We start from the raw sequence: 57671 nt of genomic DNA, 5'->3' as shown, positions 1-57671 counted from the left end.
GTCAAGGAACACTTTGTCTCCCAGACTTGCAGGGCCATATACGCCTGCGTCAAAAGAGTAGTCCCTGCCGCCGTCAACCAGCGTAATGCCGCTAACGACGGCCTCGCCATCCGTCCGCACGGTAAAGACGGCATCGCTGTCTTTGGCATCGTCGGCCTCTTGATCGCTTGGCGAGAAGTACGCGTATCCCACAGGACGAATAAATTTGACGATGTAGTTGCCCGGCATTAATCTCGTGAATTTGTAGTTGCCGCTGGCATCCGTCGTCGTCGTATTGATAATTGTGTCCGGATCTCCAGCATCGTACAGGTTCACCGTTGCCCCGGTAATGCCCGGCTCGCCGGCATCCTGTACACCATTTCCGTTGCGGTCATGCCAGACCAGATCACCGATCTCGCCGAGATAGAAGCCGGCATCAATCGAGTTGTCGGTTTGACCTGAGGTAAGCGTTACGGAATGGCTGAAGCCCGTTGTCTCATCCCGATCGGAGTCCTTGGCATCGTCTCCGCCTTGATCCTTTAGCGTCGGCTTGTACCCTGTAGGGTTAAGGAATTTTACTTTATAATTGCCTGGATCTAAACCTGTGAAGCTGTATTTGCCGCTGGCGTCCGTCGTCGCGCTTGCCAGCGGTGTCGCCAAATCAGCGGCTGCATACAGCTGGACCGTTACACCACTAATCCCCGGTTCCCCGGTATCTTGCTTGCCATCAGCATCAAGATCCTCCCAGACAAAATCGCCGATGGCGCCTTTCGTATATATGCCAGCATCCAGCGTCATATCCGTTTCTCCGCTCGCAAGCGTTTTGTTCACGCGATACGTGCGGGTAGCGTCGTCATACAACGTAAAATCGCTGTCCTTGGTATCATCACCTACCTGATCGTTTGGTGAGAGATAATAGCCGCTAGGCATCACGAATTCCACCGTGTAATCGTCCGGAGGCAGATTCGGGAACTCATAGTAACCCGGCTTGCCCGAGATATGGTCGTTGAACGTGCGTGTATACGAATAAGGGGTCGAGAAATCGCCGCCTTTATACAGGTTGACCAGAACGCCGTTAAGGCCGTTCTCGCCTGCCTCCTGAATGCCGTTCGCATTCGTGTCAAGCCAGATAAAATCGCCTAGATTGCCGGTTCCAGCCGGGTCCGTATTTTGAACGAGGAAGCCGACTTTAATCGGTTCCGACGGGAGGAACGCTTGCGGGCCGCCTTCATCCGGATACGTCGCTCCGTAACCGAAGGAGTTCCACGCAATTTTGCTTCTCGGCGCGTTCACAGGCGCACGCATGTCCCATTCGAGGGTAAAGGACTCACCCTGATTCAGCGTAATGTTGCCAAAATCAAACTTGAGCGCGGTCACCGTCGTAATATCCGCCGGCACCGTTGTCGTCCAGTTGTTATGATGCGTCCGGTGCAATGGATCGGCAAGATCGCCAAGATCTGGTGTATTCGATGTTGAATAGTACACCTTGATTTGCGGATCAAGTGCCGCTCCACCTGGTCCCGTCACCTTATTCACCAGGTACGGCCGCCAGTCAGAGCTTCGCGGGTTAGTGTCTACAACGCCGATGTCGCCAATGCGCGGCAGCTTATCGATAATGACAATGTTGGAAATCGGCCCATTGGAGTCGGTGTTGCTGACCACTAACTGGTACATCGCTTTCCCGCCGGGCAGCGTCACGCCGTTCGCCGGGTATTTCGTGAATACGCCGTCCAGCTCCCCTTTTACCCATTTGACCGATTCAAGGGAACCTGAGAACTTCACGTACACATTGGCCGTCGAGGTGATGAATTGATGGGTGTTGCTGTTATTATCCCGGTCTTCTGTGGTATCGTCAATCGTCGTCCCTTTGTAATCATCCGTAACTGCCGTCGTGGCAAACATCGTGTTGCCGAAGCTTCCGTTTGGCGCTCCATGCTTCACTGTGCCTTTAACGGTCACGTCGATGTACTCGCCAGGGAGGAGCACCGCACCAGCGAACGTCCACAGCTTCGCTTTATACGTCGTCGAACCGATGGTCTTATCGTATTGCGTAGCGATCGGTGAGAGATCCTGTGTGGTGGCATGCTGATCGACGCTGACTACCGTGTAGTTCTCCAGCTTGTCCTCCGGGAAAAAGTCCAGAATCTCCGGCGCCGTCATATTGCCGGTCGCGAACGGATGATTTTGCACTCTCAGCTTATACGTCACCGTATCGCCTTCCCGAACTGATGCAGAACCGACAACCGATTTCTCGGCAACAACCCAAGGTTTCGGATCGACAACCTTGATCACCACGCTGTCATTGCTAGTCAAAGGCGTCGCCCCATACGCTGCGTTCAGCGTGGCCGTGTTCGTAATCGTGCTGCCAACCGGCACCGCCGCACTCGCATGGTCGACGCTCAGCAGCGTCCCCTTCACGCCAATGTCTGAAGCGATGCGGAATTCGACCGGCACCGCGCCGAACACCCAACGCACTTTGGACACGTACTGTCCGCCCGAGAGGCCGAGCGCAGACACATTCAGCGTCTGATTGCTGCTCGTGCTAAGGCCTGTCCCGCCAGCCCAGTCATACCAAAAATCCACCTCGTTAAGCTGGTATTGAACAGTGACGCTAACGTTAGTGTTATTGGTATAAGAGCCTGTCGAAACACTCGTCAAATCGATCTGTTTCGGAATCGCATCTTCAACCGCAAACGTGTCCAGATCAACGTTCCCTTTGTTGCCAAAACCGTTGATCTTGTACTGCACGGTTTGCCCCAGCGCGTACTCGTCATTGTTTTGACGGGAATCCTTGTTGATTCCATAAATGCCCGGCATCGCCGCGGCAAGCAGGTGAGTGGCTGTGGCCGTATTCGTCACCAAGGCTGTGCCGGTAAGCGATGTCCCTGAGGCGTAGACGGAGTTAGTGACAGTATCACCGACATGAAAGGTCGTACTTGGATAGCTCAGCACTACGTTGTACGATACGTTCTGTCCCGTATTCAATACCGGCAAATCCCAGTAGACGCTGCCGTATACGGAATTGTACACCCCGCCGCCGGAAGCCAAGACGAATGCAGCGCCAACAGGCAAGGTGTCAAACACGCGAACATTCTGAATGTTCGATCCGCCCAGCGCACTGTTTCCTTGCAGATTCACTTGATATGTGACATTGCTGTCCAGAATTGGATCAACGACTGGAGACACTTTGCTTTTGGAAATCGACCAGTCAGCCCCATTCACCTGAGCGGTAACGATCGGCGCCGTCGAAGACACCAGCGTACTGTTATCCGCTTTAGCTGTAGCCGTATTCTGCACCGTATCCCCTTGCTGCGTCGTGCCTGACTTGAACTTCGTTTTTAGCTTGAGTATACCTGTTTTCCCGGCAGCAAGCGGCGTTACCATCACAAACTTAACTGTACCCGGAGTACTGGTATCGACGCTGGCAACATCGGGTGTCGTATCCACGCCTACATAATCCAGCGCAGCAGGCAAAACATCCGTAATCACCATGTTAATCGCATCGTCCGTTGTGCTCGGATTCGCATACTTGATCGTATACGTAATCGTTTCACCCGGCAATGCCGTCGTCTTGTCAACTGTTTTCTCAAGCGTCAGAGAAACAGCCCCTGCAGCCGAAACGATGAAGTTGTAATAGGGCAAGACGGAGAGCGATATGGCCAGCATCAGGAACAGCACTCTTTTACCAAACGATAAAAGGTTGCGTCTGCTGCTCGGCGATCGCCGCATTCTTCTCATATATTGCTCCCCCAAATCCGTCGACATGAGCTGGCCAGGTATGTTCTTTTCAAAAATAGTCCACACTCATGCCTTACCATAAAATAGATCAACCATTCTTCTTATGGCATCAGGTAAACCCGCTATCGCCAACACATCGGCAACTTTTTTCGACAAACCCCTCCCCGCACAAAAGTGTTTACCTTGTAAAATTTTGTCATAAAAAGAACCTGGTCTAGCATATCATAAGAACCTAGACAGAACCTATACAACGCAAAAGTCAGCTCCTGCATATGCAGGAGCTGACCCGTTTTTCTTAATCTATTGGCATCTATATCGCAATCGGTGCCTTAATCCCGGGGTGGTATTGATACCCCTCAAACTCAAAGTCCTCAAACTTATAATCAAAAATGGACTCCGGCTTACGCTGAATCGTCAGCTTCGGCAGCGGATAAGGCTCTCTGGTCAACTGCCGCTCCACCTGCTCCAGGTGGTTCAGATAAATATGCACGTCGCCGCCTGTCCAGATGAGATCGCCGACTTCGAGATCGCACTGCTGGGCTACCATATGTGTGAGGAGCGCGTAGGAGGCGAGGTTGAAGGGGAGACCGAGGAAGGTGTCCACCGACCGCATCTGAAACATGCAGCTCAGCTTGCCGTCTGCAACGTAGAACTGAAAGGCATAGTGGCAAGGCGGCAGCGCCATATTGTCCACTTCTGCCGGGTTCCAGGCGCTGACGAGATGCCGGCGGGAATCCGGGTTTCGCTTGATCTGTTCGATCAGCTTCGCGATTTGGTCGATGACTTCGCCGTTCGGGCCCTGCCAAGTCCGCCATTGGGCTCCGTAAACCCGGCCAAGGTTGCCTTCTTCGTCTGCCCATTCATCCCAGATCGTCACGCCGTTGTCGAGCAAATACTTCACGTTCGTGCTTCCGCTGATGAACCACAGCAGCTCGTGCACGATGGATTTGATGTGCAGTCTTTTGGTTGTCAGCAGCGGAAAGCCTTCTTGCAGGTTAATCCGCATTTGCCGGCCGAACACAGAAGTTGTGCCTGTCCCGGTCCGGTCTTCTTTACGAACTCCATGATCCATGACGTCACGGAGAAGATCTAGGTACGCTTTCATTGTTCACCTCATACGTTTTTTCGCCGCGGGGCCTATCCCTACATTATATAACGAATCTCCTTTTTTCACTATGCTTTCGTAGGCATTCCCATACAACGCAAACAGGAGCCCCTCAATCGTCGGCTCCTGCTTTATTTCTTCACGGCTGCTTCGCGGGGAGCGCCTTCCGATACGTTAACAACTCAGAGACAGTAACAAACCGATAGCCTCTCTTCTCCAATTCGGGCAAAATCCGCTTCAACGCCTCGATCGTTTGCGTACGCCCTTCCACATAATCGTGGAACAAGACGATGTCCCCATTTTTCGAATGGTTTAACACTTTGGTTACAATTTTATCGACCCCTGGCGTATTCCAATCCTTCGTATCCAAATGCCAGGACCACATGATCATCTTGTAACCTTCTTGTTTGACAATACTGACCAGGCTTTCATTATAAAACCCGCCAGGCGGCCGAAATAATTGACATCGAATCCCAGCAACGGAGAAAATGACGTCCTCCGCTTTTTTAATTTCGGCTTTCATATTGGTTCGTTTAGACAGATAAGCGTGACTATAGGTATGATTGGCAATTTCATGCCCTTCGCTCACTTCCCGTTTGAGCACGTCAGGGTGCAGCATGATCTTATTCCCAACCACAAAAAAGGTCGCTTTCGCATGGTATTGCTTGAGCAAATCCAGGATCTCGGGGGTATACTTTGGGTGTGGGCCGTCATCGAACGTTAAGGCGATCACTTTCTCATCGGTAGCGATTTCCCATACGACTTCCCCGCGTGTTTCATAATAAGATCTGTCTTTCGGCGAAGCGGCATAACCAACGGACTGAAAAAGTAAGAAAAGGACAGAAAGGGTGAGTAGCTTGCGCATTGTTGCCTCCTGATGTCAGTTCATGTGTAAACATTAGGATGCACCAATTCATGGATTTAACTCATTTCATTTTGCCCCACTTTACAACTCCCCCTGACAACACCCCCATCTCGCAGCCAAAGCGTATAGGGATACGGGCGTTCGGCACGAATCTCATACGTTCCCGCGGACAAGCAATAAGCCACCTCGGCAACATAATTGAGCGAATCCAGCACAATTTGGAAATGCTTCGTGTACAGGTAACCGCCGATTCGCAAGGTGCCTTGATCGGGAATGGAAACGGGCTTGTCATGGCATCTGCGATGGGAATCCGCAGCTTGCTGCATAGCGGTCAAGCGTTCGGCGGTAATGCCATCCAGATGACCTTGACCTCCAACCCCCGGAAGCTCCTCGTACTGAACGAGCCGCGCTTTGCCAAGATCTTGCGCGCGGCTTGCGTAAGCTCTCGCATGAGCGACGGGGACGCGAATATCTCCGTCTCCATGCACCATGTAAAGCGGCGTCTGCAAGTTGCCGGCGAGGTGAAGCCCGCTTCGGGCCTCGTATCGCTCAAGCTCTTCGTCCGGCGTGCAGCCGATCCAGATGTCCATGTCATCCCGGAACTCTCCGGTTTGGTCCTGACCATACCATCGGGCGTAATCCGATATGGGATAAAAGGCGGAAGCCGCCGCGAACGTGTCCGGGAATTTGCCTAGCATCGCCAGCACATTACCGCCGCCGCCGCTCCCTCCTTCCAGATAAACGATCTCCGGGTCAGAGAGATAGGCGGCATACTCGCTTTTGACAAACTCAATCGCATCATAGGCGTCCATCAGCTCATAGCCGTTGCAGTCAGCTTCGCCTTCCGAGAAGGCTCGGCCTCGCATATCCACCTGGACGATCAAGTACTCCTCAGTATGCTCAGAAGGCGCATCTCGCTTCTGCGGTTCAGGCATACTCATGTGCCAGCCGTGCAGTTTGACCAGCATCGACGCGGGCTTGCCTGTAACAGGCTTGAGCACGTTAACGGCAAGCTTGATTGCAGGCGTGACCGAGGAGGCATAATACCGAAAATCCTGATACGCGCTTGTAAATTCAGGCAATAACGCTGTTTTCTTCAGCCTTACGTGATCCTCATACATCTCCATAGAGACAATCTCCCTTTCAAGAAGCCGCCGCCGTTTATTCTTTCACCGCGCCGAGCGTCGCTCCTTGCACAAAGTACTTCTGAATGAACGGATACACGAGCAGAATCGGCAGCGTGACGAATATAATCGTAGCCGCTTGCAGTGTCTGTGAATTATACGCCATCAAATTCAGATTAGCGGCTAAATCCGTGTTCACCATCGTTTCCCGCAGCTTCAACTGCAGCGGATACAGCTTCGGGCTGCGAATGAATAAAATCGCGTGGTAGAACATATTCCAGTAAATAACCGCGTAGAACAGGCCCATCGTCGCCAACGCCGGTTTGGACAGCGGAAGCACGACTCGAAATAAGATGCCGTAATCTGTGCATCCGTCGATGCGAGCCGATTCCTCCAGTTCAAACGGCAGCTGCTGAAAGAACGTGCGCAAAATAATGAGATTGAATGCGCTGATGGTGGAGGGTAAAATTAACACCCAGATGCTGTCGAGCAGACCCAGCGCTTTAATGGTCAAGAAGTAAGGAATCATGGGCGCTTGAAAAATCATCGTAAATACAATGCCCAGCATCATAATTTTACGCAAATGAAAGTCTTTGCGCGCGAGCGGATACGCGAGTAAAGAAGACACGAGAAGGCTGAGCAGCGTACCGACTACAGTGATAAAGATGTTCACGCCCAGCGCACGCCACAGATCAGCCTTGTTTACAATATGCGTCCAAGCAGCGGAAGTGGGCTCGATCGGCACAAATTGCACCTTATGGGCATCGACCGCCGCCGGATCGCTCAAGGACAGGGCGAGCACATGAATAATCGGCAAAATCATCGTAATGGACAACAGCAGCAGCACCGCATAGTTCGCTGCGCGAAAGCAGGTCTCTCCTAAGCTTGACTTTATCATTAGAACAACCCCTGTTGTGTTGTTTTTTTGGCCATATAGTTACAGCCGTACAGCAGTACGAAACCGACGATCGATTTGAACAGGCCAACGGCCGTTGTAAAGCTGTACTGCCCTTCTAATATGCCTGTTCGGTACACATACGTATCGATAATATCGCCTACAGCTATGGTGGACGGCGTCAGCAGCACATAGACGTGATCGAAACCAAGCTCCAGGAAATTCCCTATTTTCAGCAGCAATAAAATCATAATCGTCGGCATCAGCGCAGGCAGTGTAATGGACCAGATTTGCCGAAACTTGCCTGCCCCATCCACTTTCGCCGCTTCATACAGGCTTGGATTGATCCCGGCTATGGCCGCCAAATAAATAATCGCGCCCCAGCCGATCTCCTTCCAGATGGAAGACAAAATGAAAATCGTGCGAAAAAAAGATTCCCGCTGCATATACAGAACAGGCTCAGCTCCGAACCAGGTCCGCAGCGTATTCACGAATCCCCCCAACGACAGCAATTCAAAGATCAGTCCGCCCACAATGACCCAGGATAAAAAGTGAGGCAAGTAAAAGAACGTCTGAATCGTCTTCTTCAGAAACATGAGTCTGACTTCATTCAATAGAATGGCAAGAAGGATCGGTGCGGGAAATCCGAACACGAGCTGGTACGCCCCGAGGAGCAGCGTATTTTTGAGAACCAGCACAATATCGGGGTACGTAAACATGAATTCAAAGTGCTTGAAGCCGACCCAGGGGCTTTTCCATATGCCGTTTAAAATTTGGAAGTCCTGAAAAGCGATTACCGAGCCAAGCAGCGGCACATATTTGAATACGATAAAATAGAGCAAGCCGGGCAGCACCATCGTATACAGCATCCATTGGGAGCGAAATGTACGAAAGGTTCGCCGGGGGACGGTTGTTGGACGAGCTGCTTTTACTTCCGTGTAATTCTCGTACATGCGGTTTCCTCCATCTTTCATCTCTTGTCTGAAAAGCAAGGAGAGTCCTCCCGTGGAGGATCTCTCCTAGTGTGAGCCTTACTTTTTGCTCACTTTCTGATACCATTCGTTGGCGCGTTTGGTAACTTCCGTCCCGCCGGTTTCGTACCATTTTTTTACAAATTCATCAAATTTCTCGATCGGCCATTCCCCAATCACAATATTAGCCAAGTACTGTTGGTACAATTTGTGCGTCTTGATGTCCGCAAAGCCGTCGTACACGCTGACCGGCATGCCGTCGCCGGCGAGAACCTTAGTCGTTTTGTTGATCCGATCGTACATCTCGATCATCTCTTTATAGCGCGTCGGATATTTGATGGTAAGCTCCGCTACCTTGGACTTGTAATCAAATGTACTGACAGAAGCGGAGAAAATCGTTTTGCGCTGCGTCCAGTTTTCGGTGGTGTCTTTGTCAGGCAAATATTTTTTCTGCCCGTTTTCCATCACAAAGCTGTCGTTTTCCAGCCCGTACGAGTTAAAATCGATTCCCTCCGGCGTGTAGTAAAAGTCCAGATATTTCAAGACCGAAGCCGCTTTCGCCTCTGCTTTTTTCGGGATGACCCACTCCACGAACCCGAATCGTTTCAAGGAGTAAAAGCCGTCATATCCCGGTACCTTCGGAACCGGCACCATAGTGAAATCTGCGTTCGGATTTTTCTTCCGCAGCCCCTCATAGCCGCCAACGGTAATGGTACTGTCAACAATATGATAGAAAGCGCCTACCGTATCGTTCAGGATTTTGCCGGTCCATACTTCCTGTTTATTCAGGAACGTTTCGTTATCCAGCAGCTTTTCCTTGTACAAGTCTCTAGCGAACTTAATGGCTTCTTTCATATTGGGCTGTACACCGCCATATTGAAGCTTGCCGTCGATCAAATCCCACTCCGGATACCCTTCCCACATCGGAACCCCGTACATCGCGAAAATGTGATCAAACCATCTGCCCTGCTCACGTCCGCTTGTTGGGATCTCATCCTTTTTCCCATTGCCGTTCGGATCTTTGTCCCTGAACGCTCTGAGCATTTCAACAAATTGCTCCCGGGTTTCAGGCAAGCCCAGTCCGACGTTCTTCAACCAGTCGGTCCGAATGATCAAGCCTCGGTTATTCGTGTTTTGCAAGGAAGGAATGTAGTAAATTTTGCCGTCGGGAGAGGTGGAGCGCACAATGTCCCAGATTTCTTTCGGGAAGTAGTTCCACAGGTTCGGCGCGTATTTGGGCAGCAAATCATCGAGCGCCAACGCGCCTCCTTGCGTAATCAGTGTCTGTTCAATCCCGTTCATCGGTCTAATGATGTCGGGAAGATCACCTGAGGCAATCATCGTTTGCAGCTTTTGCGCATAGTCCGCACCGCCGCCCCAAGGAGCGGTTTCATAGACAGGCTCGATTCCCAGATTCTTAATGAAATACTGCGTGTACTTATTGTTGGTGTCAGGCAGTGGCGGATCAATCGGTCCTCTGAAAATCCTTATTTTTTCCACCGGTTTGGTACCGCCGTCGCTCGGTTGGGCAATGGGATCGGCATTGCTGCATCCAATAAATAAGGTTGCCGCAACAGCTAACAAGGTTCCCGAGCGTCCTGCATGTCTCCAAGATGATCGCTTCATTCTTCAAGCCCCTCTCTGTTCATATGCTGGTTCCCTTGTATCATACGTTCATGAAAACCGTGCAAGCAATAGTTGAAAACGCCTAAGCATAGGCTGATCCATCAAACCTACCGCTCATTATTGTTTCTGTATATCCGCTGTTGCAATGGACGATTGTCCGTCATAGGCAAGAAGGCTGTATATTTAGATGTAAACACTTATAATGGAAAGACAAAGTCTTAGTTTCGCGCAGCGAGAAAGGTGGAACTCTGGTGCAGACGATCAGAAACTGGTATACCTACTTTACTTCCAATCGAAACTCGAGACTCATTCTGCTCGTTACGATGGGCATGTTTGTGATGATTACGACAGCGGGTTCATCGCTGTATTTCAGCAGCAAATCCGTGCTTCAGGGCGAAGTCAGCGAACCGCAAATCCACCTGCTTCGCATCGGCATGGAAGCCGTCAATACTTCCGTCAATACCGTCGATCAAATCGGCGTCAATATTTTGCTATCGAATCTCACCTATCAATTTCTGAACCCAGCCTACACGATGCAGCAGTCGGAAATTGCCCATCTAGTCGAGTACCTGGATAATCTGACCGTGTCCCCGGCGGTTGAGTCGATCATGCTGTATGACAATAAGCGTCAACGCGTGATTGGCAGCACGCCCTACGGATTCAGCTCGCAGATTTCCAATTTACTCGATACCGATTGGCAGAACTATTTGACCGATTTGAATCCGAAGCATTTTACGATTGTCGATCGGACGAAAAGCAATAATTTCGGTTTTGAACAAAAAATAGAAACGATCACCTTGTTCAGACCCGTGGTCCGCGATGAAGCCATCGCCGGCGTGATCATGATCAACATCAACAAGAAGAAGCTGTTCGATAAAATCTTTGATAATTATACGTCCCAAACCGACGCTTATCGTTTCGTCATCAACGACAACAATCATCTGATTTATGAAACGGATAACCGCATATTGTCCCAGGAGCAAATTGCTTCCGCGCTTTCGCAAAACAATAAAACGTTTTTCGATTATGGGGATGGTCAGGACAATTATTTGATTTCCCAGGTCTCTTCCGATCTGACCGGATGGAAGTATGTATCGGTCATTACCCAGCAGCGGCTCTTGCAAAAGGTTACCACGATCCGGAATGCGGTATTCGGCTTCTCGATCATCTCCATTATGGCGGGCATGATCGGCATCTTCATTACGCATCATCTGACCTTTAAACCCGTCCGCAGAATCAGGCATCTGCTGCTAGCCGGTCAAAGCCATGCAGCCCATATGGAAAACCGGGATCTGGAAGACTATTTGCTGAAGCTGACCACGGATTTTGCCGATGTGTCCAGTATGATTAAGCATAATCGCAGCGAGCTGCAGACCAAATATATTCACGATGGGATCGCCGGCCGGATGAGCCCCTGGGAGATGAAGGATCGTTGGCATCGCCATTTTACCGATTGGACTGATCTTCCCCTCTTCTCGCTGCTCATTTCAATTGACCGTTACTATCAGTGGTCGGGTGCCTACAACGAGGAGGACCAGAACTTGCTCTGGTTTGCCATTAAAAATGTGTGCGAGGAATGGATGGGCCGCCACTATCGCATCGCGCTTGTCGAACACGATTTGAACTTACTATTGATCGTGCAGAAAACCGATGAGCGCCAGAACGTCCAGCACCTGCGTGAAGATTTGTCCGGGCTGTTGTCCACGATTCATAAGCTGATCCATGTGGACATCTCCGCCGCCGTAGGCGAGGAATTCGGGGATTACACTCATTTGCGGCAAAGCTGTTTGCAGGCCGAGCTGACGCTGAGTTACCGACTGTATAACGGGTATTCGACGGTCTCGTTTTTCGGAGATTTGCAAGAAGCTGCGGAATCCAAAACGATCGATCCGATCTGGAGGAAGGATCTGCTCACCTGCCTGGACGTGGGGAACGAGGAAATTGCCGTCAAGCTGCTGGACGCCTTGCAGCAATATCTGAAGGACGCTCGTCTCTCTCCTGCTGAAGCGGTAACGTTTTTCCGCCAGTTGATGGACGGTATTGCAGCCTATCTTGGTGATCACGGTCTTGCCAAGCCCGGTATTCTGCGGAGATATAACAGCCATTGGTTCGATACGATGAGCCTTGACGATATTATCCAGCTGCTGGTTCAAGTATATAAGGAAATTTCGCAGTTATCCGATCAACGTGCCAACAGTCGGGATTATCTGATCGTCCAGCAAATGATTCAGTATATGAAGCAGCACCTGCATGAGAATATCGGGGTATCGGAAATTGCCGACTCTGTGGGACTGAGCAAGTCGTCGGTCAACAGCATTTTCAAGCAGGAGATGAACCGGACCCTCTATGATTATTTGACCGAATTGCGCATGCATGAAGCCGAAGCTCACTTGGCAGGGACAGATTTGAAAATCGCCGATATTGCCCTGAAAGTCGGATATCAGAACGAGAACAGTCTGATTCGCGCGTTCCGGAAACATCGAAGCCTGACACCGGGACAATTCCGGGACATGGCCAGAAAACAGCAATCGACCGATGCATCACCTTATCTACCATAAAGCCGATGTGCCGAGACTGGACGATTGGAAGATCAATTCGTTGATCAGACGATTGTTTCTGCAGTCTCTTTTTTTTATTTTAAATATAAGACGGCAAGTCGAGGGGGGTGTTGATGTCCGCCGTAAACGAGTTCATTTCAAGGATTTCCGCTGTACTAAATGTGATAAGGAGGCATGTACATGATGTTTAATCTGAAGAGGGTTCGCTCCAAAACAATGGCCTGTACGCTGATCGTCTCGGTTATGCTGCTGAATTTGGTAATCGCTTTCATGAATCCTCACCCTGCTTTCGCCGCAGCCCTATATGAAGACTTCAATGCGCAGACAACCGGCGCCGCTCCATCCGGCTGGACCTTGACCGGCACAGGCGGCACGGCGCTGGTCGCCAACGTACCGGACAGTGTGAATAAAAGCCTAAAATTAACGGATACGAGCACCACGCAAAAAATTGAAGCGGCCAAGTCATTTTCCGTGTCCGGCGATATCTACACCGTCGAATTCGATGTAATGTCAGCCCAAACGAATATGCTCAGCGCTTTTTACCTGAGCGGCAATGCCGGGCTGCAGGCTGTTACGGTCGCTTTTGACGAAACCGGACATGTGTATACGTACTACGGCGCCACGAAAACGACGATCCAAACGTATTCAGCCAATACCTGGTACCATATCAAAATCGTGGCCAGACCGGCCGACGATACCTTCGACTTGTACATCGACAACGTATTGAAAAGCGCCAACCAAAGCTTGAAAAATGACGTCACCAGCCTGACGAACGTGAAGGTTGCCACGGCTACCGCCCAAACCGGAACGGTGTATTGGGATAATATTTCCGCCGATGCGGCTTCCGCTCCTTCGAGTGAGTATGCGGATTTGCGGAGCAAATGGCGAAACTTTTTGACAGGCGGCAGTTATTCCGTGTCCGATCCCGACATTGCCGCCCAGTTGACGGCTTTGACGACGACCGCCTCCGATTATTACACTGCGTTGAATACATCGGGCGGACGCACCTATTTATGGGCCGATCTGGATGATGCCACGACCTCCGTCGCCAATACCAAATCCAGCTATATGACGTTGAATTACGAACGGCTTGAAGCGATGGCTCTGGCCTATGCCTCCGTCGGGTCCAGTCTGTATCACGATACTGGACTACTGGCCGATATCATTGATGCACTGGATTGGCTCTATGCCAATAAATACAATGAGACCAAGTCCAAGACGGGAAACTGGTTCGATTGGGAAATCGGAACCCCGCTCACGCTGAACAATACAACGATGCTGCTGTATGACCAGCTCACTTCAACGCAAATTGCCAACTATATGAATGCCGTTGATCATTTTTCTCCCAGCGCAACAACAGCGAACGGCGGGACGGCCACCGGGGCGAACCGGGTCTGGAAAGCCAAAGTTGTCGGCATTCGCGGGATTATCGTGGAAAGCAGCACCAAAATCGCGGCAGGACGCGACGCGCTCACCCAAGTGTTCAACTATGTCACGAGCGGTGACGGCTTTTATACCGACGGTTCTTTCATTCAGCATACTGGCTTCGCTTATACCGGAGGCTACGGAAACTCACTGTTAAGGGAAATCGTGCCGTTCATGTATGTGTTTGACGGCTCCACCTGGGCTGTCGTCAGCGCGAACTCGCAGAATCTATACAAGTGGGTGTATGATTCGTTCGAGCCTCTAATTTATAAGGGGGCCATGATGGATATGTCCAGGGGACGCGGCATTTCGCGGCGTGAAACCCAGGATCATGCGGTTGGCAACGAGGCCATCAGCGCCATTCTGCAATTATCCCAAATTGCTCCGCCCAGCGATGCAGCTAACTATAAAAGCATGGTGAAGTACTGGATTCAGACAGATACGTTCCGGAATTATTATACGAACGCAGGCTCGATCTACCATATTGCCAAAGCCAAGGAAATTGTGAACGATGCCGGCATCACCGCACGAGCGGAGCTGGTGACCTCCAAGCAGTTCCCAGCTATGGATCGTGCCGTGCACCTCAGACCCGGCTTCGGGTTCAGTTTAGCGCTGTCATCCAGTCGGATTAAAAACTACGAATCCATCAACAGCGAGAATCTGAAAGGCTGGTATACGGGAGACGGCATGACGTATTTATACAACAACGACCTGGGGCAATACAGCGATGAATTCTGGGGGCTTGTGAACAAATATCGGTTGCCGGGGACAACGGTCGATACGCAGACCCGATCGAACGCCTCCGGACAAGGCTATTTGAGCAGTAAAAACTGGGTCGGCGGCACGACGAACGGCTCCTATGGCGTTTCGGGGATGGAACTGGATGCCTATAGCAGCACGCTCACGGCCAAGAAGTCGTGGTTTATGTTTGATGACGAAATCGTCGCTTTAGGGGCCGGCATTACCTCCACCGACAATCGGACGATTGAAACGACCATTGAGAATCGGAAAATCAATAGCGTGGGAAATAATGCTTTCACCGTCAATGGTACGGCCAAATCAACCGCCCTGACCTGGTCCGAAGCGATGACCGGCGTCAATTGGATGCATCTTGCCGGCAATGTGACCGGCTCCGACATCGGCTATTATTTCCCGACAGGCACAAGCGTGAAGGGCTTGCGGGAGGCGCGGACCGGTACATGGGCCAGTGTGAACACGTATGCCAAAAGCATCGACAATACGTCGCTTACCCGTAACTTCCTGACCTTGTGGATCGATCATGGCGCTAACCCGACGAACGTCGCCTATTCGTATGTGCTGCTGCCGAATAAAACGAGCACACAGGTGAGCAATTACGCGGCAAGCCCCAACATCACCGTGCTCGAAAACTCAACAAGCGCTCAAGCCGTCAAGGAAACGGGCCTTAATGCCGTAGGAGCCAACTTCTGGACGGATACGGCCGCTACGATCAACGTCGGCGGCAGCGCCTTCCTCAGCAGCAATAAGAAAGCATCGATCCTGACCAAAGAATCGACGGACGAGATCGAGCTTAACGTCTCCGATCCGACGCAAGCGAACACAGGAACGATTCAGGTCGAGATTAACCGCAGCGCCAGCAGCCTGATCTCCAGCGATCCCGCCATTACCGTCACGCAGCTGAGTCCGACGATTAAAGTTACGGTCAATGTCAACGGGGCGAAAGGCCAGACCTTCAAAGCCCTATTCGATAAATAGACAAGGAAAGAGATGAATTCACCCGCCATGCTATTTGAAAACATGCAGTTCCATAATGTCGAGGAATTGGAACCTTCAGCGACGCTTCCCGGCTTCATCTTACAGCGGTTCCCCAAAGAAGTTCGCCATCGCTTCGGTCGCGAAGGCGACCAGCGGGGTCGCTTCATCGCCGCCATGTCCACGGGCTGTGAAATCCGGTTTGTAACGGCATCGCCGGTTATCCGCATAACGTTATCCGCACCGATAACAGGCGGGGATATCGTCGTGTACAACGGCGATTACGTCCATTCGGTGCATCGGTTGGAGCCGGGCGTACCGACAACCCTCCATTTGGAAGCACCGGCTGGATTTAAGGAGGTGCTTCCTGCATCGCTGCGGCAAGGCGGACGCTTCTCGCCGGACGTGTGGCGGGTATTCGTCAGCCGCAGTTATCTGGGCGGCCCCGGATTTCAAGTTGCTTTCCATCGACTAGAAACATTTGGATACGAATACCGCCCGCCGCTCCCGAGCGAAATGCCGGCGCGCCGATGGATCGCCTACGGCTCTTCCATTACCCAAGGCTCCGGCGCGACCGTGCATCATCAAGCTTATATCCAGCAGGCGGCTAGACGACTCGGTCTCGATGTGCTGAATAAAGGCATGGGCGGTTCCTGCTTGTGTGAACCGGAAGCCGCGGATTTCCTGGCCGCTCACAACGACTGGGACGTCGCCACGTTGGAACTGGGCGTGAATATGCGAGGGCATTTTACGTGCGGGGAATTTATGGCGCGGGCGTCTTACTTGATTGAACGAATGGCTGGCCAGCAGCCTGGCAAACCCATCTTCCTGCTGAACATCTTCCCGAACAGTGCAGACTTTCTGCGCGATGCCGTACACCCGACGGCTGTCGCGAACCGCGACTTCCGCGAAGCGCTCCGCAACATGCACAGTCAGCTTGGATTGCCGCATCTCCATCTGCTCGAAGGGGAATCGATCTTAACGGATTTCAGCGCTTTGACAAGCGATCTGATTCATCCGTCGGATTACGGTCATAGTCTGATGGGGCAGCGGCTGGCCGAAGAAATGCAAGACCTTATATAAGTACTGAGGGGAACGAGGTCAGAAAGCGCTTGGTCGTCGATAGCGAAAAGGAACCATCGAAAGCCCTCGATGGTTCCAAATTAAACTTTTATCGCTTAAACACTTGCGGGAAATATTCGCCTTCAAACCGCTGGCCCGCATAGGGGCGAGGACCGAGCAGGCGAATGTTAGAATGATGCTGAACTCGCGGCCGGTAGGATGTGTCGCCAGGCATCAAATGCGCAACGATCGATAATCGGGGCTGATCGGTCTGATTGGCGCCGGAACCGTGAAACGTGAGGCCGTGGTGAAAGCTCGCTTGCCCCGCTTTCAGTATGCAGGGCTCCTCCACCCAATCGCGGCCCCCGGCGTATTTCGCTTTCAGCTCCTCCATATTTTGATTGAAGAATGTATCGCTGTCCGGAATCAATCCCCACTTGTGAGAACCAAGAATCGTCATCATGCCGCCATTGGTCAGATCCGTATCCTGCAGGGCGATCCAGACCGTAACCATATGGCTCGTACTCGCGCACTGCCAATACCCATAATCCTGGTGCCAGCCGACATTGCCGGAACTCGATACCCTATTGCCAACCCCTGGCTTCAAAATCACTTGATCATGCCACAGCCGTATCTCATCCACAGCCAGCAAGTCCGCAGCGAGCTCACCCATGTAGGGATCCGTGACCGTGCTTCGAATGTCGTCGTTAATCCACCAACCATTGTCGAGCTTTCGCAGCGCATCCGGATTCGCCGAAGGGCGATAGGGGTTCATCGGCATCCCGTCACCGTCATAATCGCCGGACCATACGCGGTCGTGAGCCTTTCGCAGCTTTTCTATCTGCTCATCGCTAAGCAGCTTGGGGCTGATCCAGTAACCGTCGCGCTCAAAAATTGCTTTGTCTTGCTCCGTAATTTTGTACTTGAATTGAACTTGATCCATCGTAAATCCCTCCCTTGGGTTATGCCCCTAGTATATAGGCACTAAGGCAGGCTTGACGTTCACTTCTTTGCCAAGTAGTATCAGAAACAAATCGGTATTCTTATGTACAAAAGGAGAGCTCGTAGCTGACATGAAACGTCATCGCTGGACTTATAACGTTGTGCACCAAGGAGCTGTCGAAGCGGTACCTGAGCTGCTCCTTGTGGGATTTGATGAAATACACAGCGCCCTTCATCTCGGCTATCATGAACACGAAGGCTATGAATTCGTATATATCGAGAAAGGCAAAGCGAGCTGGGAGCTGGACTCGCATATTTATGAGACCCGGGCAGGCGATGTATTCCACACCCGTCCGGGCGAAATTCATCGCGGCGGGTTCAACGTCATTGAACCCAGCCGTTTCTGGTGGTTCATGCTGACGCCGCCTGCGGGCGAGAACTGGATGTGCCTTCCTGCCGCCGAAGTCGCTGCACTGCGCCTTATGCTGGAGCATCTCCCGCGCATAGTCCAGATCGGCGTACAGCCTGTCAGTGCTTTGCAGCGTCTCCAAAGAGCGCTTATGTCCACCAGCGCTCTGCAACAGACGCTCATCCGCCAGGCTCTGCTTGAGGTTCTTCTGCATATTGTACAGCCTATTCAACCGGCCGAAGCGATCTCAGCCGACCTTCTGCGACAGTTCGATGCGCTGATTCACAGGTCAGCGGAGGATCCCGTCTGGCGGCCATCGGTCGAAGAAATGGCAGAGATTGCGCATATCAGTCCCTCGCATTTTATGCGCACTTTCCGGCAATACACCGGGTTTTCTCCTATGGCCTATTTGGAACGGCAGCGCATCAAATACGCCTGTGAGCTTTTAAGCGGAACGAAGCATTCCGTGCTTGCCATATCAACAGCCCTAGGCTACGCATCCAGTCAGCACTTTGCGACGGCCTTTAAACGGGTTACGGGAAAAAGTCCGCTTGGTTGGCGAAAATCCGCTGATTGAGTAGCTATAGTCATTGTTCTTGCAAAAGATTCGACAATACCTCCCATTTTCCACCCGTTTACAAGCCCGAAAGGGTTCGTCATAATGAAGGTTGGATTCCTAATTATTTCCAAGGAGTGATTGTCTGCCATGTCCAAAAAGATTCTGCTTCTAACCGGCGATGCTGCCGAAGTGCTGGAAATCTATTACCCTTACTTCCGTGTATTAGAGGAAGGGTACGATGCGGTGATTGCTTCACCTACGAAAAAAGTGCTTCGCACCGTCGTTCACGATTTCGTGGAGGATTGGGAAACGTATACGGAAAAACCGGCGCACCAGCTCCCTTCGCATATCGCCTTTGCGGATGTGGACCCGAGCGAGTATGCGGGTCTGATCATTCCCGGCGGGCGCGCGCCGGAATACATTCGCGGAAGCGAAGACGTGCCGCGCCTTCTTCGCCATTTTATTGAGGCAGACAAGCCGATCGGCGCGATCTGCCACGGGGCGCAAGTCTTTGCTGCGCTCAAAGACAGCCGCATCTTCGAAGGCCGCACCATGACGGCCTACAACGCCTGCCGCCTGGACGTCGAGTCCCTCGGCGCGACCTATACAACAGACACGCTGCACGTGGACGGCAAGCTGGTGAGCGGACACGCATGGCCGGATTTGCCGGGCTTTATGCGTGAGTTTTTGAAGCTGCTGGCGTAGAGTACGCCAGAAGAATAGAAAGAGGCTGCCCCGTAGGGCAGCCTTCTTCATTGATAGATGTGCAGCAAGTCCGCTTCCGTTTCCTGCAAATGGCGCGCCATCGCTTCCCTCGCATCCGCCTCAATCTGATTCCGGATCGCCTGTAAAATCGCGTGATGCGCACCCATCACCCGCGCCATATTCTCCATCCCGCGAAAAGAGAGCACTCGGCTCTCATACAGGTAGTCCGCCAGCGAGTTCAACACCATCTCAAGCGCCGGCTGCTTCGCTGCCGCCACAATCGCCTTATGAAAGTCGACATCCGCGTCCGCGTAGCCTTTCTTTTCACTATAGTGCTTCTCCATAATCGTCAGACATTCTTCCATGCGGACGAGATCCGCCTCAGTAGCCCGCTTCGCCGCAAGCCCGGCGGCTTCAACCTCGAGCAATTTGCGCACTTCATGCACATCGAAGACAGAGACATGGTTTCTTTTAAAAGCAATCAACACCGACTCCGCCATTTTGTCATGGGAAGGCGGGCGAATCGTGATGCGTTTGCCGTGCTGCACGTCCAAAATGCCGCGCGACACCAGAATTTGCGTCGCTTCACGAATGACCGTGCGGCTGACGCCGAACGACTCACACAGCTGGTTTTGCGATGGAAAAGGCTCCTCGGGGCTGATTTTGCCTTCCAGAATCGCATCCATAATATATTGCGCCGTCGTTTCCGACAGCGAGGCGGACGTAAGTCGGGTTGCGTTCACTTTAGAGCCGTCAAACGCTTTTGCCATACGCTCCCTCCTCTACTAATCCTCCAGCTCGGCAACAACCTGGCAAGGCCCGCTGTCGACACCCGCCACAAGCAACGGAAGCGCCGTCACTTTGCGCAGCCGGTCAGCCGCAACCCCTTCAAACGTCAAATCTTCAATGATGACCATCGGAACCTTCCGTTCAGGATTCAGAAGCTGCAAATGCGCGCGAAGCCCCTCTTCCTTGAGCATGAAGCAGGACAGCGACAGCCAGTCCAGGGCTACGCCTTTTAGCTCAGGGCATTCCTCGGCCAAGTAGCGGCAGGCTTCTTCGCTCACACCCGGCCCGCGTTCCGAGTAGCCTTGAGGATCGACCAATCGCTTCTCCGCGAAGCCGCTGCGAATCAGCAAGAGATCCGCCTGCTTGAGCTCAGTTTCGTAAGCGCGCAGTTCATCGGCAGTCACGAGCTCGCCGTAGGACTTGGGAATGTCCAAGAGCAGCGGGCGATCGTAGACGAAGGCATCGATGCTCATGTCTGACAGTGTTAGGCCATTATCGTAGACATGCTTCTGGGAATCCATATGCGAGCCGAAGTGGTTAAACAGCGTAATGCGATACTCGTTGCAGGTATCCCCCTTCGGAATCGAAGAGTACTGCGCAAATTCGACTTTCGGATTGCCGGGCCAGACGGGATCTTTGGCATCGAGCAAGTAGGACAGACGTTGATAGACAGGCATAGCAGCACCTCATTATTAGGATATATGTTTATCATATATAATCTTATATTACATGTAAATCCCTGGTAGGATTGCTGGGTAAAATTTTTGTTCTCTTTCTCAAAAGCGGTAGCATTCACAGACGTCTCACGCTTAAAAGGCTGCCCCGCAGGGCAGCCCTCTTGATGTCAGTTCGCCTACTCCGCTACCATGCGGTTCGTCAGCGCGCCCAGCTTTTCAATTTCAACGGTCACAACATCGCCGTCCTTCAAATAGACCTGCTTCTCCGGCGGATAGCCGAGCATAACGCCTTCCGGCGTCCCCGTCAAGATGATGTCTCCCGGTTCCAGCGTCATGTGCTGGGACAGGTACGAGATGATCTCGTCACAGTGGAAAATCATATCCGACGTGTTCGAGTTTTGCCGCTCTTCGCCGTTGACCCGTGTCCGAATCGTCAAGTCGTTCGGATTGCCTACCTCGTCAGCCGTTACCAGATACGGCCCGATCGGCGCGAACTTGTCGCAGGTTTTGCCAAGGAGCCACTGCGATGTGCGCATTTGCAGATCGCGCGCGGACAGATCGTTCGCGTTGCAGTAGCCGAACACGTAGCCCAACGCTTCTTCGCGGCTGACATACTTCGCCTTGCGGCCGATCACGATGGCGAGCTCCGCCTCGTAATCGACTTTCTCCGACGTGCGCGGCAGCGGCACGTCTTCCCCATGCGCAGCAAGTGCGTTGCTGAACTTGTTGAACAGAATCGGCGACTGCGGAATCGGCGCATTCGTTTCTTCTGCATGGCGGCGGTAGTTCAGGCCGACGCAGATGATTTTGCCCGGCGGCGTGACGCAGGGGCCGAGGGTCAGTTGCGCTTCCTCCAGCAGATAGGAAGCATAGTCTTGCCCGGGCGCCAGCGCGCGCTCGGCGAGTTCCTGCAAAGCGAGGAGCGCAGGAGCGCCGCCCTCCAAAAGCTGCTGCACCGTGACCGGCGTAGCTGGATCGGCTCCCTCAACCGCATGCGCAGCCAGCACGTCGATGATGCCCTGCTCTTTTACCACGCCCAGACGGTATGTCCCTTGCACTTCAAATGTTACAATTTTCATGAGCTACTACCCTCCTGTTCCTACTTCACGATAAGTTCCTTCAGCACACTCTCAATGATGTCCAGCGTGTTCTCAACATCCTCATCCGTATGGCTGTACGAGATATGGTTACGTTTAATATTCATCGGCATTTTGAAAATCCCTTTATCAATCAGCTTTCTGCGGTACGCCACGTACAGATCGGCATCATTCTGCTGCAGCTCCGCATAATGCTTCGGTTCCGTCTCCATAAAATACGTCGTCCACACCGAGCCGAAGCCCGCGACGTAGGCCTTAATGCCAAGCCGCTCGTGGATCGCGCGAATGCCGGAACGCATTTTCTCCCCTAAGCGGAAAATGTGCTCATGCACCGGCTCGTTCTCCATCATCTCGAGCGTTGCAATCGAGGCGGCCGTGCCGACCGCATGGCCGTTGTACGTGCCGGCGAACCAGACGTCGCCGCCCGGATACGTATTGAAGCGCTGCATATATTCGCGCTTGCCTGCCACCGCGGCGATCGGGTAGCCGTTCGCCATCGCTTTGCCCATCGTGGTCAGGTCCGGCGTCACGCCGGCGACTTTTTGGAATCCGCCGATGCTGTGGCGGAAGCCGGTAATCACCTCATCGAAGATGAGCAGGGCGCCGTACTTCGTGCACAGCTCGCGCAGCCCTTCGAGGAAGCCTGGCTGCGGCATGATGCAGCCGATGTTGTGCGGGATCGGCTCCACGATCAGGGACGCGATCTGCCCTGGATTTTCCTTGAACGTCCGCTCCACGTCGTCCAAGTCATTGTAGGTGCAGATCAGCGTATTGTCGATCGCTTCGTCCATCATGCCCGCGGAGCCCGGATCGCGCTTGCCAATCATATCCCAGGCGCTCAGCATGTTGCGGGCGACATAGTCGTGCCAGCCGTGGTAGCAGCCCTGGAACTTGATCAGCTTCGTGCGGCCGGTGATCGCGCGCGTTAAGCGGATCGCGTGGTACGTCGCCTCCGAGCCGGAGTTGCAGAACAGCACCTGCTCCGCAGAGGGGACGTGCTGGCAGATTTTGCGGGAAAGCTCCACTTCCAGATCCGTACAGCCGACGCCGTACAAATCCGTCCGCTCGATTGCTTCAATCACCTTACGGTTCACATACGGATGGCTGTGTCCCAGAATAATCGGGCCGAACGCCGCCTGGTAGTCGATGTATTTTTTGCCTTCAGCATCGTACATGTAGGCGCCTTCCCCTTTCGTAAACACCTTCATCGGGTTCACATTGCGGATCGACGTATGCACGCCGCCCGGCGCGTACAGCTTGGATTCTTCGTAAAGCTCTATATTTTTAGACATTGGAGTGCCTCCTTGTTCGAAGTGAGATTAGGTTAACCCGAGAATGTCCGGCGTGTTGCGGTGAATGATGTCTTCGATGATGTGCTCGGGAATGCGCGGCAAGTTCGTGCCATCCACCAAATGATTGATGTTCCGCGTCGCGTCAATCATCCCCTGGGTCGTGAAGAACGGGAAGTCGGAGCCGAACAGGATTTTGTGCGTCACGCCGTACTCCATCGCCGACACGAGTGCATTGTAAAACTGCCACGGCCGCGAGCCAAGCGCGGATAAGTCCATGTACATGTTGACGTTTTTGCGGACGACGGAAATGCATTCATCCACCCAGGGATGGCCCATGTGGGCGATAATCATTTTGAGCTGCGGGAACGCCCGCGCAATCGGGTCGAGGAACGCCGGGCGTGAGGCGTCGAGGTAGCCCTCCGGCACGAACGACGTCCCTTGATGCCACAGAATCGGCAGGTTCAGCTCCGCGGCTTTGGCGTAGAGTTCGAAATGCTGCTGATCGGTCGGGTAAAAGTTTTGATAAATCGGGCCCAGCTTCAAGCCTTGCAGCCCGTATTCCTTGATCGCTTCCTCGAGCAGCCCAGCCGCGTTCGGGCGATTCGGGTCGACGCTGGCGAAGCCGAACAGCCTGCCCGGCGCCGTGGCCACATACTCCGCGACCGTTTGATTCGGCACAGCGATGCCGGTCGCCGGTGCGTCGAAGGCGAGCACAATCGCCCCGTCGAACGGGCGGATATTCGCCTCGTGCTGCGCTTCCGTCGCGATAATGTCCATGTGCTCGCCCCAGCTGCGCTTCACGGCCGCGCGGAACGGCCCGCTCGTCTGGCCGGGCAGAAATAAATGCGTATGGCAGTCAAAAATCATCGTAGATCCCGCCTTTCATCAGGTGCCATGCCGTTTCAAGGCATGGGGAAAGAACCCCTTGCTGATCGCGATTCGTTAAGGAATCGCGGTCGCGCGAGGCTGATGCTTGTTATATGCGTCGTTGTGCGGATAATTAGGTTTCTGCGCGTCATTACGGAAAAATATAACGTCTGCGAAACAGTAATAACTATTGCCTGGGTGCTCGGAGCAACGTCACGCTCGTTAGCAGCATTCAAGCGGAATACGTGCGCGATAACTCTCGCCGCCCCAGCGCCATGCGCTGGTGAAGCAATGCGCGCCCCACCATTCGATTAAGTAGGCAAGGGGCTGATTGGTCACCGCTGAGCGTCCAGATATAGTACCTGGAGGGGTATGTTAGGATCGAGCGTCAAAGCCTGCAAAAAAGCAGGAATTCCCTTCTTACCCGCATGTTTGTAAGAAATTCCTGCGATTTGGCAGGCATTTCAGGCAAAAACTCGGATCTGGGGCCGATCCGCCCCAAAAACCTGCCTTTGCGCAGGCATTTTGCTAAAACCAGCAATTCGGCGGGAAATTCCTGCCTAATTGCAGGAATCGGCCTGCTGCTTCCCTGCAAACCTCGGCGTTGGGGAGCGCTTGGCCTTGGCGCCAAGCGAAGTTCCACATGCCTAACGGCGTTGGCTTGAAGCCGGGGCGCATGGCATGAGCGCGAAGCGAAGTTCCACGTGCCTAACGGCGTTGGCTTGAAGCCGGGGCGCATGGCATGAGCGCTGGCCATAGTTACACATGCCTCCCCGCATTGGCTGGGTGCAATCGCAGCCCCGTTGAGTCGGGCCACATCCCATTGGAGGAACATCGTCTGCTTCCCGCCGACGGGATTCTACCATCCGCCTTGCATCTCACAGCTGCTCCCAGCACCATCCCAACCGCTCCCTCATCTCCGAGCCATCCACACCGCTACATCGTCTCCACAACCGGCCTCTTCTCAATCTGCGCACACAGCGCCTCTTCCGTCTCCAGGCCTGCCCAGTACATCTTGAGCTCCTGATTGATGTCGGCCAGCTCGCTGGCGCTGATCGCCAAGTCGGTGAAGTAGCGGAAGCCCGGAATCGTCTCGCGGAACAGCGAGAACCGGGACGGGCGGTAGCGCTTCTCGTCGCCGACCCATTCCGCCGCCGCTTTGCGGGCAGGCAGCGTATACGTGTGCTGACGTACAAACAGCTGCGCCTGGTACCCCGTCAAAAACTCCACCAGCTTGACCGCCGCGTCCTTCACCTGCGATTGCCGGTTCACGGCAAGCCCGGTGTTCAGCAGCATCGTAATCGGCGTGCCTAAGTGCGGCACCGGCGCAATGTCGAACGACAGCCGCTCGCCGAGCAAATAGTTTAAATAGAAGTAACTCGTCATGATAATCGAGGCTTTGCCTTTCGCCAGCAGCAGCTCCGACTCGCCGGTGGTCACCCCTTCCAGCAAAGACGGAATGCTGTGCCGCATTTCGCCGCAGTAGCGCAGCGCATCCATCATCGCCGTGCCTTCCAGCTTCAGGCGGCCGTCCTCGTAGCGCTCGAACTTTTTCCCCGTCTGCAGCAGCAAGAGCGGCCAGCGGTTCGAGGAGTACAAGTCGCAGTGGAAGCCCAGCCGTTCGCCCGGAATCGCCAGCTTCGACGAGTAGTCGATGAGGTCCTTCCACTGCCAGGAGCTGTCCGGCTCCGGCAGGTCCGCTTCCCGGAAATGCTCCCGGTTGTAGCACAGAATGAGCGGCGAGAAAATGAACGGCTGCACAAGCTGCGTGCCCTCCGCCGCAAAACCGTCTGACAAAAAGGAGTAGATCTCCTTATTGCGCTCCAGCGGCTCGAGCATGCCGGTATCGCCGGCTTCCACGCACTCCTGAAAGTTCGTGACGTTCATCATCACCACATCCAGAATGCCGCTGGACAAATATTCGCTGATATAGCTGTATTTCGTCGAGGAGGTCGGCACTGCCTGCACCCGGATGTGCGGGTTTTCCTTCTGAAACGTCGCCAGCAGCCGGTGAATATCCGCCTCGTTCGTCACTGAGCTGTGAAAACCCAGCTTCACGGTCACGAAAGCGCCTTCGGAAGCGCCGACAACTTTCGTGCCGACACGCGGGATTTTCTCAATCAGCCCTTCGGCGACCAGAATGTCCAGCCCTTTGCGCACCGATTGATTGCTTAAGTTGTAGTCCGTGGCGAACGTTTTCTCGGAGGGCAAATAATCGCCGACCGGCCGCTTCCCGGTTAAAATATCCTCCCGCAGCGTGCTGACAAGCTCGCTTAACCGTGTGCGGGACGAACTGCGCGTTGATCTTTTCTCCATTCGCTAACCTCTCTTCGTTCCGATACATTGACTTTATTGTCCATTATAGCAACCATCCACCAGCCCATGTCAATGTACCCAGGAGGCCGTGTCAACTTGAAATTTCTACTACCCCAACCCAGCCCGATCGCCCAACGTCACGGCAGTAGCAAATTACCTTCCAAATGCCTCACCGTAGCGGATTCCGCCGGCAGCATCGCGCGATTCACGCCTTCTTCCACACAGGACGCCATGTAGAAATACGCGGCCCCACCAAACGCAACGTCCACACCATACTTCCCGCCTGCAAAATGAGAACCGACCGCCTTCAGCTTATGCAACCCGCCCTGCAAGCCAAAATGCATCGTGTCCGCAGACGAGGCCGCGCTCGTGCAGTTGCCGAACTTCCAGGTGATCACATTGGACGGATCGACGCTTTTCAAATACGCCTTCTCCGGGTTCACCCCGCTGAACACGGCGCCACCATCAATGGTGACCCATTGATCGGGCTTGCCTTGCGCATTGTTGACGTCGCCAACTTTGTCCCAAGCGCCCGTGAACAGCAGGCAGCAGTCGACGAGGCCGCCGCCCTGCATGACGATTTCACGCGTACCAACCTTGACGGTGCCGCCTACACCGGGAACACCTTTAAACCAAGTATTGATCAGGCTCAGCTTATTGATACTCCCCAAATTCACGTCCACAACACCGGTAAATTCACTATTCAAAATCGTGAGCTCGCCATTGCTCGGCGTATAGCCGACCTGCGTCGTCCCCGACCGGATCGGTCGGGCCAGCTCATAGCCCGCCAGCATGCCGAACGAGCAGCTGTCGATGATGTTTTTTCTTTTGCCCCGGGAGGAGCCTTTGGAAATCGTGACCATCTCCTGCGCCGTACAGCCCCGCATCTGCAGGCCGTCCATATTGACCCAGATGGAGCCGGAATTCGCCATTTTCACGCCGGGCCTCGTGTACGTCACCACCGCATGACAATCCTCCAAGGTCAGATCGGTCAAGCGTTTGTTCGCGACGATGCGCGAGGCGATATGCTTTTTCACGGTGATCCGTTTGGCGCTGTCCCCCCACGTCGTCCCGCTGTTCGCAAACGATAGCAAGCCCGAATTCCCAATATACGTCAAATCATGCTCAAATTGTCCATGCGTCACAAACGGCCCGTACTCGTCACCGTCCCCGTGGCAGTTCTCCACCATGCAATAAGCCGCACATGTAAAATCGTTCAAATGCCGCGCATTGCTCGTATTGCAGTCGCGGATATGACCGTACAGCACGTTGATCTGCTGCGTCATGTAGCCGGTGCCGCCCCAGTCGCGCTCCTCCGGATTCATGAGCTGGCAGCGCTCCGTCACATAATGCGTGTTATAGCGCCGCATCACGACCGGCCAGAACACCTTCGTCGCTTTTATGCCCGAAGCATCGCATTCGACCGCAAATTCATACGCCACCGGGTTCGAGCCCATTTGATCCCACGTCGGGAAAGGCCTTACGCTCGTGCCGTTCGGCGGCACCGGAATCCCCACGAAATTCATATTGCGCACGTTGCAGCGAAAAGCCGGATTCACCCGGGTATACGTAATGGAGCGGCCTTTGGCGAGCAGCCAGCCGGATTTATAATTCAGCCTTATATGTGTCCCATCGAACACTTCCGTCACCTTGACGAGATAATCCAGCTCCCGCTGCGCACTGCCGGCGGCATTGTTCTTGATCTGCGCGTGCCACCAACTGTCCACCTCGAACATCGACGAATTCGCCACTTCGTAAATATCCGAATACTCGGGAATATCCTCGCTGAGCGTCACGGTTTGCGTCACGGACGTGTTTTTCACACCTTGAAAGAACATTACCGCGCCGAACGGGTTATCCAGCGTGTTCAGCTCAATCCCCTCAGTCGTCACCGTGTAGTTGTGAAAATCAACCTCAATATCGCTGCGGTGATACACGTGGCGTCGCACGAAGTTCAGGTTGGAATGCCCTTCCACGCGATAAAAAGCAGGGTCGCCCACGAGCGCATCCAGCGCATCATCCGCATTAACGTTAGCGCCGAAAATACCGAACCAGCGCAGGTCGCCGACGCCGCTGTGGACGACCTCGAACGCGCCGTCGCCCCGATCCGGCTTACGCCCTTTATCGTCGACCTTGTCGCGTGGCTGGCCGTTTTTCACCGGCTTGTGCACGGTGCCGCCGTTGTCCGCCTTCGTACTGCCAGCGACATAGCGAACGAGCTTCGCGCCGCCGTCCCCTGCGGCAGTGTAGCCGGCGACGAACACATACAGACCATCGTAAAGCTGACCCAGGGGGATCGCCTTCAGTTCGGCAACGCTGCTCACGCTTTGCACGGGATCTTCGATGCCGCTGGCGCCGCCGCCCTTGCCGAAATCGTTGTCGGCCGAAGCCACATGCGGCGCAATGGCATTGCCTGCCAGCATCGCGCCGGTCGCGCCGAGGGCGGCGAGCATTTTGCGGCGGCTCATTTTCGTATTGGCTTGGCTATCTTTCTCTTCACTCTGGAAGAACATCGTGTCACAGCTCCTTTATCATCTAAGAGATAAGTGCAGTCTGTCTTCACTTGGTGTTTCGCAGCTCAGGGGGCAGCAGAAAATCAAAATCGCAGCCCTCGTCCGCCTGGAGCACCCGCTCCAGGAACAGCAGGCCATAGCCGCGATCGTACGCCGGCGGCGGCGCCTGCCACTGCGCGCTCCGCTCGCGGAGGGTCGCCTCGTCGACGTGCAGCTCCAGCTTGCGGCCGTCGATGTCGAGCTCGATGAGATCACCGTCGCGCACGAGGCCGAGCGGACCGCCGATCGCCGCTTCCGGCGCGACGTGCACGATCAGCGTGCCGTACGACGTGCCGCTGATGCGGGCGTCGGAGATGCGCACCATGTCGCGCACCCCGCGCAGCAGCAGCTTCTTCGGAATCGGAATCTGGCCGATTTCCGGCATCGCCGGCGCGCCCTTCGGACCTGCGTTCTGGAGGACGAGTACACTGTTCTCGTCCACGTCCAGGTCCGGATCATCGATGCGCGCGTTCAGATCGGCCGGCGAGGTGAACACGACGGCGCGTCCGGTATGTTTGCGCAGATGCGGCGACACCGCCGTCTGCTTGATCAGCGCGCCGTTCGGGGACAAGTTGCCCCGAAGTACGGCGATACCGCCTTGCGGGGCGATCGGCGCCGCAAGCGGATAGATGAGCTCGCGGTCCGGCACGAGCACGCCCTGCAAGTTCTCGGTCACGGTGCCGCCCGTGACCGTCAGGCAGCCGCCATGCAGCAGCGGCTCGATTTCCTTCATGAGCGAGGGTACGCCCCCCGCTTCAAAAAACTCCTCCATCTGGTACTTGCCGGATGGACGGACATTCAAAATAAACGGCGTCGTCGCGCTGATCTCGTCGAAGCGTTCCAATGGCAGCCGGTAGCCGAGCCGACCGGCAATCGCCACAAGATGGATGATCGCATTGGTGGAACCTGCGCACGCCATCGTCACCCGAATCGCATTGTCGATCGATTCGGGGGTAATGATGTCTCTCGGCCGGATGTCCCGGTGGACGAGTTCAACGATCTGCTTACCGGTCAGCTCCGCCATATGCCGGCGTCTTGAATCCGGCGCCGGGATGGCGGCGCAGCCGGGCAAAGCCATGCCGAGCGCCTCGGCAATCGCCGCCATCGTGGAGGCCGTGCCCATCACCATGCAGTGACCGTCGCTGCGGCAGATCGCATTTTCCGCGACGGTGAGCTGCTCGTCGGTGATGTTGCCCGCTTTATGCTCCAAGGTAAACTGGTAGCAATCTGTACAGGCGCCGAGCGTCCGGCCATTCAGCTTGCCGTTCAGCATCGGCCCGCCGGTGAGCACAATCGCCGGAATATTGGCGGAGACGGCTGCCATGAGCTGGGCCGGCACCGTTTTGTCGCAGCCGCCGATGAGGACGACGCCGTCAATCTGATGCGCTTTGATCATTTCTTCGGTGTCCATCGCCATCAGGTTGCGCAGCAGCATCGTCGTTGGCTTCACATACGGTTCACCAATGGAAATCGTCGGGAATTCCATCGGCAGCCCGCCAGCCTGCCACACGCCACGCTTGACATACTCCGTCAGCTCCCGAAAGTGAGAATGGCATTTATTAAGCTCGCTGAACGTGTTGCAAATGCCGATCACCGGCTTTTTCAAATCGTCGTCCGTGTAGCCCATCGATTTCGTAAACGAGCGGTGAATAAACCCCCACAGCCCGGTATCGTTAAAAAAAGCTTCCCCCCGGCGCTGTCCTCCCCGCTCCGAGCGATCATCTTGCTCTGACATGGCTGCAAGTCCTCCTCTGGATGTGTTCTGTTCCTCTACAAATCGCACGCGTTCGCCAGATGGCCGCCATCGACGACTAGCGTCGTGCCGGTGATATAGGAAGCTTCGTCGGATGCCAGGAACAAGAACGCATTCGCGACCTCCTGTATGCTCCCCAATCTGCGCATCGGCGTGCGCGTCGTCAGCTGCAGCGTCCCCGCCGCTTGCTCCTTCAGCTCGCGATCGAGCGGCGTGTCGATGAACCCCGGCGCCACCGCGTTAACGCGGATGCCGTATGGGGCAAGATCCACCGCCATCGACTGCGTCAGCAGCACAACGCCGCCTTTCGAGGCGTTGTAATGCGCCAGCACAGCGCTGCCAGCAAGGCCGTTCTTCGACGCCATATTGACGATAGTGCCGGAAATGCCTTCGGCGATCATACCTCTCGCCATCCACTGGCTAAGCTGAAACGTCGCGTTCAGGTTGACGTCGATGATTTTCTCCCAGCGCGCCAGCGGGATGTCGACGAACGGCTCGCGCTGGGCGATGCCGGCATTGTTCACGAGCAGGTCGATGCCGTCGAAGCAGCGCCATGCCGCTTCGGCCGCCTGCTCCACCTGCGCCGGCACGCTGAGATCGCAGACGACTGTCGCGACCTCGGCATCGCTTCCCCGCTCGCGGGCAGCTTCCCGCAGCCGCTCCGCTGTGTGCGCCAGCTCATCCGCCCGATAGTCGAGCAGGACGACATGCGCGCCCTCCTGCAGGAACGTCTCAGCGATGCCTTGGCCAATTCCGCGGGCGCTGCCGGTAATGCACGCTCTTTTTCCTCGCAATCGCACGTCAACAACCTCCTTTGTGAGCGAAAAAAGGGATAACGAAACAGTCAGACCGGCGAGCAAGAGGAACTTGCCAGCCTGACTTGGTTTTCCCTAGACTTTGGAACGAACGCCTAGTTGTCGGATTTGAACTTGATCGGCTTGCCTTTCGCTGCGGTTGCCAGCTCAGCATAGTTGTCAAAAATCGCTTTGCCGCCGAATTTAGTCATAATTTCTTGACGGTATTGCGGCCAGCTCGATGCGTCCTTGTCTTTGAACAGGATTTGTACATGCAGCTCATTCATCCGTTTGCGCATCGCCGCCAAATCCATGCCTTCCTTCACCGTCAGCGCTGTGCCAACGGAAGGGAGTATTTTATAGGAATTAATTTTCTCGATGATCTTCTTGTCGCGCTCTGTGATGTTCGGATCGATGACGTTCAGTCCGTATACTTCCGGTTTACGTGGTGTGAACCAGCCGTACACTTCCAGGAAGTTGTTGTTGTCGGTCACGTCTTTTTTGTACGCCTCTTGATTCACTTCAATGTTATTGCCGCTGCGTTTGTAGTCCACGCCTTCTTTGCCGTAGCGCGTCAGCAGGAACCCTTCTTCGCCGGCGAGCCAGTCAAGAATTTCGATGGAACGCTGCACTTTGGCGTCAGACGATTTCGAGGAAATCATAAACGGATTGCCAGGGATCGTTTCGACCCAAGTGCCCGTCTTCTCCCACGGATGGAACGGCTCCCAATCGGCAGTCGTTTGACCCGCTTGCTTGGACTTCATTTGCAGGCCTGCGGGGTTATTGTCAAACGCGAGGTCGCGCCCTTGGCCGATGACGATGCCCGCTTTGCCTTGCGCCGCCTTATCAAAATGCTGGCCATATTTGTTCAGGAACCAGTCCGGATCGACGACTTTCAGATCAAGCAGCTTTTTAATATCATCCAGCACACCTTGCATGCGAATGTCGGTACGCACATCGATAAATTGATCGTTGCTATCCACATACGTGTCACCGACAAAGCCATTTTTCAGGAATTCTGGAAAATCCATCGACACGCTGGTACCGCTGCCCGCCGCCGTAAAGCCGTACGTATCGTTTTTGCCATTGCCGTCCGGATCGTTGAACGTGAAGGCTTTCATCACATTGACGAGCTCGTCGTAATTCGTCGGCATTTTCAGATTAAGCTTATCCAACCAGTCTTTCCGAATGTAGAACGTACGGTAGTAGTTTGTTTCATACGGCACCGGTGCGCGCTTGAAGGCGCCCTGCACTTGATACGTTTTGAGGTTGGCCTCGGTCACCCAGTACTTGAAGTAGTTCGGCATTTTCGCCGGCGTCACGATCCCCGTCAGATCACGGGCCACACCGTCGCGAATATAGTTATTGGAAGAAATACCGTCCGCATAAAAGACATCGGGAATGTCGCCGGACGCGATCATCGTGTTCAGCTTGGTCGTGTAATCCTGCCCGTTCGGCAAATACGTCCAATTCAGCTTGACGTTGAACTTCTCTTCAATGACGTTTTTCACAAAATCCTTGTCAGCCGCAGGCAGCTGCGCGCTGGCATCGGCGATGACCATCCATTTCAGGTCAAGCTTTTCTTTCTTCGCGTCCGGGTTGGCAGATGTTGCAGCAGAATTAGCCGGGGTTGTCGACGACTTCGACTCCTCCTTGGAATCCGAACATGCGCTGAGCATGAGCGAGGATGCCACCAGTGAGATAGCTACTTTTGATAACGTTTTCATTTAAAAGACCTCCCTGTTCGTTGTCTGAATAAGTATGATCATGAAACATTACATAGCGCACAATTGCCTCTGTCTGAATCGGACTGCAGCGCCGGTCTGCCGTTATGCGAAACCTTCCAGCCCGTCACCTCCCCGGATAAAATAAGCGGATCACGCTTCCCCCTGCCGAACCGGGGCCGCCAAGGGTCATCCCTTCACGGCGCCGAGCAGCATGCCTTTAACAAAATATTTCTGCAAGAACGGGTACACCACCAGCACAGGGACAATCGCGACGACAACGGTCGCCATCTTGATGGTTTCCGGCGGGAGCGTGTTCAGCGCGGATTGCGGAACCGCAAGCTCTTGCGAGACGGCCGGCGAGACGATCATATTGCGAAGCACAACCTGCAGCGGATACAGCGAGCGGTCATTCAAATACATGACCCCGCCGAAGTACGCATTCCAGTGATTCACCCCGTAGAATAAGCCGAGCGTCGCCATAATCGGAAGTGAAAGCGGAAGCACGATGCGAAGCAGCGTGGCAATGTCCCCGCAGCCGTCCACCTTGGCGGCCTCTTCCACCTCATGCGGCAACCCTTCAAAAAACGTCTTCATAATCAGGATATTAAAGGAAGACACAAGTCCCGGAATAATCAGCGCCCAAATGGAGTTCATTAATCCGGTCGCTTTGACCGTCAAATAGGTCGGGATAATCCCGCCCGAGAACAGCATCGTGAACACAATGCCCATCAGGACGACGTTGCGGCCTGGCAGGAACTTTTTGGACAGCGGATATGCGAGCATCGTCGTTACCGCCAGATTGCAAGCCGTTCCGACGACGGCGAGAAAAACCGTCACTTGAAGCGCCTTAGGTACTGTGTTGCTGGAGAAAATCGTTTTAAACGCTTCGAACGTCACGGAATGCGGAACGATCACGAAGCCGCCATTCTTGAGCACTTCCGTATACGGCGTGACCGACATGACGAACACGAAGTAAATTGGAAACAAGGTTGCCAGGCAGAACAGCCCGAGCACGGTATACAGAACGGCATCTACGACGCGGTCGGATTTTGTTTTTTTGAGTACGAATGCCATGGTCGATGCCTCCTTTACCAGATGCCGGATCCGCCGACTTTTTTGGCCAGCTTATTGGCCCCGACGACAAGCACGAGACCGATGACGGATTTGAAAACACCCATCGCAGCCGGCACGCTGAACTCCATCTGCTCGATGCCTCGCCGGAATATCCACGTATCTAGAATGTCGCCGACATCATAGACGCGAGCATTCAGGAAGATGTACACCTGCTCGAAGCCGGCATCCATAATATGACCGATCCGTAGAATCAGGAGCAAAATAAATACTTCGCGGATACCCGGGAGGGTAATGTGCCACATTTGCCGCCAGCGCCCCGCCCCGTCCACAACCGCAGCCTCATACAGCTCGTTATTGATGGAGGCCAGTGCAGCTAAGTAGATGATGGCGCCGAAGCCCGTGCTTTTCCAAATATCCGAGGACACCAGCAGCGTCCGGAAATACTCCGAATTCTGCAAAATATCGAGATTACCCCAACCCATATCACGGAATAGCGTTGTCACGAGCCCGGCACCAGGCGCAAAGAACGAGAAGACAAGGCCATACACGATAATCCATGATAGAAAATGAGGACCATACGTTATCGTTTGGACAACTCTTTTGAACCAGGGCGAGCGAATTTCATTTAAAATCAACGCCAGCATCACGTCCGGCAGCATATTAAAAAGGATGCGGTACAAAGAGATCAGAAGCGTATTTCGCACCAGACTTGGGAATTCCGGCGAAGCGAAAATCACCCGGAAGTTATCGAATCCGACCCAATCGCTGCCCCACATGCCTTTCATGAGATTATACTTTTTAAAAGCAATGATCAGCCCGAGCATCGGTACGTATTGATACACAATGTAGTAAGCGATGCCCGGCAGCATAAGCAGGTACAGCCACTTATAACGAAGCAGCGTTTTCCATACACGTGTTGCTAACGGTTTCTTGGCGAACGTATCGCCGGTCAGCGGTTTGGCGCTGGCTCCCATGATCCTTTACCCCCTTTATCGTGTGCCAAAGGATGCGGATTGTGCAGGCTGAGCGGGTTCAGGCTGGTAATAGCGAACGACGATTCCCATCGAGGCTTGCGGTGTGTCAAAACACTGCTTATACATCGAAGGCAAATCATCGATCATGCATTCATTCGTAATCAAAGAGCGGATGTCGAGACGCTTCTCGGCAACTAAGCGGATGAACTCGCTCATATTGCGGCCTTCCGTCCATCTGACAAAACCGATCGGATAGTCGACGCCTTGCTGCTCATACGTATCCTCATAGCGGCCAGGGCCGCCTGCCCTTGAAATGTGTACACTCGCTTCCTTCATAAAAAGCAAATCCCGATCGAAGTCCGTGCCGGTATCCCCGACAATGACGACGCGTCCGCGATCCCGCAGCCAGCCTATGGCATCATCCATCATACTAAACTTTCGGTTGCTGGCACAAAGGAGAACGGCATCTGCGCCCTTGCATGCGGGATCCGCTTCGATCGCCAGCTTCAATTCTTCGGGGGTGCGGCACGCTTTTGCACCGATCTGCTCCAGAATGCGGCATCGCTCTTCCATGAGCTCGAGACCAATGACCTTGTAAGAAGCGGCGTGCGCGATGCGGGCGATCACTTGACCTAGAATGCCCAGCCCCGCGATGATAACCGTCTCGCCAAAACTCAGATTCGCCTGGCGCAGCGCATGGATCGCGATCGCCCCGATACCGACAAAAGCGGCCTCGGGCTGGGAGACATTGTCAGGCACCGGCACGACCAAGTGCTTCGGTACCAGGAGCACCTCCCGATGCGCGGGAACGCCGTAGCAAGCTACACGTTGTCCAGGCACGACGTGCGTAACACCCTCACCAACCTCTTCCACGATGCCGCTGGCGCTATACCCCAGATTCGCATCTCCGCTATTCGATATCATCATTAACTCTGTCCCAACGCTCACGACAGAGAACTGGGTTCGTACCTTCACGAATTGCGAAATCATGCTCGGGTCGGGAAGCTCCAATAATTGCGCTGAGCCATTGATGCCTTTGACTGCCTTCATAACCCTACCTCTTTTCTGATTTACTTCTGATTTGTAATTTAAACCACGATTGTGCATTAACTTCGTTTTGTGATTTGTTTCTGATGTTTTTCATTATAAAGAGGCTGGGGTGGGCTGTCAACGATTTTTTATTTTTGGAATCGTTTTCAATGTTATGTTATATGACTTTAAATAGAGAATAATTTAATATTCGGAATTAAATGTCATGTTAAGTAACATTCAAGTAACGCAAAATAGGCTCCTGCTGGGTTATTCCTAACCTACAGGCAACCTGATATAGTTACATTGGATAGAATCAAGTTCGTTTCTGGAGCAAATTATAGAGGCATCGGCTGAATTTCCGGATGGATGGGAAGGGATGAAATTGGTGTGGCGTTGTTGCGCCTCTGTCACCTACCTAATAAATGTTTGTATAAATTATCCATTTAAAGAGCAAAATGCTCATATATCTAACAAAACAGCATTTTCGCGGAGGTTAGAAGGATGACTCAAAACGAAATGGAATCTATGCAATCTCAATTAAATACTTTGAATACAAGTCATTGGTACAACCATGAATTATTCACTTCAAATTGGTGGATCATTTTACTTTTTAACTTTGTTTTATTTGGGTTATTAATCTTACTTGCAGATCGGAGAAGAACCTCAACCATCGCAGTTGCTTTTTTAATTGCTTTGGCGATTGTTGGAACGTTTGATGAAACGGGTACTTATATGGGAAGGTGGATTTACCCTTACGAATTCTTACCGTTCAGCGCTAGACTCAATGCCGTAAATTTTTTGGCTATTCCAAGCATAATCGCATTAGTGTACCAGTGGTTCACACGATGGAGTTCTTTTTTATTGGCGACCGTAATTTATTCAATTTTAAACTCCTACATTGGTGAACCGATTTTCGTCCATTTGGGTATTTATAAACTAACGAATTGGACATATACCGGGTCATTTTTAGTAATGCTTTTAATACCTATAGTTGTTAAGTACCTTACGGATGTCATATCACAAAATAGAGCAAGTAATAAAAATGACCTTGATTTAAACATTAACTGGTTGCGCCGGAAAGAAAAAATACATTAGGTTTGTACCTATTGGCCTCCGCTTCTAAAATGGGGGTCTTAGTTATGATCCTCAGTCGGTGTTCCAAATTTACCGCACCAACATCTCCCTATTTCGGAGCCTTCACGTTTACAACTATCCACCGAGCGCGCATTTTCTTTCAGAACCTCAGCATCTTCTGCAGCAACTCTTTACGGTTTCGATAATAACCCTCAGTCATAACCATCGTTATGCCTCCCATGTCCTTCGCTATTCAGTCGCGTTCTCTTTCTCCAGCATCATTTTCTTTGTTTCTTCAAGCGCCCAAATCGCTACATCGATCGATTCAACCTTATCAAATGTCATTCTAACCGGCGTTTCTTCCGCTGGCAGCACTACTGAAGGATCGTGTTTGCTATTGGCATATTAGCCCTCCAAGTCATTTAATATTCAGCCGGTGTTCAATGCCCTACCTACCTTGACTGTATGTTTCTTTTGCATCACACTACGAAGAAAACAATATGAAGCGAGGGAATGATTATGTCATGGATTGTCTGTATTGGGATTCTGGTGCTTGTAATGACGTTCATCTTATATCTACGAACAAAGAAAAATAGTGAAAAAATTAAGAAGTCCAAGGTAGTTAAACTTAGTTCGAATCGTAGTAAGTCAAAGTATCAGGCCTGTACTTATTGTCGCAAAAAATTCAATCGACTTTATTTTTATTCTGATGAGCTAGGAAAGGTCATTGGTCTTTGTGACTCATGTAAACCACGAGCAGAAAAAAGGCAACTATTTCAATTATGATGAAACCTCGATGTGTGATCGATGTTCTTCAATATTCATTATGCTACTTTTCTAGACTGCGACTTTTTGGGGTGCGATGATGATGCTGTAAGTAGACTGCTACTGTTGCGAATCCCCTTCCCCCATCCAGCTAACTATTCTCCTGCTTCTTCTGCTTCTGCTCCTGCTTCTACTTCTGCTCCCACGGGAAATTCCTGCGAATTTGCAGGTATTCCCCCCGGACCGAAGGACTTTAAAAAAGAAACCTGCGATTAAGCAGCTTTTTGGGCAAGTTTGCCCCAAATGAGGCCATTCTGCCAAAAATACCTGCTGAATCGCAGGCATTCCCAAAAATCGAGCGCGATTTGGGAAAATTCCTGCTTTTTTGCATCTTTGTAGCGAGATAGCCCGGGCCTGGCCACAAGTGACGTATGTGCTGGTCCGCCCCGCTTCGGCCATTATCCCCTTTACTCAGGAGTTTGACCACTCCGCCTGGAGCGGCTCCGTTGGAGCCTACTGCAGCAGCAAATTCCCCGCCGTGTGCCGCACCGTTTCACATTCGGCCGGCAGGGCAGAGCGGTCGACGTCCTCCTCTACGCAGGACATCATGAACAGATAGGAGCCGCGCTCCAGCGCGCCCGGCTCCACGTCGAACCGGCCGCCTGCGAAGCCGGCGCCGACCACGCGCATGCGGTGGCGTCCCGCCTGCAGGCAAAAGTGCGCCGTATCGGCGCCTGCCGCTTCGCTCGTGCAGGCGCCGATGCGCCACTGCACAAGGCGGCCCGCACCGCCGCCTTGCAGCAGCGCCTTCTCCGCGTTCGTGCCGCGGAGAACGGCGCCGCCGTCGACCACCAGCGTCTGCTCCGCCGCTGGTGCACCCCCCTCGCGGAAATCGCAGAGCGCGATTCCGCTGTCCACGAGGCCGCCGCCGTGCAGGCGGACTTCCGCGCAGCCCGCCTGCAGCGGCCGAGCCGCAGGCGAAGCCCCATACAGCCACGTGTTGATGAACACGAGGCTGCGAATGCTGCCGATCACGTTACCGTCGAGGCCCGTGATCCGGCAGTTTTGCACCGTGACGTCGCTCGTCACGGGCCCAAAACCAGGCAGCGCGCTGCCTGGCAGGCGCGCCAGCTCGGCGCCGGGCTGCATGACGAACGCGCAGCCGTCCAGCACGTTCGCCCGCTTCGAGCGCGCCGAGCTCTGCGACAGCGTCAGCATCGTCTCGGCCGTGCAGCCGCGCATGTGCAGACCGTCCGTGTTCGCCCAGATCGTCCCGGCGTCCACGAGCCCCTCCTGCCAGATCGCATGCACATCTTCCAGTGTCAGGTCGGTGATGCACTTGTGAGCGACGACCCGGGACGCCACATGCTTTTTCACGGTAATCCGCTTTGCGCTGTTCCCCCACGTCGTTCCGCTGTTCGCAAACGAAAGTAGGCCGGAGTTCCCGACAAACGTCAGGTCGTGCTCAAATTGACCATGGGTCACGAACGTTCCGTGCTCGTCCCCGTCGCCATGACAGTTCTCAACCATCGCATACGCCGCGCACGTAAAATCATTCAAATGCCGCGCATTGCTCGTATGGCAATCCCGTACATGAGCGTACAGCACGTTGAGCTGCTGCGTGAGATAGCCCGTTCCGCCCCAGATCACCTCCTCCGGATTCGTCAGCCGGCACCGTTCCGTCACGTAATGCGTACAGTAGCGCCGCTCCACGACCGGCCAAAACACCTTCGTCGCCTCCACATCGCTGACATCGCACGACACCGCGAACTCATAAGCAATGGGATGCGAGCCGATGCCGTCCCAATCCTCGGTCGGCCGCACCGTCGTCGAGCCGTTATCCGGCACAGACACGCCGACAAAGCGCATATTGCGTACATGACTTCGGAACACGGGCTGCATTTTTTTAAAAGAGATTTCGCGTCCCGCCGCCAGCGGCCACCCCAGCTTGTAATTCACGCGCACATGCCGCTCATCCACAATCTCCGTTACCTGAAGCAAATAGTCCAGCTCACGCTGCGCTCCACCTTCCGGAAGATTCCCGATGCGGGCGATCCACCACTCCTCCACAGCAAAAGCCCCGGCATCCGCCACCTCCAGCACATCCGTGTGCTCCGGCAGCTCCTCCGTCAGGACAACGGACTGGTTCTCCCCCGTCGCCTGACCCTGAAAAAACAACACAGCCCCGAATGGATTATCCTTCGTATTCCGCTCGATCCCTTCCGTCGTCACCCTATGGCCGCCAAAATCAAGCTCAATCCCGCTGCGATGAAACCGATGCCGTCTGGCAAAATTCAAATCGTTTCGCGCCTCCACCCGGTGGATGGCCGGATCGTTCACCATCGCGTCCAACGCATCGTCGGCATTGTGCTCCGGGCTCAATACCCCAAACCAGCGAAAATCCCCGACGCCCTGATGCACAGTCTCCCATCGCCCCTCGCCGCCTTGACAAGCTGCGTGAACCGTCCCGCCGTTATCCGCTCTGCGGCTGTCCGACTGCCAGCGAACAAGCTTGCCACCGCCATCGCCACGCCGCGTGTACCCGTCCACATAGACGAGCTGCCCGTCGCCGTCCGGCTGCAGCTCCCGAAGTTCCGCAACACTGGCAACGTGCTTGAGCAAACCAGAGGCATTTCCAGCACTTCCAGTACTCCTCACATTCCCAGCATGCCCGAAATCCTCGGTACCACCCACGCCTCCAACACTTCCAACATCCCCCGTACTCCCTACTCTCCCCGTCGTCATACGAAATTCACCCTCCTCGGCTTACTTCCTGCAACGCGTTCCATTCGTTCTAATTTAATCGTGATTCACTTTCTACAACGGCACATCTATCTGGTTTACTTCAGGTTCACTTTTTTCACCATCATCATTCCGCAAAACATTCCGCTTGTCAATCCCTTTTTGCCGGACCTTCTTCGAGCTGACCCTCCCGCTCCACATTCAGCTTGCGCAAATACTGCTTCGGCGTGCACCCGTTAAACCGCTTGAACAGCTCATAAAAATGCGCCATATTCTCGATCCCGACCGCTTCGGCAATCGCGCCGATGCTGCGGTTTTCAGTAACGAGCAGCCGTTCGGCCTTCGCAATCCGTTTGCGGTTCACGTAGTCGGTGAAGGAGGCTCCCATTTTCTTTTTAAAAAACCGCGAAAAATACGTATAACTCATCCCCGCCAGTCGACTAACCTCGCCCATATCGATTTTCTCAGCCAAATGCTCGTTCACATACTGCACAAGCTCACGAAACACGTCCATATCCCGGTCAACCGGGGAGTCCACCGCCAGTAGTTCCCGTTCGTCATAGCGCAGCAAGAGCAGCAGCATATGCTGGATATGCATGGATACGGCGATTTCGTAGCCTTTGCGCTTCGCCATCACCTCGTCATGAATGCGAACGATGAGTGCTGCAATCTCCTTTTTGGCCGCCGCATTTTCGTGAAAAATATAGTTCAAGTCCTCCAACGGACGCAAAATCTCCATGAAATTGCGATAGTAGTTCATCATGGCTGGATCGAAATACGGATGCAGATCGACGTGCAGCACAATATAGACGAGCTCCTCCTCGCCTGGCTTGCGCCCTCTGTGCAATTGCGACGCCCCAACCAACGCAATGTCGCCCGGCTCCAACCGATACACCTGATTCGGCGTATGAATCTCGTGCACACCTTGTTCGACCAGCACGAACTCGATCTCTTTATGATAGTGCCAGAGGTCGGCTTCGTACTCGGCCTTGCCCGATTGTGCAAATCTCCATACTTTCATGCACAGCGACGGGTTCTGATACGGGATTGGTTCCTGAAAAATTTCCACGACACGATTCCCCCTTTTCACAACAAGAGCAAATTTGGATACAAAAAACATAAATGCCCGCATATACGTCCGCAGTCTGTCGGCCTATCATTAAGCTTAGTTAGAAGCTATTATACCTTATAGTTTTTCGGGAGGGTGAATTGGCATGAAAGTAGCCGTAGTCGGTTGCGGTGGCATGGGGCGGATCCATGCCCACAGTTACGTTCAAATGCCGGACGTCGAGCTTGTCGGCGTGTGCGATGTGGACAGCGCGTTAGCGGAGGAGCTGGCGATTGCGACAGGAGCGCGCGCATTCACCTCGTTCGAGGTGATGCTCCGGGAAGCGGAATTTGAGGCGGTCTCCTTGACGCTGCCGAGTTTTTTGCATAAAACGTTTGCCATCCAGGCGGCGGAAGCCGGAAAGCATGTCATTTGCGAAAAGCCGCTCGCGCTTGCGGCGGACGACGCCCTTGCGATGATCGCAGCCTGCGAGAAGCATGGTGTGCAGCTGTACGTCGGTCACGTAGTGCGCTTTTTCCCCGAGTATGTGGGAATGAAGCAAGCCATCGATGAGGGCAAATTGGGCCGCATCGGCGTGGTTCATGCCAAACGAATCGGTTCACACCCAGGCGACGCCCGTCCCTGGTTCAAAGACGAGCAGAAAAGCGGCGGCGTCATTGCCGATTTGATGATTCACGATGTCGACTTCTTCCGCTGGGCGCTGGGTGAAGTGAAGTCCGTTTACGCACTAAACCGCGTCACGGAGGAGCTGGATTATGCGCTGGTGACACTGCATTTTGAGAATGGCGCCATCGCCAACTTGGAGGCTTTCTGGGGCTATCAAGGCCCGTTCCAGACCGCGGTGGAAATCGCCGGCAGCAAAGGCATCCTCCGCAGCGACAGCCAAAAGAGCAGTTCGCTGCACATCGTGAAGGCACCTGCTCCCGGTGAAGAGCGGCGCTTCGCGGAAGTGCCGCAAAGCCCTGGCTACAACTCGCCGTATGACGTCGAGCTGGCGCATTTTATCGACTGCCTCCGTCATGGGAAGGCGCCGGTCGTGACCGCGCATGATGCCTATCAGGCGCTGGAGATCGTGCTTGCCGCTCGCGAATCGGTGCGTACCGGCAAGGCTGTGTACTTGAGCAAGCCAGTAGGAGGGGAACTCGCATGACAACGTTGAAAATCGGAATGATCAGCTTCGCCCATGGCCATGCTTTTTCGTATTTGGAGGCGCTGCGCGCGCTGACCCATGTCGAGGTGCGCGGCATCGCCGACGAGGTCGCGAGCCGTGTTGCGGAGGTAACGGCACGGTATGGCGTGCCTTACTATGAGCGGTATGCGGACCTCTTGGCCACCGACATCGACGCTGTCGTGATCTGTGCGGAGAACGCCCGCCACGAGGAAATCACGATCGCCGCCGCCAAGGCCGGCAAGCACGTGATGTGCGAGAAGCCGCTGGGCCTGTCCGTCAGCGAGATGGAAACGATGATCGCGGCGTGCCGCGAGAACGGCGTCCAGCTCATGACGGCGTTCCCTTGCCGCTACCTGGCCGCCGTCGTCGCCGCGAAAAAAGCCGTCGATGCCGGCGAAATCGGCGACATCGTGGCCATCAAAGGCACGAACCGCGGATCGCTGCCTTCCGGCTGGTTCGTCGACCCGAGCCTGTCCGGCGGCGGCGCTTTGCTCGATCACACGGTCCATGTCATGGACCTGATGAACTGGTTGACCGGCTCCGAGGTCACGGAAGTGTTCGCGCATGCGGATACGCTTTTTCATGAGGGGCTGGAGGTGGACGATGCCGGAATGATCCACGTCAAGTTCGCCAGCGGCGTAGTCGGCGTGCTCGACACAAGCTGGTCGCGGAATCCGGCATTCCCGACGTGGGGCGACGTGACGATGACGATTGTCGGCACGAAGGGAACGATCGCCGTCGACAGCTTCGCGCAGAAGAACGAGCTGTACAGCATCGACAGCGGCAAAGGCGTCTGGTCGTTCTGGGGCGACAACATGGACGCGCACATGGTGCAGGCTTTTGTGCAAGCGTTGCTGGACGGCACGGAGGTGCCGATCACCGGCGAGGACGGGCTTCGCTCGACGGCGGTTGCGCTTGCCGGCTACCAATCTGTGGCGTCGGGGCAACCGGTGGCCTTGTAGGTATTTCCCATTTTCGGGAAGGTGCATTTTCCTGCTGAGTATGATACATTTTTTATGAAAATAGGAAGAGGCTTATAAGAGGTTCGCGAACTCCCTCTCTAAAAAACTAAGAAATGAGGATTTATCATGTCAGCAGGAAGAAGTCACGAAGATTTACAGCACATTTCGCTGCTCGGCAACCAGGGGACGAAGTACATTTTCAGCTACGACCCTACGCTGCTCGAGGCGTTCGACAACAAGCACCCGAACCGGGACTATTTCGTCAAATTCAACTTCCCGGAATTCACATCTCTGTGCCCTGTGACGGGCCAGCCGGATTTTGCCACCTTGTACATCTCGTACATCCCTGAGATCAAAATGGTGGAGAGCAAGTCGCTCAAACTGTACCTGTTCAGCTTCCGCAACCACGGCGATTTTCACGAGGATTGCGTGAACATCATTATGAACGACCTCATCAAGCTCATGGATCCGCGCTATATCGAGGTCTGGGGCAAGTTCACACCGCGCGGCGGCATCTCCATCGACCCGTATTGCAACTACGGCCGTCCCGGCACGAAGTATGAAGCGATGGCGGAGCACCGCTTGATGAATCACGATCTGTATCCGGAGAAGATTGATAACCGGTAGAATAGGAAGAGCCCGACCGCCTTTTGGGGTGGTCGGGCTTTTTGGCATAACGGATGTTAATGTTGGGGTCTGCCTAGTTCCTCGATTTCGGACTCCGATAAACCTGTCATTTTAACGATCACAGAAATCGGCATATTGGCAGCCAACATGTTCCTCGCTACTTCAGTTTTCCCTTCTACTTTCCCTTCTGCTTTCCCCTCCTCCCGCGCCCCATAAAGCATCGACGCTTCATCATGCAAAGCCTTCTGCCGCATCTCATACAGCCTTCTCGCTTCTTCATTCTGACTCAGAAACTCCAAGGTATCCATCGCTTTGCGCAGCTGCGGTTCATTCATCGCCAACACCTCCCACTGTTCTCTTTCCGTTCCTTTTAAAAATAGCAGCCATTTTACAAGCCCTTCTTCCAGGCTAATCGCTGTTTCTTGCAGCTTGGGCAATTCAATAAAGTGCAGCTCTACATCATCAATTAATGGTGCATATGTCGTAATCTCTCTCAATTGAAAAATACTATGGTAACGAATATAGGCTTCGTTTCTCAATATCGTATTTGGAAACAACAAAAATCCCGGCAACCCATAGGCTGCCGGGATTTCCTCCTATTTCCTAAACGTCAACACCTGCAGCATCCGCTTCAGAACAACCGCCACCTGCGCACGCGTTGCCGCTTGCTCAGGTTCAAATGCGCCACCGTTCACGCCATCCATGAGCTGCAGCTGTGCCAACTGCTCCACAGCGCTTGCCGCCCATGGCTGAATGCGAACTTGATCTCCGAAGTTGATTGGCTTACTATCACCCGCAGCCTCTTGATACCCGGCAAACGCCAGCGCCCGGTTCAACATCACGGCCATCTCTTCGCGGGTGATCGTTTGTTCGGGACGGAATGAGCCGTCTTCATAGCCGGTAATTATGCCGGCTTCAACAGCGGTCTGCACGTTGGCTGCGTACCATTCCGATCCCGTCGTATCGGTAAAGCCTGGCTCCGAGGCCGATGGTGCAAGCCCCAGCGTTCGCGTCAGAAGCGCGGCAAGTTCAGCTCGCGTGATCGCTTTATCCGGCTCGAAGGTATCACCCCCTGTGCCCTCCACGATCCATTTGTTCGCCATCTGCTCAATAGCCTCTTTCGCCCAGTGGCTGGCTGAATCCGAAAACGAACGGCTACGTTCAACGAGCAAGATCGTATCCGCACTATGACTGTAGACTGTAACTTGCCCATTTTGAACAGTGAAAGGAACTGGCTGATAGGTCATTTTGCCATCCGCCCCTTCAACTACACGAACCGCAGCCAACTGTTTCTCGTTCACCGGTTCCTTCACATTCACCATGAAAGGCACATAATGCGGAAACTCCGAGATTTCGGCCGCTTTCCCGTCAATGCCAATCACCTGAACTGAAAAATCAAGCGACGCCGCGACACGCAACCCTTGCTTCTTGGCCTCCTTTGCAGCAGCAGGGTCAGACTCAAGCTGAGTGCTTAGTTGCAGTTGCTCTGTTGAGACTCCCGCCTGAGCGGCCCATTGCGCAACGAGTTCCGCTTGCACAGGAAGCTTCACACCGCCAAGTTGTGTCTCGACAACGAGTGTTCCACTGCTCTGCAGTTTCTTCAGCGCTTCGCCGGAAACATTGAGCCTAGTCGGCAGGCTGCCATCACCCGCTTCCACCACAACACGAACCGAACCGTTCGGCTGCTGCTTCAGCAGTTGATCAATCGCTTTACTGTCTAGAGCAGCTACCTCAACATTACGTCCATCTACTTGCTGCTGTTCTGTTGTCAATTTATCCGAGGTACTCACCAAAGGCTGCTCAACAGCCCCTGCGCCGGAACCGGTCCCCGTACCTGAGCCTGTTCCAGGATCCGTATCAGGATCTGTCCCCCCTGCTCCAGGCTGCGGCCATGTTTCCGTCGCGGTCACACCAGCCGCTTTTTCATAATTCGTTCCCAAGTTGTCTACAACGTTGTTCGTCACTTGAATTTGCGTGCCTGCTTCCAGTTTGATTCCATTGGTATTGCCCGTAATCGTATTACCGGTGATCTGCACATTCGCAGGATCTCCTGCGCCGACGCCGCCAGCGTTGATATCGCCGCGATCATGCTCCAGCAGGATGCCCCAGTAGCCATCAGCGGTATTGTTGCGGATGATGTTGTTCACTATTTTCGTACCCGGTCCGTTCAAAACGTTAATACCAACGGCATTCACCACGGTCGTCGTATTCTCAATGATGTTGTTCTCGATGCGGGTATCCGGTGTGCCCATTGTCACAACAACACCCTCACGCGAATTGCGAATGATGTTGTCGTGGATGTAGTTGTTCGGTCCGGATTTACTGTGGTTGCTCGGCGCCGTTCCCCCGGTATTCCCAAGGCCGACACCACCGCCGGTGTAAATATTTTGAATGGTATTCCCATAAATTTCATTCAAATATTCCAACTCACCATGAAGATCGATGGAATCCAGCTTTGTGTTGGTATAGGTGTTATTGCGCAAAACGTTATTATGCGCGACGTTTTGAATGAGCGAGCCGTGGCGCAGATACGGTCCTTCAAATATGGAATCTTCCACGACGTTCCAATACGTATCATTTTCGAAACCAAGCCGATCAACCTTGGGCATCCCTTGAATCGATGTACCATAGCCGGCTCCGCCGCCGCCAAGATCGGTTGCATTGCGGAACGTGCTGTGCCTTACCACGACGTCGTGACTATTTTCAATCCGAATCGCCATCCGTCTGAAACGCTCCACTGTCACATGATCAATCGTCACGCTGTGCGATGGTGTCTCGCCATAGTTGGCGACGGCGATCATACTATCAGGTCCTCCCGCATCGGGGTTATTCGTCGCATGCTCCGTCGAGAACTGACGGTTCCACGTCGAAGTAATCGTCAGATTGGAGACCAGAATGTCGTGCTGACTGGACGATTTGATGACGGCACTGTTTTTAATATCGTCGATGCTGGACCGGATAATCGTGCCGGCCTCGTTTTCTCCGCGCAGATTAACGCCTGTTTTCAGCTTAATGTTGGTAAAACCGTCCGGCGTAGACATTAGGTTATAAACGCCATTCGGCAAATACACCTCGTCGCCTGGCGAAGCGCTGTCGATGGCCTGCTGAATCGCAGCGCGGTCATCCTGCCCGTTATCGGCCGGGTCTGCACCATACGCGGTCGCGTCAATGGTCATGCCCGTTACCGGATGCGGCGGCGGCGTCACATGCACGGAACCGTCCGGATTCGTAAGCCCCGGCTGCGTAAAAGGCACAGTGCCCGGAGGCGCTTCAGGCGTAATGTTCGGCACAATCGCCACAGGGGTATCGCCTGAAGGATACGGTGCGTAGATCATGACCTCTGTTAGACTCGTAAATGTGCTGCCATCGGAGTTTCCGTGACCGACGATTCGCACGAAACGCGCATCCGTGTCCAGAATATCGAACGCCTGCATATTCACAGTAGCAGGCCGGCTGTAGCCGCTAAAAAGCGTTGTCCATTGACTCGCATCGTCGGACGTTTGAATATCAAGCAGCGTTGCCCGCTGGTCTCCTTTGTAGAAAGCAATGCCCACATATCCGATCCTTTTCGTTCCTCCAAGATCGAACATCACATACTGTCCATCGCCCGAAGCGGACCAGCGGCTGAACAAATTGTTATCAAGCGTGTTGCTCTCTACATTGCCGTCACTGGAGCTGGCGTTTACCTCCACAACTGGGATCGGATCAACAGGCGCAGCAAGAGTTGTCGTACTGTACGTCAACGGCTGGGTCGAATAATTCCCCACAGCATCGCCAGCATAAACAGCAAACGATACGCTCGTATTCGGCGTTAACCCTGTTTCCGTATAGTACGTGCTTCCCGTCACTGTAGCCAGTAAACTATCATTTTTATAAACTTTGTAGTTGGCTACTGCACTATCGTCGGAAGCAGCCGGCCAAGCAAGCTCCACAAAATCCGTCCCTATATTAATCGACTTCAGTGCCCCGCCAACAGGCCATATCGGCGGCGTGCTGTCCGCATGAACAACGCGTTTTACGAGCAGCTGGGTCTCAGGGTTGGAGCTTGACGTATTCTCTTTGCCGTAAATGTTAACGGACTTTCCGGTATTATGCAGATCCGCCACAACAAAAGTGATTGGACCCTCTTGAAGATGCTGCCTTACATAAGACGTCACATCCACATGATGATAGACCGGTTTGGCCCCATTCAATGTCGTAATCGTAAACTCGCCAACTTGCTCCAATTGCGCAAGATCGGTTTGCGGCGCATTGTTCCAAGTAATCGTGTTCTCCTGCCAGGCCGAGCCGATTAATGCAAAAACCTGCAAATCCGCTGTTTCCAAACTCGAACCCAATTTCGCAGACACCTGCAAATAGTAGTTATACGTAGCATCCGCTACACTGGATACATCAAATTGGAAGTACATGTACTTTCGGGTTGTGGAGCTATTGGAAATACTGAATAAGCCTAAGCTGGAGCCTGTTTTGGTATCGTAATTGGTTTCCGCCATTGCCGTGGGTCCAGACTCTCCATTTTTCCACTGGATCGCCGCATCCCCCGACGATGGCAGCGCAGCGACATCCACCTCCACATCCGCCGCCATTCCTACGCCAGGCAACAGCAGCAATGTCCCGATGATCGCAGCCACGAGAAAACCAGCCAAACTGCTTTGGAATCGTTTCTTCTTCATCAGCAAAGCTCCTTATCTTTTTAATATTGAAAGCGGATACATAATCAAAGATGACCCCATCATACCTTCTTTCGCACGGAATTTATTGTCATTTATTTAGGTCGTAGTTGGACAAATTTCGGATTTACACAAGGATACACTTTCCGCTATGCACAAAAAAGCCGATCCTGACGGATCGGCTAATATGTCACTGTTTTTGCCTTAGTACAGCGGCTGCGGATGAGGAATCGGCGGCTGTGGTTGCGGACAGTGCGGAAAAGGCAATATATCTCGAACTTGATTAAATGTATAGTGTTTGGTGGCAAATTGCGTATGGTACAGGTACTCGATCACGTAGATCGAACCCCCGTGCACGCTGCACAAAATGCCGGATACACCGGTGCCGTCCGTCAGAGAAATGCCGACGGGGCGACCGAGCATCATGTAAGCCTTTTGCTGAATAGGCATGGGCAATCATCTCCTGCCACATCCTATGCCCCGTACATGCAAAGTGCTACTGCGACGCAGCTTTTTCTACGTTTACACGCCCAGAGAAAAAGACTGCCCCGTCGCCCATGTCTGCGACACGATCCGGGGTTAGCGCGTTGACGCGGGTTTTGCCGCCCGGCTGGTCCGCCCATAAGCCCTGGCTGACTACGACGCCGCGCATGACGTCTTGCCCTGTGACTACGACAAGCTCGCACTCGCCGCGCTCGTTCCATACCCGCGCAAGCTCCCCGCTTGCTAAACCCAACGCCTCGGCATCCGATTCATGCATATGCAGCTTCGGCGCTTTTTCCATGCGTACGTGCTTCTCGTTATGCGCAAACGTGGAATTGAGGAAGTTATGATTTGGCGCCGGAATAAAATGGAAAGTCAGCTCGCTGTCCTCCGGCAGCGGAATGTACGTAGGGAGCGGCGGGTAGCCTTTCAGCTCCATTTGTCGGGAATACAGCTCAATTTTACCGCTTGGGGTCCGAAGTCTGCCCGGGAAGAGCGGCTTCACATCCGCTTTTATGAACGATTTTTCGATAAGCGTTTCGTACGTAATCTCCGCCAGCGCCGGATTTTTCGGATTGTCGAGCGCTTGCCGAATGAGCGTCTCTTCGGTCTCATGCAGCGCTTCCTCCTCGTAACCCATTGCCTTAGCTAACAAGCGGAACACTTCGACGTTCGACTTGCTTTCGCCGTACGCCGAGATGACCGGCAATTGCAATTGCACATAATGGTGCCAGTACGAACGGTAGAAATCCGTGTTTTCAAACGAGGACGTCGCCGGCAGCACAATATCCGCATACTTGGCGGTCTCTGTCAGGAACAGGTCATGCACGACCGTGAACAAATCGTCACGCAGCAGCCCTTCTTTGACCTTATTGGCGGACGGCGCGACAAGTGCCGGATTGGAATTATAAACATACATCGCGTAAATCGGCGGGTTGAGCTCCTGCAGTGCGCTCCCCAACAGATTCATGTTAATTTGTCGCGCATGCCCTTCTCGTAAATCAGGACGCTGCAACGCTGTCACATTATGCTCCAGATAGGCTCCGTTTCCTTTAATGGCACCGCCGCCCGGGTACTGCCACTGCCCCGTCACCGCAGGCAAGCAAGCGATCGTGCGAACGCACATACCGCCGTTGTCGTGATGCTGGATGCCGTTGCCGATGCGGATAAAAGCCGGCGTCGTCCCGCCGTACAAGCGCGCCAAACGGTAAATGTCGTCCACTGGCACGCCTGTAATTGTAGAAACAGAAGCCGGATCGTAGGACTTCACATGCTCGCGCAATTCCTCATGCCCGAGCGTATACTCCTGCATGAACGCCTCGTCGACGAGCCCCTCCGCGAACAGCACGTGCATCAGACCGAGTGCTAGCGCCGCATCCGTTCCCGGCAGGATCGGGATGAACCAGTCCGCCCAGCGGCCGGTCTGGTTGCGGTGCGCGTCGATGACGACGATCTGCGCGCCGTTCTTGCGGGCCTGCTCCGCGAGCATGACCTGGTGCATATTCGTGCTGACGGCGTTAATGCCCCACATGATGATCAGCTTCGCCTGCGGAGTCGTTTCCGGATCGGTGCCGAAGCTGCTGCCCATCGTATACGCGTAGCCTTCCGTACCGGCGGACTCGCAGATCGCGTACAGCAGACGGCTCGCGCCCATCCGGTTGAAAAACCGGCGGTCCATGCCCTCCGTGCCGATCCGCCCCATATTGCCATAGAAACTGTAAGGCAAAATGCTTTCTGGCCCTTCTGTGGCGATCAGCGTTTTCCAGCGATCTGTGATCGTCGCAATCGCCTCGTCCCAGGAAATCTGCTCGAAGCGACCTTCACCTTTGGCGCCTACGCGCTTCAGCGGATATTCCAATCGTTTCTCATCATAAATGCGTGCCGTCATATTGCGTACTTTATTGCAAATTGCGCCCTGCGTCACAGGGTGATTCGGGTCGCCTTCGATTTTAATAATTTTTCCATCTTGCTTGTGCAGCAGAAGGCCGCATTGATCGGGACAGTCTAGCGGACAGACCGACGGGAAAACGCCATTCGGTTCGTCTCTCATGGTAGTTGTAAGCTTTGTGTGCATGACGCTCTTCCTTTCTCTATCATCTCTCTAACTATACCTGAAATGCCCTAAAAGAGAAAAGCCTCCATCCCCGTCCAGACTAATACCGCTACCGAACTCTACAATTTATCCTGAATAGGTCGTTCAAAAATAATCTCATAGGCCGTAGGCTTACCGTGACCGTTATAGTTCGTCGGTAAGACCTGTACCAATCTCCAGCCTGCTCTTGCATGTTCATCAATCGTTTCTCGATGTGTTGCCGCAGAGAAAAAACCACCCAACGAAGTTTCTACATATTTGTACTCGTACAATCCTATCCCACCATTCTTATCAGGTTTTCAATACTCTTTGTTTCATTTTACCATTAAACAAATTAGCCCGTTTATCGTAATTCCTTCAATCAGTCTATTGACTTCGTTAAAACTGCAAATAAGCAGGCATTTCATCCAAACAGGAGGAGAGAGCTGGAAATTCCTGCAATCTTGCAGGCATTTCGGGGAGAACCCTCTTTTTTGAGCAGACTGGGCGAAAAAAACTGCTTTATCGCAGGCATTTTGCGGATAACGCCATTCTCTTGAAAAAAGCCTGCTTTTCCGCAGGCATCCCCCCTCCGGCTCTCATTTCCAAGCCCCGGCCAATGCAAAAAGCCCGCCACCCCCACGGCCGCGAATCGACCGAGGAGCTGCGAGCCTGATAGCTTCCGCGTTATTCCTAGCTTTGCTTCTTCCTGCCCAAATTCAGTTCCTTCATAATTTGCCGACCCGTGGGCGTCTGGGCCAGGCCGCCCTTAGCCGTTTCGCGGTGCTTTTCCGGCATCGCGGTGCCGACCTCATACATCACTTGGACGACTTCGTCCGAAGGGATGACGGAACGGACGCCGGCAAGCGCCATATCTGCCGCCGCCATCGCGTTTACCGCACCGAAGCCGTTGCGCACGATGCACGGAATTTCCACGAGGCCGCCGACGGGATCGCAGATCAGGCCGAGGGTGTTCTTGAGCGCAAGCCCGACGGCATGCATCGCTTGCTCCGGAGTTCCGCCGCGCAGCTCCACGAGCGCGCCCGCCGCCATGCCGATGGCCGAGCCGACCTCGGCCTGGCAGCCTCCTTCGGCGCCGGAGACGAAGGAGTTGTTCGCGATGACGTAGCCGATCGCGCCGGCGGTGAGCAAGCCGCGGACGAGGTGATCGTCATCCCAGCCGAACCGCTCCTGCGAAGCGAAAAAAACGCCAGGAATGATTCCGCACGACCCCGCCGTCGGCGTCGCGATGATCCGTCCCATCGAAGCGTTCACTTCCGAGACTGCGAGCGCATATGCCATTGCTTTGCAAGCTTCCTCGCCGAGCGATGGCACGTCCGACGTCATAAACGCCATCACACGCTGAGCGTCCCGCCCCGTCAACCCGCTGCGCGAAGTTGTATCCTCGGTCAGCCCCTTGTGCACCGCCTCTTTCATAATGAGGTAATAGGCGCGCATTTTATCCATCACATATTCCGGCGGCTTGCCAGACTCCTGACTCTGATCCGCAAGCATCACTTCGGCAATCGTCGCCCCTTCCGCCACACAAAGCTCCGCCAAACCTTTCAATGTTCGAAATCTCATCCCATGTCGCCTCTTTCTGCAAGATCCACCACGCGAATTTTCTGGATCATGGCTAGCCCCTTTAATTCATTCAACAAGCCGTCCGTCACTTGCGCATCCGTTTCAATCACCGTCATCGCATCGCCGTCTCTGCCTTTCCGATCCAAATCCATAAAGCCGATATTCATGCCGCAGCGCCCCAAAACCGCCGTAATTCCGGCGATCATCCCGGGCCGATCCTGATGCGAAATAACGAGCGTCGGATAATTCGCGGTAAATTTGACGTCAAATTGATTGACACTATGAATCTCCACATTGCCGCCGCCGATCGAAGCCCCTCGCATGCTGACCGAGCCGTGTTCCGAAGTCAGCACGAAGCCGACCGTGTTCGGGTGATCCGCTTTCTCCTTGCTCGGCCGAAAAGCAATCTCCACCCCCAGCACTTCCGCTTCTTCCGCTGCATGAGGGATGCGCGGATCGTCCGTATCAAAATCGAGCAGGCCGCCGATCAGCGCAAGATCGGTTCCGTGCCCCAGATACGTATCGGCAAAAGAACCGTACAGCGTCAGCTCAGCCTTAATCGGCTGCTCACCCAACAACTGTCTGGCGACACGTCCGAGCCGCACCGCTCCTGCCGTATGCGAGGAGGAAGGACCGATCATCGACGGACCGATAATGGAAAACACATCTTTAAACCGCATGGCACACGCGCCCCTGTTCATCGTAATTTCTCTTATATTCTCCTATTGTATGAATCGCGCCAATAAAAGACAAATCTTTAAATCGGCTATAAATACAAAAATAAATTCGAACATATGTTCTTTATTTTTCTTGTGAAATATGGTAAAAATAAGAAGTGGACTTTTCCCCCTAAAAAAGAAGGCTAAAGGAGCTGTATCTCATGTCGATTCGCATGAACCCTTATCTGGTGATGGATGGAAATACAAGAGAAGCTATTGGCTTCTATGAAAAAGCGCTTGGCGCGCAAGTGTTGTTCATGCAGACGTTCGGGGACGCTCCGGCTAATCCCGATTTTTTGATTCCGGACGAAGCGAAGGAACGCGTCAACCATGCCATGCTGCAGGTCGGCGAAGCATCGCTGATGTTCTCTGACACGTTTCCAGGCCATCCTGTACAAGTCGGGAACAATGTGACCATTTGCCTGCAAACGAACGATCTTGAGAAGGCTCGACAGTTCTTCGAGGCTTTGAAGGATGGCGGCCATGTGATTATGCCTTTCATGGAGACGTTTTTCAGCCCTGGCTATGCACAGGTGACAGATAAGTTCGGCGTTACGTTCCATATTTTCACGGAAGGCGCTTCGATGTAGCCTTTAGCGCTTACGCTTCCACCCGCAACTAAAAAACGGCTTGCCGGTCTAGTGAACTAGATGCGGCAAGCCTTTACAAAACACCCCTTATTTATGGAAATGAACGCTATCGGTTCATATATTCGTGCTCGGCGTATCCACAACATCCGGATCAACCGTATTCGTGCTGCCGTTAAGTACATTCTGCACGCTCCCAAAGCTGTCACCAGGTGAAAATGAGTTCGCCCCGGCAAAAATTTTGGTCGAGCTGGTTAAGTTCACAATGAAAGTATCCCCGATCTGCACATTGGAGCCTGAGGCTACATTCAGAATCTTGATTCCGCCATTAATGACTGCCGGCATTGTCTGGAACACTCCCTTCCCTAACCTTAACCATTGTATGTGCGGAGTCGCCTATCGGTCACTTGACATTTCGCTGTGATGTCTCGGCTGAGCGTTTGACAGGCTCATCTGTTTTCGCTAGCATATAGGAACTAAATTGGACAAGGGGGAAGGAACAATGGTTACAATTCGGCCTGTGGAACTTAGAGATGTGGACGTGATTTACCGCTACCGGTTGGATGAAGAAGTCATGTTCTGGGGATCGGGCGGCTACGGAAATGCCATTCCGGCCCGCGAGCAGATGGTGGCAGAGATTCAGAGTCAATCTTCGCTGGATACGAAGCGTATCTTTGCGATTGAAGTCACAGAGGCTGAGCAACAAGAGCCCGCAGTCATCGGCACAATCTCCTTTCGCGATATGGATCGCATCGCACGCAGAGCGACGATCGGCATGCTGATCGGTGACCGCATTTACTGGGGAAAAGGGTTCGGGACCGCCGCGTTGAATGAATTCGTGACCCTGCTTTTTGCTCGCTATAATCTCAATCGCATCGATTTGGATACATTCTCAGATAACAAGCGAGCTATTCGCTGCTATGAGAAGGTCGGTTTCATTGTCGAAGGCGTGCGCCGCCAGGCCATGTGGACGATGAACGGCTATCGGGATCAGGTTCTCATGGGACTACTGCGGGAAGAATGGCTGGCGAAGCAAGGGAATCGGTCTTTTTATTTGGAGTAAAAGAGGCTATTCATAACAAAAGGGGGCAGCATTCATGAAACTCCAGAATGAGCAGGATATCATCGAACTGATTCAATCCGATGAATGGATGATGACCATTCTGCATAATGCCAAGTCCCTGCAACTGCCTGATTGGTGGGTATGCGCAGGTTTCGTTCGTGCAAAAATCTGGGATACCCTGCACGGGTTTGCGGAAAGAACACCGCTGCCGGATGTCGATGTCGTCTATTACGATACAAGCGACCTTCGTGAAGAGGTTGAAAAAGAGCTGGAAAAACAATTAGAACAAATCAATTCTTCCGTCCCGTGGTCGGTCAAAAATGAAGCGAGAATGCACGTCATGCATAGCATTCCGCCATATAGTTCTTCTGTTGATGCCATTTCCAAATTTACCGAAACGGCAACAGCCTTAGGCATTTCACTGAATGAACGCGACGAAGTCATCCTTGCTGCTCCATGCGGAGTTGAGGATGTGTTGCATTTAGTGCTCAGACCGACGCCGCATTGTGCAGAAACCCCAGAGCGTGTCCATAAATTCGAGGAGCGTATCGCCAAGAAGAACTGGTTGAACATCTGGGATAGGCTTCGGATTGAATCAAGGATTACATGATTAGGTTACTTTTCTGACCGACCACGTCACAACATCGCTTTTTAAAAGTACCGGTTTACCTGCTCTTTGAATTTCAAGCTCATACCCCTTGACTGTCTGCTTCAATACTTGCCAATTTTTATATAAGGTTTCTAGCTTATGCAGCAATTCGTCCGTTTCAAATAACAGTTCGAACATGGGGTCCAATGAATTTCCGGTTTCAACTTCGATTTCTTGAATATTCGAGGAAATAATGAAGCAGTTAATGCCTCCATTTTTAGTTCCGGCTTTCATTCGCTCGATCACACGGTCAAAGGTTTCTTTTGAATCCAAATGCTCGAGTGTTGAAACCGCGTAGATATACTGATAATGATTCGGAATTACCGTGAACTCGCTTATATCCGATTCGATCATCTCTAATTGTTCAGCGACACCGTATAGCTTACTGTAACGCTTCAGATGATGAATCGCTGAGTCAAGGAAATCCACACAGACGACCTTTCCATTCGAAGCCTGCAAATGCCGGGCAATAGGAATGCTATTTCTTCCAACGCCGCAGCCCAGATCCAGCACACGCATTTCACTCACAGGCTCCAACGCTTCAAACTGATCCAGAACTGTTTTTACCGGTTTATGCAGCCATGAACCCGCTTCAAATAGAGTCTGATTTTCATAACAATCATCATGGTACTCTTTTTCGCTCATCCGAATCATGTTAATTCGATTGGCCACGGTGAAATCTCCCCCTGCATTGGTTAATGATGACCTATTCGATATTCACACCACGTTAACCTGCAAAAGAAATAAACCGCCCCAATCAGGTCGCGGTCTATTTCAGGCAGTTCTTATTTAATCAA

At 53.4% G+C, this 57671-nt stretch carries 44 protein-coding genes, 1 pseudogene and 1 riboswitch (2 of these 46 only partly in view); of the genes and pseudogenes, 12 read left to right on the top strand and 33 right to left on the bottom strand.

Features of this window, described 5'->3' with window-relative positions; all coding sequences use genetic code 11:
• From ABE504_RS02750 to ABE504_RS02720, 7 genes are all read right to left on the bottom strand, one after another.
• Positions 1-3717, bottom strand: partial view of an SdrD B-like domain-containing protein gene (locus tag ABE504_RS02750; RefSeq protein ID WP_430084138.1) — the 5' portion only. Its footprint begins 2340 nt before the window's first position; 3717 of the gene's 6057 nt are visible here — the first part of the coding sequence; the start codon lies at positions 3715-3717; its stop codon lies off the left edge, out of view.
• 310 nt (positions 3718-4027) lie between these two features.
• Positions 4028-4822: a thymidylate synthase gene (gene thyA / locus ABE504_RS02745; RefSeq protein WP_430084135.1), complete on the bottom strand. Its 795-nt coding sequence runs from the start codon at positions 4820-4822 to the stop codon at positions 4028-4030.
• 139 nt (positions 4823-4961) lie between these two features.
• Positions 4962-5687, bottom strand: coding sequence for a polysaccharide deacetylase family protein (locus tag ABE504_RS02740; RefSeq protein WP_430084133.1), 726 nt, complete (start codon positions 5685-5687; stop codon positions 4962-4964).
• A gap of 56 nt (positions 5688-5743) precedes the next feature.
• Positions 5744-6814, bottom strand: coding sequence for an alpha/beta hydrolase family protein (locus ABE504_RS02735; protein ID WP_430084130.1), 1071 nt, complete (start codon positions 6812-6814; stop codon positions 5744-5746).
• 34 nt (positions 6815-6848) lie between these two features.
• Positions 6849-7709, bottom strand: coding sequence for a carbohydrate ABC transporter permease (locus ABE504_RS02730; protein ID WP_430084127.1), 861 nt, complete (start codon positions 7707-7709; stop codon positions 6849-6851).
• The gene (locus ABE504_RS02725; protein WP_430084744.1) at positions 7709-8575 is read right to left on the bottom strand and encodes an ABC transporter permease; all 867 of its coding nucleotides are present in this window, start codon (positions 8573-8575) and stop codon (positions 7709-7711) included. The genes ABE504_RS02730 and ABE504_RS02725 overlap by 1 nt, the downstream gene beginning before the upstream one ends.
• A gap of 162 nt (positions 8576-8737) precedes the next feature.
• Positions 8738-10303, bottom strand: coding sequence for an extracellular solute-binding protein (locus ABE504_RS02720; RefSeq protein ID WP_430084124.1), 1566 nt, complete (start codon positions 10301-10303; stop codon positions 8738-8740).
• A 251-nt stretch (positions 10304-10554) separates the two neighbouring features.
• On the opposite strand from ABE504_RS02720, the gene ABE504_RS02715 reads away from it, so the two are divergent.
• From ABE504_RS02715 to ABE504_RS02705, 3 genes are all read left to right on the top strand, one after another.
• A complete protein-coding gene (locus ABE504_RS02715; RefSeq protein WP_430084120.1) occupies positions 10555-12861 on the top strand; it encodes a helix-turn-helix domain-containing protein in 2307 nt (768 codons plus the stop codon).
• A 180-nt stretch (positions 12862-13041) separates the two neighbouring features.
• On the top strand, positions 13042-16020 hold the full coding sequence (locus tag ABE504_RS02710) for a polysaccharide lyase 8 family protein (protein WP_430084118.1): 2979 nt from the start codon (positions 13042-13044) through the stop codon (positions 16018-16020).
• Positions 16021-16047: 27 nt separating this feature from the next.
• Positions 16048-17100 carry an SGNH/GDSL hydrolase family protein gene (locus ABE504_RS02705; RefSeq protein ID WP_430084114.1) on the top strand — a complete coding sequence of 351 codons (1053 nt, stop codon included), beginning with the start codon at positions 16048-16050 and terminating at the stop codon, positions 17098-17100.
• 88 nt (positions 17101-17188) lie between these two features.
• On the opposite strand, the gene ABE504_RS02700 is transcribed toward ABE504_RS02705, so the two are convergent.
• Entirely contained in the window at positions 17189-18022 is an 834-nt protein-coding gene (locus tag ABE504_RS02700) for a phytanoyl-CoA dioxygenase family protein (RefSeq protein WP_430084111.1), read from the bottom strand.
• 130 nt (positions 18023-18152) lie between these two features.
• On the opposite strand from ABE504_RS02700, the gene ABE504_RS02695 reads away from it, so the two are divergent.
• A complete protein-coding gene (locus ABE504_RS02695; RefSeq protein ID WP_430084108.1) occupies positions 18153-19007 on the top strand; it encodes an AraC family transcriptional regulator in 855 nt (284 codons plus the stop codon).
• 129 nt (positions 19008-19136) lie between these two features.
• The gene (locus tag ABE504_RS02690) at positions 19137-19694 is read left to right on the top strand and encodes a DJ-1/PfpI family protein (protein WP_430084106.1); all 558 of its coding nucleotides are present in this window, start codon (positions 19137-19139) and stop codon (positions 19692-19694) included.
• A 47-nt stretch (positions 19695-19741) separates the two neighbouring features.
• Here the strand turns inward: ABE504_RS02690 and ABE504_RS02685 are convergent, their stop codons facing one another.
• The 13 genes from ABE504_RS02685 to ABE504_RS02625 form a co-directional block, all read right to left on the bottom strand.
• Positions 19742-20464 carry a FadR/GntR family transcriptional regulator gene (locus tag ABE504_RS02685; RefSeq protein WP_430084104.1) on the bottom strand — a complete coding sequence of 241 codons (723 nt, stop codon included), beginning with the start codon at positions 20462-20464 and terminating at the stop codon, positions 19742-19744.
• A 15-nt stretch (positions 20465-20479) separates the two neighbouring features.
• Positions 20480-21160: a cyclase family protein gene (locus ABE504_RS02680; protein WP_430084102.1), complete on the bottom strand. Its 681-nt coding sequence runs from the start codon at positions 21158-21160 to the stop codon at positions 20480-20482.
• Positions 21161-21336: 176 nt separating this feature from the next.
• Positions 21337-22239 carry a fumarylacetoacetate hydrolase family protein gene (locus ABE504_RS02675; RefSeq protein WP_430084100.1) on the bottom strand — a complete coding sequence of 301 codons (903 nt, stop codon included), beginning with the start codon at positions 22237-22239 and terminating at the stop codon, positions 21337-21339.
• Between the two features lie 20 nt (positions 22240-22259).
• Complete coding sequence (locus tag ABE504_RS02670) at positions 22260-23549, bottom strand: aspartate aminotransferase family protein (protein ID WP_430084098.1); 1290 nt, start codon at positions 23547-23549, stop codon at positions 22260-22262.
• 27 nt (positions 23550-23576) lie between these two features.
• The gene (locus ABE504_RS02665; protein WP_430084094.1) at positions 23577-24416 is read right to left on the bottom strand and encodes an amidohydrolase family protein; all 840 of its coding nucleotides are present in this window, start codon (positions 24414-24416) and stop codon (positions 23577-23579) included.
• Positions 24417-25352: 936 nt separating this feature from the next.
• On the bottom strand, positions 25353-26732 hold the full coding sequence (locus ABE504_RS02660) for an extracellular solute-binding protein (RefSeq protein WP_430084091.1): 1380 nt from the start codon (positions 26730-26732) through the stop codon (positions 25353-25355).
• 137 nt (positions 26733-26869) lie between these two features.
• A complete protein-coding gene (locus ABE504_RS02655; protein WP_430084088.1) occupies positions 26870-29245 on the bottom strand; it encodes a hypothetical protein in 2376 nt (791 codons plus the stop codon).
• Positions 29246-29291: 46 nt separating this feature from the next.
• Positions 29292-31019, bottom strand: coding sequence for an IlvD/Edd family dehydratase (locus ABE504_RS02650; protein ID WP_430084085.1), 1728 nt, complete (start codon positions 31017-31019; stop codon positions 29292-29294).
• Between the two features lie 35 nt (positions 31020-31054).
• On the bottom strand, positions 31055-31837 hold the full coding sequence (locus ABE504_RS02645) for an SDR family NAD(P)-dependent oxidoreductase (protein ID WP_430084082.1): 783 nt from the start codon (positions 31835-31837) through the stop codon (positions 31055-31057).
• A 110-nt stretch (positions 31838-31947) separates the two neighbouring features.
• Complete coding sequence (locus tag ABE504_RS02640) at positions 31948-33558, bottom strand: hypothetical protein (RefSeq protein ID WP_430084079.1); 1611 nt, start codon at positions 33556-33558, stop codon at positions 31948-31950.
• A gap of 186 nt (positions 33559-33744) precedes the next feature.
• Positions 33745-34632: a carbohydrate ABC transporter permease gene (locus tag ABE504_RS02635; protein WP_430084076.1), complete on the bottom strand. Its 888-nt coding sequence runs from the start codon at positions 34630-34632 to the stop codon at positions 33745-33747.
• Between the two features lie 14 nt (positions 34633-34646).
• Positions 34647-35606 carry an ABC transporter permease gene (locus ABE504_RS02630; protein ID WP_430084073.1) on the bottom strand — a complete coding sequence of 320 codons (960 nt, stop codon included), beginning with the start codon at positions 35604-35606 and terminating at the stop codon, positions 34647-34649.
• 15 nt (positions 35607-35621) lie between these two features.
• Entirely contained in the window at positions 35622-36656 is a 1035-nt protein-coding gene (locus ABE504_RS02625) for a zinc-dependent alcohol dehydrogenase (RefSeq protein WP_430084070.1), read from the bottom strand.
• Positions 36657-37139: 483 nt separating this feature from the next.
• On the opposite strand from ABE504_RS02625, the gene ABE504_RS02620 reads away from it, so the two are divergent.
• Complete coding sequence (locus ABE504_RS02620; protein ID WP_430084067.1) at positions 37140-37733, top strand: CBO0543 family protein; 594 nt, start codon at positions 37140-37142, stop codon at positions 37731-37733.
• A gap of 1257 nt (positions 37734-38990) precedes the next feature.
• On the opposite strand, the gene ABE504_RS02615 is transcribed toward ABE504_RS02620, so the two are convergent.
• Both ABE504_RS02615 and ABE504_RS02610 read right to left on the bottom strand, forming a co-directional pair.
• Complete coding sequence (locus tag ABE504_RS02615; protein WP_430084064.1) at positions 38991-41222, bottom strand: hypothetical protein; 2232 nt, start codon at positions 41220-41222, stop codon at positions 38991-38993.
• Positions 41223-41370: 148 nt separating this feature from the next.
• On the bottom strand, positions 41371-42288 hold the full coding sequence (locus tag ABE504_RS02610; protein WP_430084061.1) for a helix-turn-helix domain-containing protein: 918 nt from the start codon (positions 42286-42288) through the stop codon (positions 41371-41373).
• A gap of 145 nt (positions 42289-42433) precedes the next feature.
• On the opposite strand from ABE504_RS02610, the gene ABE504_RS02605 reads away from it, so the two are divergent.
• From ABE504_RS02605 to queF, 3 genes are all read left to right on the top strand, one after another.
• Positions 42434-43438, top strand: coding sequence for a Gfo/Idh/MocA family protein (locus ABE504_RS02605; RefSeq protein ID WP_430084059.1), 1005 nt, complete (start codon positions 42434-42436; stop codon positions 43436-43438).
• A complete protein-coding gene (locus tag ABE504_RS02600; RefSeq protein ID WP_430084056.1) occupies positions 43435-44421 on the top strand; it encodes a Gfo/Idh/MocA family protein in 987 nt (328 codons plus the stop codon). The genes ABE504_RS02605 and ABE504_RS02600 overlap by 4 nt, the downstream gene beginning before the upstream one ends.
• A 72-nt stretch (positions 44422-44493) precedes the next feature.
• Positions 44494-44537: riboswitch (PreQ1 riboswitch) on the top strand.
• 10 nt (positions 44538-44547) lie between these two features.
• Positions 44548-45048 (top strand): preQ(1) synthase, encoded by a 501-nt coding sequence (gene queF, locus ABE504_RS02595; protein WP_126139309.1) that lies wholly within the window; start codon positions 44548-44550, stop codon positions 45046-45048.
• A gap of 56 nt (positions 45049-45104) precedes the next feature.
• Here queF and ABE504_RS02590 read toward each other — a convergent pair.
• The 7 genes and pseudogenes from ABE504_RS02590 to sdaAB all read right to left on the bottom strand — a co-directional run.
• Positions 45105-45566, bottom strand: a pseudogene (locus ABE504_RS02590) (Rpn family recombination-promoting nuclease/putative transposase); the annotation flags it as partial.
• A 78-nt stretch (positions 45567-45644) separates the two neighbouring features.
• Complete coding sequence (locus ABE504_RS02585) at positions 45645-49721, bottom strand: S-layer homology domain-containing protein (protein WP_430084053.1); 4077 nt, start codon at positions 49719-49721, stop codon at positions 45645-45647.
• Between the two features lie 201 nt (positions 49722-49922).
• Positions 49923-50168, bottom strand: coding sequence for a hypothetical protein (locus ABE504_RS02580; RefSeq protein ID WP_430084050.1), 246 nt, complete (start codon positions 50166-50168; stop codon positions 49923-49925).
• Between the two features lie 46 nt (positions 50169-50214).
• Positions 50215-52275: a molybdopterin-containing oxidoreductase family protein gene (locus tag ABE504_RS02575; protein ID WP_430084047.1), complete on the bottom strand. Its 2061-nt coding sequence runs from the start codon at positions 52273-52275 to the stop codon at positions 50215-50217.
• Between the two features lie 98 nt (positions 52276-52373).
• Positions 52374-52565, bottom strand: coding sequence for a DUF4177 domain-containing protein (locus ABE504_RS02570; RefSeq protein ID WP_430084045.1), 192 nt, complete (start codon positions 52563-52565; stop codon positions 52374-52376).
• A gap of 400 nt (positions 52566-52965) precedes the next feature.
• Positions 52966-53856, bottom strand: coding sequence for an L-serine ammonia-lyase, iron-sulfur-dependent, subunit alpha (gene sdaAA, locus ABE504_RS02565; protein WP_430084042.1), 891 nt, complete (start codon positions 53854-53856; stop codon positions 52966-52968).
• Complete coding sequence (sdaAB, locus tag ABE504_RS02560) at positions 53853-54536, bottom strand: L-serine ammonia-lyase, iron-sulfur-dependent subunit beta (RefSeq protein ID WP_430084038.1); 684 nt, start codon at positions 54534-54536, stop codon at positions 53853-53855. The genes sdaAA and sdaAB overlap by 4 nt, the downstream gene beginning before the upstream one ends.
• A 200-nt stretch (positions 54537-54736) precedes the next feature.
• Between sdaAB and ABE504_RS02555 the strand changes: the two genes are divergently transcribed.
• Positions 54737-55165, top strand: coding sequence for a VOC family protein (locus tag ABE504_RS02555; protein WP_430084035.1), 429 nt, complete (start codon positions 54737-54739; stop codon positions 55163-55165).
• Positions 55166-55279: 114 nt separating this feature from the next.
• On the opposite strand, the gene ABE504_RS02550 is transcribed toward ABE504_RS02555, so the two are convergent.
• Positions 55280-55507, bottom strand: a complete 228-nt coding sequence (locus tag ABE504_RS02550; RefSeq protein ID WP_430084032.1) for a spore germination protein — start codon at positions 55505-55507, stop codon at positions 55280-55282.
• Positions 55508-55664: 157 nt separating this feature from the next.
• Here ABE504_RS02550 and ABE504_RS02545 point away from each other — a divergent pair, with 157 nt between their 5' ends.
• Positions 55665-56225, top strand: coding sequence for a GNAT family N-acetyltransferase (locus ABE504_RS02545; RefSeq protein ID WP_430084029.1), 561 nt, complete (start codon positions 55665-55667; stop codon positions 56223-56225).
• Between the two features lie 34 nt (positions 56226-56259).
• Positions 56260-56835 carry a nucleotidyltransferase family protein gene (locus ABE504_RS02540; RefSeq protein WP_430084027.1) on the top strand — a complete coding sequence of 192 codons (576 nt, stop codon included), beginning with the start codon at positions 56260-56262 and terminating at the stop codon, positions 56833-56835.
• Here the strand turns inward: ABE504_RS02540 and ABE504_RS02535 are convergent, their stop codons facing one another.
• Together ABE504_RS02535 and ABE504_RS02530 are read right to left on the bottom strand one after the other, a co-directional pair.
• Positions 56836-57546 carry a class I SAM-dependent methyltransferase gene (locus ABE504_RS02535; RefSeq protein WP_430084024.1) on the bottom strand — a complete coding sequence of 237 codons (711 nt, stop codon included), beginning with the start codon at positions 57544-57546 and terminating at the stop codon, positions 56836-56838.
• 117 nt (positions 57547-57663) lie between these two features.
• Positions 57664-57671: the final stretch of a sulfite oxidase-like oxidoreductase gene (locus tag ABE504_RS02530; protein ID WP_430084021.1), read on the bottom strand. It continues 589 nt past the right edge of the window; only the last 8 of its 597 coding nucleotides appear in the window; the start codon falls outside the window, past its right edge — the gene reads right to left on this strand; the stop codon is at positions 57664-57666.

The organism is Paenibacillus oryzisoli (assembly GCF_050467285.1).
Classification (GTDB): domain Bacteria; phylum Bacillota; class Bacilli; order Paenibacillales; family NBRC-103111; genus Paenibacillus_E; species Paenibacillus_E oryzisoli_A.
Note: the sequence above shows the minus strand (reverse complement) of the source record. Positions and strands in the feature narration are given on the sequence as shown.

Coding starts and splice junctions, on each gene's coding strand:
- ABE504_RS02680 (WP_430084102.1), bottom strand. CDS start 21,160: ATGCCTGTCTATCAACGTCTGTCCTACTTGCTCGATGCCAAAGATCCC.
- ABE504_RS02700 (WP_430084111.1), bottom strand. CDS start 18,022: ATGGATCAAGTTCAATTCAAGTACAAAATTACGGAGCAAGACAAAGCA.
- ABE504_RS02670 (WP_430084098.1), bottom strand. CDS start 23,549: ATGTCTAAAAATATAGAGCTTTACGAAGAATCCAAGCTGTACGCGCCG.
- ABE504_RS02665 (WP_430084094.1), bottom strand. CDS start 24,416: ATGATTTTTGACTGCCATACGCATTTATTTCTGCCCGGCCAGACGAGC.
- thyA (WP_430084135.1), bottom strand. CDS start 4,822: ATGAAAGCGTACCTAGATCTTCTCCGTGACGTCATGGATCATGGAGTT.
- ABE504_RS02615 (WP_430084064.1), bottom strand. CDS start 41,222: ATGACGACGGGGAGAGTAGGGAGTACGGGGGATGTTGGAAGTGTTGGA.
- sdaAA (WP_430084042.1), bottom strand. CDS start 53,856: ATGAGATTTCGAACATTGAAAGGTTTGGCGGAGCTTTGTGTGGCGGAA.
- ABE504_RS02555 (WP_430084035.1), top strand. CDS start 54,737: ATGTCGATTCGCATGAACCCTTATCTGGTGATGGATGGAAATACAAGA.
- ABE504_RS02540 (WP_430084027.1), top strand. CDS start 56,260: ATGAAACTCCAGAATGAGCAGGATATCATCGAACTGATTCAATCCGAT.
- ABE504_RS02695 (WP_430084108.1), top strand. CDS start 18,153: ATGAAACGTCATCGCTGGACTTATAACGTTGTGCACCAAGGAGCTGTC.
- ABE504_RS02575 (WP_430084047.1), bottom strand. CDS start 52,275: ATGCACACAAAGCTTACAACTACCATGAGAGACGAACCGAATGGCGTT.
- ABE504_RS02655 (WP_430084088.1), bottom strand. CDS start 29,245: ATGTTCTTCCAGAGTGAAGAGAAAGATAGCCAAGCCAATACGAAAATG.
- ABE504_RS02710 (WP_430084118.1), top strand. CDS start 13,042: ATGATGTTTAATCTGAAGAGGGTTCGCTCCAAAACAATGGCCTGTACG.
- ABE504_RS02730 (WP_430084127.1), bottom strand. CDS start 7,709: ATGATAAAGTCAAGCTTAGGAGAGACCTGCTTTCGCGCAGCGAACTAT.
- ABE504_RS02600 (WP_430084056.1), top strand. CDS start 43,435: ATGACAACGTTGAAAATCGGAATGATCAGCTTCGCCCATGGCCATGCT.
- ABE504_RS02735 (WP_430084130.1), bottom strand. CDS start 6,814: ATGGAGATGTATGAGGATCACGTAAGGCTGAAGAAAACAGCGTTATTG.
- queF (WP_126139309.1), top strand. CDS start 44,548: ATGTCAGCAGGAAGAAGTCACGAAGATTTACAGCACATTTCGCTGCTC.
- ABE504_RS02640 (WP_430084079.1), bottom strand. CDS start 33,558: ATGAAAACGTTATCAAAAGTAGCTATCTCACTGGTGGCATCCTCGCTC.
- ABE504_RS02545 (WP_430084029.1), top strand. CDS start 55,665: ATGGTTACAATTCGGCCTGTGGAACTTAGAGATGTGGACGTGATTTAC.
- ABE504_RS02690 (WP_430084106.1), top strand. CDS start 19,137: ATGTCCAAAAAGATTCTGCTTCTAACCGGCGATGCTGCCGAAGTGCTG.
- ABE504_RS02650 (WP_430084085.1), bottom strand. CDS start 31,019: ATGTCAGAGCAAGATGATCGCTCGGAGCGGGGAGGACAGCGCCGGGGG.
- sdaAB (WP_430084038.1), bottom strand. CDS start 54,536: ATGCGGTTTAAAGATGTGTTTTCCATTATCGGTCCGTCGATGATCGGT.
- ABE504_RS02705 (WP_430084114.1), top strand. CDS start 16,048: ATGCTATTTGAAAACATGCAGTTCCATAATGTCGAGGAATTGGAACCT.
- ABE504_RS02585 (WP_430084053.1), bottom strand. CDS start 49,721: ATGAAGAAGAAACGATTCCAAAGCAGTTTGGCTGGTTTTCTCGTGGCT.
- ABE504_RS02620 (WP_430084067.1), top strand. CDS start 37,140: ATGACTCAAAACGAAATGGAATCTATGCAATCTCAATTAAATACTTTG.
- ABE504_RS02725 (WP_430084744.1), bottom strand. CDS start 8,575: ATGCTGTATACGATGGTGCTGCCCGGCTTGCTCTATTTTATCGTATTC.
- ABE504_RS02720 (WP_430084124.1), bottom strand. CDS start 10,303: ATGAAGCGATCATCTTGGAGACATGCAGGACGCTCGGGAACCTTGTTA.
- ABE504_RS02660 (WP_430084091.1), bottom strand. CDS start 26,732: ATGGAGAAAAGATCAACGCGCAGTTCGTCCCGCACACGGTTAAGCGAG.
- ABE504_RS02635 (WP_430084076.1), bottom strand. CDS start 34,632: ATGGCATTCGTACTCAAAAAAACAAAATCCGACCGCGTCGTAGATGCC.
- ABE504_RS02605 (WP_430084059.1), top strand. CDS start 42,434: ATGAAAGTAGCCGTAGTCGGTTGCGGTGGCATGGGGCGGATCCATGCC.
- ABE504_RS02625 (WP_430084070.1), bottom strand. CDS start 36,656: ATGAAGGCAGTCAAAGGCATCAATGGCTCAGCGCAATTATTGGAGCTT.
- ABE504_RS02550 (WP_430084032.1), bottom strand. CDS start 55,507: ATGCCGGCAGTCATTAATGGCGGAATCAAGATTCTGAATGTAGCCTCA.
- ABE504_RS02580 (WP_430084050.1), bottom strand. CDS start 50,168: ATGCCTATTCAGCAAAAGGCTTACATGATGCTCGGTCGCCCCGTCGGC.
- ABE504_RS02740 (WP_430084133.1), bottom strand. CDS start 5,687: ATGCGCAAGCTACTCACCCTTTCTGTCCTTTTCTTACTTTTTCAGTCC.
- ABE504_RS02630 (WP_430084073.1), bottom strand. CDS start 35,606: ATGGGAGCCAGCGCCAAACCGCTGACCGGCGATACGTTCGCCAAGAAA.
- ABE504_RS02685 (WP_430084104.1), bottom strand. CDS start 20,464: ATGGCAAAAGCGTTTGACGGCTCTAAAGTGAACGCAACCCGACTTACG.
- ABE504_RS02675 (WP_430084100.1), bottom strand. CDS start 22,239: ATGAAAATTGTAACATTTGAAGTGCAAGGGACATACCGTCTGGGCGTG.